This is a genomic window from Shewanella carassii, assembly GCF_002777975.1.
Classification (GTDB): domain Bacteria; phylum Pseudomonadota; class Gammaproteobacteria; order Enterobacterales; family Shewanellaceae; genus Shewanella; species Shewanella carassii.
The window spans coordinates 1-57,671 of record NZ_NGVS01000034.1 but is presented as its reverse complement, the minus strand read 5'-3'; the positions used below and the strand labels follow the sequence as shown (position 1 = coordinate 57,671).

Sequence of the window (57,671 nt, the reverse complement as noted above, 5' to 3'; positions counted from 1 at the left end):
TTGTTGGACCTGGCCAAGAAGATCAAGGCCAATCCGGCAGACTACCGACACGCGCTTGCGGGCAAGAGCGTAGTGATGCTGTTTGAAAAACCTTCCCTGCGTACCAGGGTCAGTTTCGATATCGGTATCCACAAGCTGGGTGGCCACTGTCTTTATCTGGATCAACAAAATGGTGCTTTGGGCAAGCGCGAATCTGTTGCCGATTTCGCCGGTAACCTTTCCTGCTGGGCCGACGCCATAGTGGCACGGACTTTCAGCCACAAGACCATAGAAGGCCTGGCCGAGTTCGGCACTGTGCCTGTGATCAATGCGCTGTCGGACTTGTACCACCCTTGTCAGGCACTGGCGGATTTTCTGACCCTGTCAGAGCAGCTCGGTGACTTGAGCAAGGTGAAATTGGCCTATGTGGGTGATGGCAACAACGTGACCCATTCATTGATGATAGGCGCTGCCATATTGGGTGCCAGCATGACGGTTATCTGCCCCGAAGGGCATTTCCCCGATGGTCTGATTGTCAATGAAGTACAGCAACTGGCGGCCGAGAATGGAGGCAGCCTGATACTGACTTCAGACATCGCCGCCCTGGAAGGTCAGGATGCCGTCTACACTGATACTTGGATTTCCATGGGCGACCAAACAGAACTTTCTGATATTGAAGCAAAATTTAATCCTTATCAGATCAATCAGCCGCTGATGGATCAGTATAAGGTGAAGTATTTTATGCATTGTTTACCCGCTCACAGAGGGGTAGAAGTGACAGATGAGGTGATGGATGGCAAAGGTTCTCTGATCCTGCAACAGGCAGAAAACCGCATGCACGCGCAGAATGCCGTTCTGGTAACACTTTTGAGCTGATGGCCAAGGGCCAGTTGAATCTAGGAAAATTAAGATGTCTATTGCACAGAAAAACACAGATGTAAAAAAAGTTGTCCTGGCTTACTCCGGCGGCCTGGATACCTCGGCCATTATTCCCTGGCTGAAAGAGAACTATAACAACTGTGAGATCGTCGCCTTTTGTGCCGATGTTGGACAAGGGGAAGCCGAACTTGAAGGTTTGACAGAAAAGGCGTTGGCCTCCGGCGCCAGTGAGTGTCATATTGTTGATTTGAAAGAAGAGTTTGTTAAAGACTACATCTATCCCACCATAGCGACCGGTGCCATTTATGAGGGAACCTATCTGCTGGGTACCTCCATGGCCAGACCCATTATCGCCAAGGCTCAGGTGGTAGTGGCTCGCAAGGTCGGCGCCGATGCCCTGTGTCACGGTTGTACCGGCAAGGGTAACGATCAGGTGCGTTTCGAAGGCTGCTTTGCCGCATTGGCGCCGGATCTGAAAGTGATTGCTCCTTGGCGTGAGTGGACCATGGAGAGCCGTGAAGATCTGCTGGCTTACCTAGCTGAGCGCAACATCAAGACCTCGGCTTCGGCCACCAAGATCTATAGCCGCGATGCCAACGCCTGGCATATCTCCCACGAAGGTGGGGAGCTGGAAGATCCCTGGAATGAGCCCAGCAAAGAGGTGTGGACCATGACAGTCGATCCGCTGGATGCGCCAGATGAGCCTGAGTATGTCAGCTTGAAAGTGGAAAACTGCCGGGTGACTGAAGTCAACGGTGATGCCCTGAGCCCCTATGCGGCGCTGATGAAGCTGAACCAGATTGCTGCCGCCCACGGTGTTGGCCGTATCGATATCACTGAAAACCGGCTGGTGGGGATGAAGTCCCGTGGCTGTTATGAGACACCGGGCGGCACTGTCATGTTTGCAGCTCTGAGAGCGGTAGAAGAGTTGGTGCTCGACAAGACCAGCCGTAACTGGCGGGAACAGGTCGCCGCTCAGATGGCACATCTGGTCTATGATGGCCGTTGGTTTACGCCTCTGTGCAACTCGCTGTTAGCGGCATCCGAGGCATTGGCCAAGGACATCAACGGCGAAGTGGTGATCAAGCTCTTCAAGGGCCAGGCGGTAGCCGTGAAGAAACGTTCTCCCAACAGCCTGTATTCCGAGGCGTTTGCCACCTTCGGTGAAGACACGGTTTACGATCAGAAACACGCCGAAGGCTTTATCCGCCTCTACTCTCTGGCGAGCCGTATCCGCGCGCTCAACAGTAAGTAAGCGTCAGTATATCAGGGGCGCATTGGCGCCCCTTAGTTTTTATGCCCGAGAAAGAGGACCTTATCATGGCTTTATGGGGTGGCAGATTCAGCGGCCAAAGCAGCGAACTTTTCAAACTCTTCAACGATTCCCTGCCGGTGGATTTCCGTTTACTGGAGCAGGATATCCAGGGCTCAGTCGCCTGGGCCGAGGCGATAACCCAGGCCGGCGTGTTAACTCAGGAGGAATGCCAGGCCCTGACTCAGGCGCTGGCTGAGTTGCTCGCAGAAGTTAAAGATACGCCGGAGCAGATCATCGCTTCCGGCGCCGAAGATATTCACAGTTTTGTGGAATCACAGCTGATCGCCAAGGTGGGTGACTTGGGTAAGAAGCTGCACACCGGCCGTTCGCGCAATGATCAGGTGGCGACCGATCTCAAGCTGTGGTGCAAACAGGAAGGCGCACACCTGCTGAGTCTGTTGATTGAAGTCAAACAAGGGCTGCTGGCCTTGGCCGAGCGCGAGTTGGATGCGGTGATGCCGGGATATACCCATCTGCAGCGGGCGCAACCTGTGACCTTTGGTCATTGGGCTTTGGCTTATGTGGAAATGTTTGAGCGGGATATCAGCCGCTTGCAGGATGCACTGAATCGCCTCAACACCTGCCCTCTGGGTTGTGGCGCCTTGGCGGGTACAGCTTATGCCATCGACCGTCAGGCGCTGGCGGCCAGCCTGGGCTTTGCCTCTGCTACCCTCAACAGTCTGGACAGCGTGTCTGATCGTGACCATGTGATCGAACTCTGCAGCGATGCCTCTATCAGCATGATGCACTTAAGTCGTATGGCCGAAGATATGATCTTCTTCAATTCCGGCGAAGCTAACTTTATCGAGCTGGCCGACAATGTCACCTCAGGTTCTTCCTTGATGCCGCAGAAGAAGAACCCCGATGCGCTTGAGCTTATCCGCGGTAAAGCGGGCAGGGTATACGGCAGCTTGATGGGGATCCTCACCACCATGAAGGCGCTGCCACTCGCCTACAACAAGGATATGCAGGAAGACAAGGAAGGCTTGTTCGATGTGATGGACAGCTGGAGCCTGTGCTTGAAAATGGCAGCTCTGGTGCTCGAAGGTGTCAAGGTTAACCGTGACAATGCGTTGGCTGCAGCTCAACAGGGATACGCCAATGCCACTGAACTGGCGGACTATCTGGTGGGTAAAGGCATGCCCTTCAGACAGGCGCATCACGTTGTGGGTGAGGTGGTGCTGCAAGCTATTGCCGAGGGTAAGCCACTAGAAGCCTTGCCACTTGAAGTCTTGCAAGGCTATGCCGACATCATAGCGGAGGATGTTTATCCGCATCTGAGTATCGATTCCTGCCTGGCGAAGCGCAATATTCTCGGCGGTACCGCGGTAGAGCAGGTCAAGGCCGCACTGACAGCCAAGCAGGCCAAATAGAAGCTATCCCTCGGATTCTAGCCAAACAAAAACGCGCCAATTGGCGCGTTTTTTAATGTTTAGCAGACGGTGTTAAACAGACAGTTACTGGAACAGCTCTTCCGGCGGTGTTTCGATAAAGATGTCGCTGTCATCTTCGGCGCCGGTGGCGTATTCCTTGGGTTCGGTACCCTGAATAAAGTACTCAAAGTCGCTGGTGTAGTCTGTCTTACGCGACAGCTTGCCGCTGTCTAAATCAATACGCACCGAAACGATTCCAGCCGGTGGAATGCTGGGTTCTTCCGGCGTTCCTTCCAGGGCATCGCGCATAAACTCGTTCCAGCCTGGGCCCGCGGTCTTGGCACCGGATTCGGCCCCTGAAATCTGATCTTTGGCGCCGCTGGCATTCCAGGCGGTCCGTCCCAGCTCACGGCCATGGTCATCGAAGCCGACCCAGACGGTGGTGGCAAGCTTGGGATTGTAGCCACTGAACCAGGTGTCCCGCGATTCGTTGGTTGTTCCCGTTTTACCGGCTATGTCATGGCGTTTGACCACTCTGGCGGCGCGCCAGGCGGTACCGTTCCAGCCAGTGCCCTTGCTCCAGTTACCGCCACCCCAGATAACACTCTTGAGGGCATCGGTTATCAGGAATGCGGTCTGCTCACTGATCACTTGCTTGGCGTGACGGGCACTTGGGCTGTCACAGCTGAAAGGATCTTCCTGAACCTGGGGCTGCAGCGGCTGTTGCTGCTCTTGCATAGTCAAATCGGTTACCGCGTTATCCGCCATATCCTCTTCAGGCTTAAGCGGCGCGTCACAAGCCAGAGCCGGATGAGCTTGTTCAAGGATTTCGCCCTGGGCATTCTGGATCCGTTTAATGAAGTAAGGCTCAACCAGGTAGCCCCCGTTGGCAAAGGCAGAGAAGGCCGTGACCACCTGCAAAGGTGTGGCAGATGGTGATCCCAGCGCCAGAGACTCGTTGCGGTTGAGCTCTTTGGCATCGAAACCAAACTGCACCAGCTTGTCGATGGCGGCATCCAGCCCAACATAACGCAGGGTTCTCACCGACATCACGTTGATAGACTGGGCCAGTCCCAGACGCAGCCTGGTAGGGCCGCCGTATACGTCGGGTGAGTTTTTGGGACGCCATGCCGTACCTTGGCTGAGGTCGGGCTTGTTGATCGGCGCGTTGTTGATCAGTGTCGCCAGGGTATAGCCTTTCTCCAGCGCCGTGGCATATAGGAAAGGTTTTATGTTGGAACCCAGCTGACGTTTGGCCTGAGTTACCCGGTTGTACTGGCTCTGACTGAAGCTGTAACCACCGACCAGAGCCTGAATTGCACCATCTTTGGGATCTATCGAGACTATGGCGCTGGCAACCTGAGGCACCTGAGCCAATTGCCAGATATCGCCGTTGTGACGCACCCAAATCTGCTCGCCCACTTTCAGAAATTGCTCGGCTTTCTTCGGTGGTGCACTCTGGCGTTTGTCATTGATAAACTTGCGGGCCCATTTGAGGCCATCCCAAGGCAGAGTGAGTTTTTCTCCCGAGGCGAGCAGCACCTGTGCCTGCTGTTCCTCTACTTGCAATACGGCGGCTGGCCTGAGCTCCTGAATGGGCATGGTTTTCTTCAGGGTGGCAATCAACTCGCTCTCATCAGGTTGCTTGTCTGTCCAGAGAACCGCTTCCGGGCCTCGATAGCCATGGCGTTCATCATAGGCGTAGACATTGTTGCGCAGTGCCTTTTGGGCTTTTAACTGCAGTGATGAGTCTATGCTGGTGTAAACATCGTAACCACCGGTATAGGCTTCCTCTTCACCATATTTCTGCACCATATAATCTCTGGCCATCTCTGAAATGTAAGGGGCGTAGAGATCGATTTCGGCGCCATGGTATTTGGCGGTAATAGGTTGAGCACTGGCTTCGTTATATTCACTCTGGGTGATATAGCCGACCTCCAGCATACGGTTGAGCACTAGGTTACGACGGGTCAAAGCTCGGCTGGGGGAAGTGATTGGGTTGAGTGTTGAAGGGGCTTTTGGCAAACCTGCGATAACTGCCATTTCAGCAAGCGTCAAGTCTTTGACTTCCTTGCCATAATAAACTTGAGCCGCAGCGCCAACCCCGTAAGCACGCTGTCCAAGATAGATACGGTTGACATAGAGCTCAAGAATTTCATCTTTGGTTAGCAGCTGCTCTATGTGGATAGAGATAAATATCTCTTTGACTTTACGAATAATTGTCTTGTCACGGGTCAGGAAGAAGTTCCTGGCCACCTGCATGGTAATGGTGCTGGCACCCTGCTTTTTCTCGCCGGTGGCCAGCATAACCAGTGCGGCCCGCGCTACCCCTATGGGATCCACGCCCTTGTGTTCATAAAAACGTGAATCTTCGGTTGCTAGAAAGGCTTGCAATAACGGTTTGGGCACTTCGGCCAATTCCAACGGGATCCGGCGCTTTTCACCGAATTGTGAGATCAGCTTGCCGTCACTGGAGTAAACCCTCAGTGGCGTTTGCAGTTGCACTGTCTTGAGTGTAGCGACATCCGGGAGTTCGGGAAGGACATAGAAGTAGGCTCCAACGATAGCTGCAACCCCCAAAAGGGCCAGGCTGAACAGAGCTATGAGTATACGTTTTAACCACTTCACTAGATTATTCCAAAACTTGCTGCGGGCACAATAGTATATAAGGCGTTTGGTACAGGGTGAAGCAAAAAGGCAGCGTCAAAAAATTAGCCGTTGTAAAGTGCTCAAACATTTTATACAAAGGAGCGTAACAATTTAAAAATGTGCTACTCTAAAACCTAACAATAACAAAGTGACAAAGGACTATGCTTTCGAATCTATGGAAGCGTCAGGCTCCGCAAATGGTGGGTATTGACATCGGTTCTCACGAGGTCAAAGCGATCCTGCTGGGCAAGACAGGCGATGGTTACAAAATTCAGGCTTATGCCGCAGCTCCTGTTAAAAAAGGAGCCATCAATGATCATGATATTCGCGATCCTGAAGCTGTTATTGAAGCAATGAGACAGCTGAAGAAGCAATTGCCCAAAGCAACTAAATTTGCTTCTGTTGCTGTGTCTGGATCTGCTGTTATGACTAAAGTTATTTATATGGATGCTTCTTTGAGTGAAGTGGAAATGGAGGCGCAGATCGAGATAGAAGCCGATAACCTCATACCCTATTCACTCGATGAAGTCAGTATTGATTTTGAAACGTTGAGCGTCAACAAGACAGACCCCAGTAAGGTCGATGTCTTGCTCAGTGCTTGCCGTACCGAAAATATTGATGCCAGAATCGATGTGTTGGACAGTGTCGATCTAGAGCCTAAAGTCGTTGATATAGAAGGTTATGCCTTGGGACGCGCCCATGAATTGATCTTAGGGCAGCTTCCGGATGGTGCAGCAGATCAGGTTGTCGCTTTGGTTGATATCGGTGCCAATATGACCACCTTCGCAGTGGTGGAAAAAGGGGAAACCGCTTTTATCCGCGAACAGGCGTTTGGCGGTGAACTCTTCACTCAATCTATATTGTCTTTTTATGGTATGTCCTATGAGCAGGCGGAAAAGGCCAAAATAGAAGGCGATCTACCTCGCAATTATATGTTTGAGGTGTTATCGCCATTTCAAACGCAATTACTGCAACAGGTAAAACGTACGCTGCAAATATATTGCACTTCGAGTGGTAAGGATAAAGTCGACCATTTGGTGCTCTGCGGCGGTACTTCCAAATTGGAAGGTATGGCTAATCTTCTGACTAATGAATTAGGTGTTCATACTATAATTGCCGACCCCTTTCAGGGTGGTTTGCATGCGGACGATTCAGTAAAAAATGCCCTGCAACCCCATATCAGTAAATACATGGTGGCCTGCGGCCTGGCACTGAGGAGTTATGGTCAATGGCGAACATAAACTTATTGCCATGGCGTGAAGAAGCCAGGGAAAAACAGAAGCGAGATTATATTGGGATTCTGGCGGCCGTTTTTATTGGTGCCGCGCTATTGGTTTATTTGGCACTGAACTTTATTGGTTTGATGACAGAAGACCAGCGTCAGCGAAATGCTTATCTTCAATCTGAAATTAGCTTGCTTGATAGGCAGATAGCTGAGATTAACAAGATCAAACAACGCAAAAAGGATATTGAGCGTCGCACCGATATCATTCTTAACCTGCAACAGGCCCGAAATCTGCCCACCCATGTGTTGGATGAGTTGGTTCGAATTATTCCCCCTGGCATTTATCTTTCCAGCATTGAGAAGAAAGGTAGTCTTATCTGGATCGAAGGACGCAGTGAATCCAATAACAATGTCGCCAATATGATGCGAAAAATTGAAGCGTCAGAATGGCTTCAGGAGCCGAGTATGCAGTCGATAGTCTCCCAACAGGAAGAGTTCAGAGAGCTGCAACGTTTCAGTCTCAAGGTCAGTATCAAAGGGGCGAATCGGATTGAAGGGACGGCGCAGATGGCGAAAGGAGCGGGCAAATGAGTTTCGATTTGAGCCAGTTCAATGATCTGGACATGGAGAATATCGGCGGTTGGCCGACTCAGGTCAAAGCTGTATTTGCCGGTTTGCTGGCGATTCTGGTGTTCGTGGGAGGCTATTATCTGTTTGTTTCTGACGCCATAGATATTTACCAGTCTGAGCAGGCGAAAGAGCAACAACTGCGTGATGATTTCCAGCAAAAGCATCTGTTGGCCGCTAACCTGAAATTGTATCGGGAGCAGTTGGTGCAGATGGAAGCGCAATTTGCCGAACTGCTTAAGATGCTGCCATCTGAGAACGAAATGCCGGGCTTACTCGATGACTTGACCTATGTGGCTACGGACGCGGGTCTGAAGATCCTGAGCCTGGATTGGGATGCCGAGATCCAACGGGATTTCTATATCGAGTTCCCGATACGTATGGCCGTGACCGGCGATTATCACCAGTTGGGTCATATGGTGGGCGGGGTGGCCAAGCTGCCACGGATTGTTAGTCTGCATGACTTTGTGATTAAGCGCGATCCATCTGGCATCTTGGCGATGGAAATTCTGGCCAAGACATACAGATTCAAAGAGGGAGCCGAATTGCCGCCCGAGCAGGCTAAGGGGAAAGGCAAATGAAACGACTCATTCCCCTGATGGCGGCATTATTGCTTGGTGGTTGTATCGGTGACAGAACAGATCTTGAGGACTTTGTTACCAGCACTAAGGCTCAGCCGGTTGCGCCTATCCCGCCGCTGAAAGAGCCGCCTCAGTTTGAGCACTTTGATTATCAGGCCGATATGTTGCGCAGTCCCTTTGTACCTCCTTCCCGGGAGTTGACCGAAGAGGTGATAGATACCACCAAGGACTGTTTGCAGCCGGATTTGAAACGGCGTAAGAGCAGGCTTGAAACCTATGCACTAGATAACCTCAAGATGCGTGGCACCCTGAGTGAAGACAACTTAGTTTGGGCCTTGATAGAGACAACCGATGGTAATGTCTACCGCATGGGAGTCGGTGAGTATTTGGGACTCTATCATGGTCGCATCGCTAAAGTAACAGCTCAGAATATTGAGATTATTGAATTAGTACCGGACGGTTCCGGCTGTTGGACAGAGCGCAACAGCAGCCTGGAATTGGCCGGAGAATAACAAGCGAAGGATGAGGGAATAATGGAATCTTCTGCCGCGAATATCACCCCGAAGAATGCAGCCAAATGGATGCAATTTATCCTGGGCAGCCTGCTCGTCCTGGGCCTTAGCCCCTATGCTGATGCAGCCAACAAATTGGTAGATGTAAAGTATCACGCCATTGTGGATCATCAATTGGAATTGGAGTTGGTGTTTGACAAGCCGATATCTGAGCCGGAAATCAATTTGAGCGCTGAACCAGCCAGCATTCAATTGGACTTCAACGACAGTATTTCGGCGCTGGAGAAGGCACAAATCCCTATTAATACTGCCGGAGTCGAGCAGCTGTCCAGCATGCAGAATGGTGACAAACTGCAATTGGTGTTGACGTTGAAAAAAGTCAAACCTTATCAGGGTAAGGCGGTGGGCAACGTCTATCGTTTGACGGTTAATGATGAAGTGATGTCTCCTCAAAGTAAGGCCAGTAACCCCTTCGTTAACGGTATTAAGAATATCGATTTTCGCCGTCTGAGCGACAAGGGTGGCGAATTATTGGTTGAACTGCGTAATTCATCGGTTGCCGCCAATGTGGAGCAAGTGGGTTCCAAGTTGGAATTGAAGTTGTACAACACAGATATTCCATCTGACATGCTTTATGTCATGGATGTGCAGGACTTTGCCACCCCGGTGAAGAGCTTTGAGACCTTTAAAGAGGAACTGACCAGTCGAATCCTGATCGATATCAAGGGTGACTACGAATACAGCTACAGACAAGATGGCAATTTGTTCATCTTGGCGATGAATAAGGTTGAACGTGAAGTTCAGATGGAGGCGGAGAAGAAATACTCGGGCAAGACTCTGTCACTCAACTTCCAGAATATTTCTGTCAGAACCGTGCTGCAGATTATCGCTGATTACAACGACTTCAATCTGGTGACCAGTGACACGGTTGAAGGCAGTATCACCTTGAGACTGGATGACGTACCTTGGGATCAGGCGTTGGATCTTATCTTGCAAACCAAGGGGTTGGATAAACGAATCGAGGGCAACATTCTGATGGTCGCGCCGGCTGAAGAGCTGGCCATTCGTGAGGAAAACCAACTCAAGAACAAGAAAAAAGTGTCTGAAGAGTTGGCACCGCTGTACTCCGAATATCTGCAGGTGAATTATGCCAAGGCGACTGAGATTGCCAACTTATTGCGGGGAGAAGGTTCCAGCCTGTTGTCCAAACGTGGCACTGTTGCCGTAGATGAAAGAACCAATACTCTGTTGGTAAAAGATACAGCCGATATTCTGGAAAACGTGCACAAGCTGATAGAAGTGCTGGACGTGCCTATTCGTCAGGTGTTGATTGAAAGCCGAATGGTTACGGTTAAGGATGATGTTGCTGAGGACTTGGGTATCCGTTGGGGGATCACAGATCAACAGGGCAATAAAGGCACCTCGGGCAGCCTGGAAGGCGCTCAGGACATCACCAACGGCACCATTCCATCCATAGGCGACCGTCTCAATGTGAATCTGCCGGCTGCTCCTAGCAATGCTACCAGCATAGCTTTCCATGTGGCCAAATTGGCCGATGGCACCGTATTGGATCTCGAGTTGAGTGCGCTGGAGCAGGAAAACAAGGGTGAAATCATTGCCAGCCCTAGGATCACCACCTCGAATCAGAAAGCCGCTTATATTGAGCAAGGTGTTGAGATCCCTTATGTGGAGTCGGCTTCCAGTGGTGCGGCAACTGTACAATTTAAGAAAGCTGTACTGTCGTTGCGGGTGACACCTCAAATCACTCCGGATAACCGTGTGATACTGGATCTGGAAATTACTCAGGACTCGCAGGGCAAGGTAGTACAGACTCCGCTGGGAGAAGCTGTTTCCATCGATACCCAACGCATAGGTACTCAAGTGCTGGTGGACAATGGTGAAACCATAGTGCTGGGGGGGATCTATCAACAGAACCTGATCAGCCGGGTCAGCAAGGTGCCTGTTTTGGGCGATATTCCTCTGGTTGGCTTCCTGTTCCGCAATACTTCAGACAAGAATGAGCGCCAGGAGCTGCTGATCTTCGTAACGCCCAAGATAGTGACTGAGGAAATCTAGAGAAGGTAAGAAAAGGTAAGAATAAGTCCTCTTAGTGTGATCTTTTGTAGAACGTGACTTGCACAGCAATTGGCGTTCAAGGCGTCTGATTGAAGCCATGCCGGGGTCAGCCTAAGTTTTTTCCAAACCTGTAGAACCTCAATCAAAGCCAGTGCTAGTCGCTGGCTTTGATGTTTGGGCAGGGGGAAATTTGGCTTTAATAGTCGGCATTACTTGCCTTGAATGTCCTTAAGCTGAGATAATCCCCGGTCAAGTCTCATAAGAGCAAGGTAACAAATCCCGTCGATTTGATAGTAAGTCGACATTCGGCAAACTTTTCATAAGATTCAGACGTACAAGAAATGGCTGAAAAACGTAATATTTTTCTGGTAGGCCCTATGGGCGCAGGCAAGAGCACCATAGGTCGTCATCTGGCACAAATGCTGCACTTGGAATTCCACGATTCAGATCAAGAGATTGAAAATCGCACCGGCGCTGACATTGCCTGGGTATTTGACGTTGAAGGCGAAGAAGGTTTCCGTCGCCGTGAGGCTCAGGTGATTTCTGACCTGACCGAGAAACAAGGCATAGTTCTGGCAACTGGTGGTGGTTCAGTTCAAAGCAAAGATATCCGCAACTTCCTCTCTGCCCGCGGTATCGTGGTGTATTTGGAAACGACTATCGATAAACAAGTGGCTCGCACTCAACGTGACAAGCGTCGTCCCTTGCTGCAGGTCGATAATCCTCGCGAAGTGTTGGAAGCGCTGGCTGACGTGCGTAATCCTCTCTATGAGGAAATCGCCGATGTTATCGTCAAGACCGACGAGCAAAGTGCCAAAGTGGTGGCCAATCAAATCATTGAACAATTAGGTTTCTAGGACGCAAGATGCAACAGATCCGGGTCGATTTAGGTGAACGTAGTTATCCTATCTTCATTGGCCAGGGTCTGTTGGCCCAGAGCGATTGTCTAACGGCGAGTATCTCGGGTAAAAAAGTCCTTATTGTCTCCAATGACACAGTAGCTCCCCTGTATCTGCAGTCTTTGCAGCGCCTTCTGCTGCCTGCGGCTCAGGTTTTTGCTCATATTCTGCCTGATGGTGAGCAGTACAAGACACTGGCACAACTCGAAAGCGTATTTACGGCTCTGCTTGAGCACAATTGCGGTCGTGATGTGGTGCTGGTGGCTCTCGGCGGCGGTGTCATTGGTGACATGGTCGGCTTCGCTGCGGCCTGTTATCAGCGGGGCGTGGACTTTATCCAGATCCCCACTACGCTCTTGTCTCAGGTCGACTCCTCCGTGGGGGGCAAGACGGCGGTTAATCACCCGCTGGGCAAAAACATGATAGGCGCTTTCTATCAACCCAAACTTGTGCTGATAGATACTCTGTGCCTGAAGACTTTGCCGGCGCGTGAATTTGCCGCTGGCATGGCCGAAGTGATCAAATACGGCATCATTTGGGATGCTGACTTTTTCCTGTGGCTCGAAAACAATGTCGAGTCACTCAAATCGCAGCAGCCAGAGGCACTGGCTTATGCCATCCGTCGTTGCTGTGAGATCAAAGCCGAAGTGGTTGCCGAAGATGAGACCGAGCAGGGGGTTCGCGCTCTGTTGAATCTGGGGCATACCTTTGGTCATGCCATCGAAGCTGAAATGGGCTATGGTAATTGGCTTCATGGTGAAGCGGTTGCTGCTGGCACAGTCCTTGCTGCACAAACTGCAAAGGCCATGGAACTGATTGACGAGTCAACTCTCTGTCGCATCGGTGCGTTGTTACAGGCATTCGATTTACCGATAACCGCACCAGATTCCATGGATTTTGAAAGCTTTATCAAACATATGCGGCGTGATAAAAAGGTTTTGGCTGGGCAAATCCGCCTAGTTTTGCCCACTGCTATGGGGCAGGCCGGTATTTTTGCTCAAGTGCCGGAATCCCTACTCGAACAGGTGATCTGCCGCGCTTGAGCCTTAATGGGTGACAATGGTGGCAACTGAAGAACTTCTCCTGCCTTCACAAGAGGCGCTGTTACAAAGACTGCAGCATCTGGCCTGTTATGGTCAGCAGCTGGTTTTGTTGCAGGGGCAGGTTGGAGCCGGTAAGACAAGACTGTTGACCGCCTTGGCTAATGTGCTCGATGAGCATAATCTGGCGTTGGTCACTTGCCCTCAACATGTCGATGCCGCCGAAATACGGCGTAAATTGCTGATCCAACTGCTGCCCGATCCCCTATTTGACGACGAACAACCCCTAGCCGATACTCTGTTGCGCTATCTGAGTGAGATGCGCAAGCCTATCCATATCCTGATCGACGATGCCGACAATATGCCCTTGGCGCTCTGGGCCGAGTGTTTGCTATTGACTCAGTTGCAAGCCAGAGGTGAGCCTATCACGCTGACCTGTTCGGTCTCGCCTGAATTTGCCGAGCAGTTACAGTTGCAACTGCCCAAGGCACAGAAACAGCAGGTGTTGCCGGTTAAACTTGAGCCGCTTTCCCTCGCCGAACGTGAGGGCTTGTATCAAACTTTGTTGACTCGCAGTGCGGTGCGTACTTTTACGCCTCGGGCCATAGTGGTCAAGCAATTGGAGCGGCAACAAGGGACACCTGCCGAGGTTTTGGCATTGCTGGAGTTGGCCTTGAACGGTGAGCCGCCGCAGCCAAGACGCTTGCCTTGGAAGACTATATTGATCTTGGGCAGTGTTGTGTTGTTCGGCCTGGCGTTGTTCTCCTGGTATCTGTTGCGCTCGACTGAGCCTTTGCCCGAGCTCCCCAAATCGACCTTGGTGCTGGAACGGCAAACAACTCCCTTAACTCAATTTGCCGAGCGTTGGCTCGATAATGAACCGGCTTCGAAAGATCTCACCTCGGTTCCTGTATATGTTCGTCTCGAACCGCCGCAAAGCCAGAGCATTGGTGCGTCAGCGAACGCCTCGCGGCAAGACTCGAAATCCGTTCAGGAAATCAAACTGCAAGCGGATAGTCAGCCGAACCCAGAGCCGGAAAATAGTTCTGAACTGCTCAACGATGCCAAGGCGACAGTGGATGTGGAGACGGCTCCTATCACAGTGCTGCCAACTAAATCTGAGTCCAAGGAAATCAAAGCGGCCTCTGTTTTAGATGGCGAACCTCAGCCAACCCAAGAGCGAGTCGAACCCAAAGCCGAGCCGTTGCCTACCAAAGGTTATACCTTGCAGTTGGTGAGCGTTAAACGTTACTCATCTCTGGTGGCTTTTATTGGCAAATTGCAAAATGTAGACAAGCTGAGAATTGCTCGGCATGACGATTGGTGGGTAGTGCTGGTCGGTGAATATGCCAGCAAACAAGAGGCTGTTGAGGCCGGAAAACAGTTACAGCAGTCGCTGGGGCTTCCCCAGCCTTGGGTAAAATCCTGGCAATCTTTGCAACGTTATCGTTTACAGTCGGGTCTAAGTAACAGTGAAATTTCCTCTTAAACCGAGTACAATCCACACTTTCGTTTTTCCGGGCACCAATCAATTTTAATGAAGAAAAAACAAAGAGCCTTTCTCAAGTGGGCTGGTGGTAAATTTAAACTGGTTGATGCCCTGACTCAGCACTTGCCTAAGGGCGAGCGCTTGGTTGAGCCTTTTGTCGGTGCCGGTTCTGTGTTCCTCAACACAGATTACCCCAGTTACCTGCTGTGCGATATCAATCGCGATTTGATTGATCTCTACTCGATCATTCAAACCCGTCCTGAAGCATACATAGGGGCGGCGGCCGAGTTGTTTGTGCCGCAGATGAACGACAAAGAGCAATATTATCTGATCCGAGATAAATTCAATCGTAGCCGCGATCCCTTCGATAGAGCGATCTATTTTCTCTATCTTAATCGTTTTGGTTTTAATGGCTTATGTCGCTATAACCGCAAGGGGGCGTTCAATGTTCCCTTTGGCTCCTACAAGAAGCCTTATTTCCCTGAGAAAGAGATCCGCGGCTTTGCCGCCAAGGCTCAAAGTGCCGAGTTTTGCTGTATTGGCTACGAGCAGGCGTTTGCCTTGGCCAGAAGCGGTGACGTGATTTATTGCGATCCGCCATACGCCCCCCTATCGACCACCGCCAGCTTTACTACTTACGTGGGTGCCGGCTTTTCGTTGGATGATCAGGCGCTGCTGGCCAGGCACTCTCGTCATACTGCTATCGAGCGCGGCATTCCAGTGCTTATCAGCAATCATGATATTCCGCTGACCCGCGAGCTTTATCATGGCTCGAGAATGGAAACGATTCAGGTACAGCGTAACATCAGTCAGAAAGGTAGCACCAGGACCAAGGTGAACGAGTTGATGGCTTTGTACGACGAAACCTATCACAACGAGAACGACTGAAAGTCATCTTTGCCACAGTAATCAGGCGAGTACTCTATTTACCAGCAGCAATAGTCCAAGCACCAGTAGTGCGGCCAGCAACACGCCCGTGATGATATAAGGGAGAGGGGAGGAGTGAGAGCTAAAGTCTTTCAAGCGATTGGATTCGCTCTGCACCCCGAAGAAGGCTGCCAGCGTACTGTAAAGGTAACGCCAGTAGCGGCCAAGCATTTAGAAACCGTTGTTGGTATTGGCCGGAGCCATATCATCAACCGGTTTGCGTTGATGGCCGTGCAGTAACTCCAGTAAGTCGACAAAGTGAAACTGGCCTGAACGACTATTGCCGCTGAGCCAACTCTTCCAGCTCAATTCATCTTCCTGAGTCGCACAGCGATTATTAGGATGGCTCGAAGGTAGGTTGGAGTTATATTCACTTTCTTGGTTACAATTACGGGCCAAATTATTGGCCGAGTTATTGGATTCTTTAAGCCCAACGGCCGCAATTCCCACCACGCCAGCGGCGACAGCGAGCAATGCTGCTGACTTGATGCTGTGTGTGAAAACCGACGGTTTCTGGCTCATCCTGTTCCAATCCCAAGTGTGACATCAATCGATTATAACAAAGTCGTTGATAAATTGAACGACTTTTTACCTGGCAACAACCTTATTCCAACTTATAAATTTTTTCAACGGTAGAAATGGGCGCCTGGCTATAGAGCCCGAGCGCCTTGGCGGGTAAAATAGGCGACTTCTTAAACATCCTGTGAGAATGCTATGCGCCCATTTCTTATTGCTCCTTCCATTCTGTCTGCCGATTTTGCCCGCTTGGGTGATGATGTTAAAGCCGTTTTGGATGCGGGGGCAGATGTGGTTCACTTCGATGTAATGGACAACCATTATGTACCTAACCTGACTATTGGTCCCATGGTCTGCAAGGCGTTACGTGACTATGGTATTACCGCCGATATCGATGTACACCTGATGGTGAAGCCGGTCGACCGCATAGTGCCGGACTTTGCCAAGGCAGGAGCCTCTATCATCACCTTCCATCCGGAAGCCAGTGAGCATGTGGACCGCACTGTGCAACTCATTCGAGATCACGGCTGTAAGGCCGGCTTGGTATTCAACCCGGCCACACCACTGCATTATCTCGACTATGTGATGGATAAGCTGGATGTGATTTTGCTGATGTCGGTCAACCCAGGGTTTGGTGGCCAGTCATTTATCCCATCGACACTGGACAAACTGGCCGAAGTACGTCGTCGCATCGATGAGAGTGGCCGTGATATCCGCTTGGAAGTCGACGGTGGGGTTAAGGTGGACAATATTGCCGAAATCGCCGCCGCCGGTGCCGATATGTTTGTTGCCGGTTCAGCTATCTTTAGCCAGCCTGACTATAAGGCGGTTATCGACCAGATGCGTCGTGAACTGGCAGGAGTGTAAGTTATGATCGCGAGTAGTATCAGAGCGATCGCCTTTGATTTGGATGGCACCCTGGTTGACAGTGTGCCGGACTTGACCGCAGCAACTCAGGCCACGCTGGCCGATATGGGACTGCGTGGTTGCAGCGAAGACCAAGTGCGCAGCTGGGTTGGCAATGGCACAGAGATGTTGATGCGCCGAGCGCTGACCTCGAGCCTGGGCGACGAGCCGGATGCCTCTGTCATGGCCGATGCCATGCCGGTATTTATGAAGCATTATGAAGCCTGCCTCGAGCGTTATAGCAAGTTGTATCCCGGGGTTGAATCTGTGCTCGGCACGTTGCAACAAAGAGGTTTCAGACTGGCGGTAGTTACCAACAAGCCTTATCGCTTTACTATCCCCTTGTTGAAGTCCTTTGGTATCGAGTCATTTTTCAGCGAAATTCTCGGCGGGGATTCTCTCGCCAAGATGAAACCGGATCCCTTACCGCTGACTCATCTGTTGGAGAAATGGCAGTTGTCGCCACAGCAGATGTTGATGGTGGGTGATTCCCGCAATGATATTCTGGCGGCGAAAGCGGCAGGTATTGCCTCAATCGGCTTGACCTATGGCTACAACTACGGTGAAGATATTGGGCTTTGCGGCCCAGATGCCGTATGCGATCATTTTGAGCAAATTTTGGCGCATTTGCCGCCACAGCAATCGGAGTAATGAAATTCATGAGCAGTCCCAAACCCATAGTATTGAGCGGTGCCCAGCCCTCAGGCGAGTTGACCATAGGTAACTACATGGGTGCCCTGCGTCAGTGGGTAGCCATGCAGGACAGCCATGATTGTCTCTATTGCGTGGTGGATCTGCACGCCATCACAGTGCGTCAGGATCCCAATGCCTTGCGTGAAGCCTGCCTGGACACTCTGGCGCTGTACCTTGCCTGTGGTGTCGATCCCAAGAAGAGCACGGTATTTATTCAGTCACAGGTGCCACAGCACACTCAGTTGGGGTGGGTTCTGAACTGTTACACCCAGATGGGCGAACTGAGCCGCATGACTCAGTTCAAGGACAAGTCGCAAAAGCACGCCAACAATATCAACGTCGGGTTGTTTGGTTATCCTGTGCTGATGGCGGCCGATATCCTGCTGTACCAGGCCAATGAGATCCCTGTCGGTCAGGATCAGAAACAGCATCTGGAATTGACCCGGGATATCGCCACCCGCTTCAACAACGCTTATGGTGACACCTTCACTGTGCCTGAGCCTTTTATCCCTGAGCTGGGTGCCAAGGTGATGTCGCTGCAGGATCCCACCAAGAAGATGTCCAAGTCAGATGACAACCGCAACAATGTCATCGGCCTATTGGAAGATCCCAAGGCGGTGATGAAGAAGCTTAAAAAGGCGATGACCGACAGTGACGAGCCACCTGTGGTGCGTTTCGACATAGACAACAAGCCTGGGGTGTCCAACCTGCTGAGCCTGATGTCCGGGGTGACAGGCCAGAGCATAGCCGAACTGGAAGCCGAGTTTGAAGGCAAGATGTATGGCCATCTGAAAGTGGCTGCCGGTGAAGCCGTGGTCGGTATGTTGGAGCCGCTGCAACAACGCTTCCGTGAATTCCGTGAAGACAGAGCCTTCCTGGAGTCTGTGATGAAGCAGGGCGCCGAAAAGGCCCAGGCCCGCGCCGAAGTCACAGTGAAGAAAGTCTATGAAAAGATAGGCTTGTTGGTGTAACTCCGCCTATCTTGAGAGCCGACCTACAAGGTCGGCTTTTTTGTGGCTGCGTTCGAATTACTGAGGTTGCGGCTGGCTTGCCATCAACATTAGCCAATCAGCAAACGCTGCTATCGCCGGTTCTTTGAGGCGCCGCTCCTTACAGCAAAAAGTGAACTCAAATCCTGTGTGCACATCCGGCAGTTCGAGTTCGATCAAACGGCCACTGGCAATATCATCTTCCACCATAAAGTCAGATGCCAGCGCTATACCTTGACCGGCAATAGCTGCTTCTATGGCCATTAACACATGGCTGAAAATATGCTGCCTGTGATTTGGGGTCAGTGTCACGCCGTTGGCCTCGGCCCAGCGGTTCCAGTCCAGTCCCAGCAGCCCTTCATCCACGGTCAACAGCGGATACTGCTGCAAACTCTGAATCGTTATCAGTCCGGCTCTGGGAGGTAACTGCGGGCTACAAACTGGAATAAGCCGTTCCTTGTGCAGCACAGTCTGCCAGTAACCCCGTCGTTTGAGGCCACCGCTGATAAAGAGATCGGCCACGCTGTCGCTGAGCTCGGGATCTTGGGCCACCATCTCCAGTCTTATCTGTACCTCGGGGTGGCGGCGGCGAAAGTCGCTGAGTCGGGGGATCAACCATTTGACCGCAAAAGAGCTGTAAACCGCCAGTTTCAGCTCACGATTGGGCTCGCCGAACAAACGGCCAAGGTCAGCCAGTTCGTTGAATATCCGCTCCAATTCGCCATAGAGGATCTCCCCCTTGGGTGACAGTTTAAGGCTGCGCCCCTGACGCAGAAACAGAGGCTCGTCAAAGTGTTCCTCCAATATCCTGACCTGGTGGGACACGGCGCTCTGAGTGATACACAACTCTTCGGCGGCGCGGGAAAAGTGGCTCTGGCGCGCCGCGGCCTCGAATACCTGTAGCGCTCTCAAGGGGGGAAGTTTTCGCATTGGCGACTCTGTTTAGAACTTTAGTATGAATTTAATTCATTTATTTGCAAAAAACATCATTTCAGTTTGGTTTTTAACCCGGATATGATGCCGCCGATTGAGAGTGATTCAAGGTAACCAAGATGCAGAGAACCGTAGCTATCGGTTTGATTTTATTGACCGTGGGAAATCTCTTCAGCGCTTTTTATGACGTGTCGGTCAAGTGGTTGCCTGAGGATGCCAATGCGGCAACCTTCCTACTGGTGCGCCAGGTGACGGCGGTACTCATGTTGCTGCCCCTGTGGCTCAAGGCCGGTCGTCCGGGCACTTCTCATCTCAAGATCCACCTTTGGCGTGCCAACACAGGAGCTGTTGGCGCGCTCTTTTTGATTATTGGCCTAATGGCACTGCCGTTGGCGACGGTCAGTTCGCTATTCTATTCGGCGCCCCTGATGATCATGGTGCTCGGCGCGGTGTTCCTGAAGGAAAAGATCACGCCGCTGCAATGGGGAATTGCCGCGCTGGGGTTTGTCGGTATCTTGTTGATCCTAAAGCCCAGTGAACTGGAGTTGGCCGGTATCGCCGTGTTGGTTTCGGCCTTTACCTTCTCTTTGAACCAGATGAGCCTGCGAAAGCTGCCCAGTACCGAGCCTGCCAGTCTGACGTTGCTCTGCTACAACTTGCTGAGTCTGCCGCTGACTCTGCTGGTAGCACTGTCGCAACAACTGGCCGGGCTGAGTTGGCAACTGCTCGGGGTTGCGCTGCTTTCCAATGCTTTCTTGCTGGCCTATCACTGGTTCTGTGTTCTGGCCTATCGCAGGGCCAAGGCCAGTGAAATTGCCGTAGCCGAATACAGCGGGCTTATCTTTATCGTCTTCCTGGGGTGGTTACTGTTCGATGAGTGGCTGGATACCCTGAGTTGGATAGGAGCTGCGCTAGTGGTGCTGCCAACCTTGTGCTTGCCGGCTATCGCCAAGCTGATGAAAACCCGTGAACTGAAAGCACAAGAGCCGGTATAACCGGCTCTTGTTCGACTCGATATGAAGGGCGTTAAGGGGTGACGTAGTCAAACACCTTGATCACCTTACGCACTCCAGCTGTGTTGCGGGCGATTTCCACCGCCAGTTCGGCCTGTTCACGCTCGACCAGGCCAAGCAGAAAGACTTCACCGTTCTCAGTGATCACCTTGATCTTGGTGACATCCAGATTCTTGTCGTTGAGCATCCGCCCCTTGACCTTGGTGGTGATCCAGGTGTCGTTGCTGCGGGTAGTGAAGGAAGTCGGGTTGCCGATACGGATCTGATTGTGGATCTTGCCACCCAGTTGCAGCTCTTTGACCAGCCGAATCGCTTTGTCTCTAAGCATAGAGTTGGGCGCTTGGCCTATCATCAGCACATTACCGTTCATACTGACGCCGGTGATGTTGGTCTGATTTTTCAGATCGTCTTCCGCGCCCAACGCGCTGGAGATACTAAAGTCGGCATTGGTATCATTCAACTGGGTCTTGAGCGAGCGCTCATCGTTGACCACCATGGCGCCGCCGACTGCACCCACCATTACGGCTCCGGCACAGCCGGTCAAACTGGTAAGCAGTAGACACAGGGGCAGCAGACGTCTCATTGATGCTCGTCCTGCGGGAACAGGGTACGGTCAATGTTGTCACACAGGCAGTGGATAACCAGCAGGTGCACTTCCTGAATGCGCGCGGTGACATTGGAGGGCACGCGGATCTCCACATCATTGGTGCTCAGCAATCCGGCCATGGCACCACCATCTTTACCCGTGAGCGCCACTATGGTCATATCCCGGCTCAGTGCAGCTTCCATCGCCTTGATAACGTTGCCTGAGTTACCGCTGGTGGAAATGGCCAGCAGTATGTCACCGGGTTGGCCCAGTGCCAGGATCTGCTTGGAAAACACTTCGTCATAGCTATAGTCGTTGGCGATGGCCGTCAGGGTAGAAGTGTCTGTGGTCAGAGCTATGGCCGGCAGCGGTGGGCGTTCCACTTCGTAGCGGTTCAACAGCTCGGCTGAAAAGTGCTGGGCATCACCGGCGCTGCCGCCGTTACCACAGGCAAGGATCTTATTGCCACCCAACAGACATTGCACCATCATTTCTGCGGCCTTGGCGATAGACTCAGGCAGCGCCTCTGCGGCGTCAATCTTGGTCTGAATCGACTCGGTGAAGCTGTCTTTGATACGTTCTAACATGGATAAGTCCTTCACTATCAAGTGTTGCTATCATGCCATAGGCCGGGGGCTTTTTTCAGGCATTAAAGTGTAAATTTGTTTCGGGTTAAGCGCTTACTAAAAAGCGTCCTGTAGCCATTGCACCTTGCCGCCATCAATGGCCAGTAGATCGAAGCGACAGGGGGCATTGATCCTATGTTGCTGCAGATACTGGCTGGCGGCCTTGCGAAGCCGGGTTATCTGGGCCTGGCTCAATGACTGCAAAGCACCGCCGAATCGGCTGGGTGAGCGGTATTTTACCTCAACAAACACCCATTGGCTGCCCTGTTTCATCACCAAGTCCAGTTCGCCGAAACTGTAGCGCACATTCTGTTCGACAAAGGTCAGGCCCTGTTGTTCCAGATACTGGCGAGCCAGACGCTCGCCTTCCTGTCCCAGATCCATATGCCCGCTTACAGTGGCCGCAAAACGCCGCGCTGGTATTTGGCCCAACTGAGCTGACGTTCGATCACCCCATCCGGGCTCACCGTCAGCTGGCCGCTGCGGCCACTGTACTGATATCCGGGGAAGGCATGCATCTGGGCCAGACGGTTGACCAGCTGCAGGGCATCATAGCCCATCACATACAGGCGTTTTTGGGCGTTGCCCCAAGTGGGCCACAACTTGTTGACCGCATCGGTTTCTTCACTGGCCTGCAGCAACCAGGGGATATCACTGATGGTGATATTGTTCAGTTCAATCGCGGTTTGCTTGGCGTTGTCTTCCTGACGGGCGCGGCTGCTGGTATACAGTGGCACCTGCTCGGCAAAGACACTGAAGTTAACATCGATAAAGGGCTTCAGCAGCGGCAAGTCCTGAATCCCCGAGATCATATAGATGGCATCGATATCGGCGCGGGAGCGGAAGTCGGCCTTCACCTTGCTGCCGAGCAGCGCCTTGATGGCCTGGATCCGCGCCTTGCTGTCCGTTACGCCGAGGGCTTCTTCCACGGTTTCGCGCATCTTGTCGCCGTTGTCATAGAAGTGAACTTCGGCTTCGCTGTCGGTCAGTTCCATCCAGGTCTGCTTAAAGCTCTGGGCCATACGTTGCCCCACGGCATCATTGCTGGCCAGCAGCAGCGGCACCTGTATGCCATCTTGATACATGCGTCTGGCGGCATCGCTGGCCTCCTGAGTGGGAGACAGGGCGAAGTAGTACTTATTCTGTTGCGGCGCCAGCTTATCTATTTGGTTGAGGAACAGTTGCGGCGGGGAGCTTGCCCCGGCAGCTTGCTGGGCCGCTATCACTTGTTCCACTTCGTTTTGCAGCAGTGGGCCAATCACAAATTCGGCACCGCTCTGCAGCGCTTGCTGATAGGCCTTATCGGCACCTTGGGCCGTGTCGAAGAAGTTGAGGCTGACATTGCTGTCCGGGTCGTTCAGATAACTGGCCAGTATGCCCTGACGCACTGTGTTGGCGACTCCGGCTCTTGGGCCTGAAAGTGGCAGCAGCACGGCGATATTGCTGGGTCTGTAGGGCTTGGCGCTGAGCGCCAGCTGCAGATCCGAAGGCAACTGCACCGCGGCAGGATGATAAGGATTGCGTTTCTGCCAATCACTCAGCTGCCGAATCAGGCTTGAGGGATCCACCGCGTAGTGCTTGGCCAGATAAGCCAGCTGCAGCCAGCCGTTGAATATGGCATCGCTCTCTTGCGCGGCAAAGCTTAAGAGGGTTTCTTCCTGCAGTGGTTTGAGCAATTGCCAGATTTCGTCGTTAACCTCGCCGGTTGCCTTTACCGGCAGATACTGACTGAGCTGACTCAACTCACGCACCTGCTCCACGGGTTGCTGGTTGGCAGCAAACAGCCGGGCACGGGCCTGGTGATAACTGGCCCATTGCCAATCGGGCAACTGCCAATTACCGGGATAATTCAAGGTGTTCAGCGCTTCGGCGCTCTTGCCGGTCAGCTCCTGCAGGCGAGCACTGAGAAAACGATGCTCGGCCTGAATTTCATCCACTGGACTCAGCCCGGCCTGCATTGAATGCAGAATGTCTGCAGCGGCATCTGTATCCCCTTGCTTGAGGTAAGCATTGGCGGCCAACAACAGATAACGCTCGCGGTTTTCCTTGCTGGGCGCCTTGGCGGCAAATGCCAAATACTCGGCCGGGGCTTGCGGGGCGCTGACCAGGGAAACAACGGCCAGCTGCTCTTTGTCTGCCGGCGGCGTGCTGCTACAGCCCCACAGGCTGGCAAGCAGAATCGCAGCAGAAATGTATTTAACTCTATTCAGGCTTTTTAACACAGGGCTTCACTCTGGTAAGATGCTGGCTCTAGTTTAACCTTCTATTGTGCCTGACGAAAGTCTCGGCACTTTCATCTCCGAGGTAGTTATGGACCTGTCGGTCGCGCTGTATATAGTTTCCACTCCCATAGGCAATCTGGGGGACTTGAGCCCCAGAGCTCTGGAAGTACTGAATCAGGTGGCGTTGATCGCCTGTGAAGACACTCGCCACAGCGGTAAATTGTTGAGCCACTTCGGCATAGATACCCGCACGACAGCGCTGCATGACCACAATGAACGTGCCCGGGCGCAGTGGATTGTTGAACGCCTCGGCGAAGGTGAAGCCATAGCGCTGATCAGCGATGCCGGTACGCCGCTGATTTCCGATCCCGGCTATCATCTGGTATCCCATGTGCGCGCCGCCGGTTATCCGGTGATCCCGCTGCCCGGCCCTTGCGCCGCCATTGCCGCGCTGTCGGCATCTGGCTTGCCCTCGGATCGCTTCTCGTTTGAAGGCTTTTTGCCAGCCAAAGACAAAGGGCGCCAGGATAAACTGCTGGCGCTTAGGGAAGACCCGCGCACCCTGATTTTCTATGAGTCTCCCCACAGAATTCTGCCCAGCCTCAAGTCGCTGGTGGAGGTCCTGGGGCCGGATAGGCAGATGGTGATGGCGCGGGAACTGACCAAGACCTTTGAAACTTTCCTCTGCGGCACCACGGCCGAAGTGTTGGCGCAGGTTGAAGCCGATGCCAACCAGCAGCGCGGTGAAATCGTGCTTATGCTGCACGGTTTTGTCAGTGAAGAAGCCGACGAAACGCCCGCCGCGGCGCTGGATACCCTCAAACTACTCTGTGATGAATTACCGCTGAAGAAGGCGGCCGCCATTGCGGCACAGATCCATGGGTTGAAGAAAAATGCTCTCTATAAAAAAGGGCTGGAGCTGGGCTGGTAAGGAAATGCCTTGGTGTGAAGCCCGCTATGGGCTATAATCCGCGCCGAGTTGGCCGGGCAGTCGCTGCGTTCGCAAGAACGGGGAGGAAAGTCCGGGCTCCATAGAGCAGGGTGCCAGATAACGTCTGGGCGGCGTGAGCCGACGACCAGTGCAACAGAGAGTAGACCGCCTGCCTTCGGGCCGGTAAGGGTGAAAGGGTGCGGTAAGAGCGCACCGCGCGGCTGGTAACAGTTCGCGGCACGGTAAACTCCACCCGGAGCAAGATCAAATAGGGTTCCACTATTCTTCGGAATTAATGCGTGGCTCGCGTTGGAACCGGGTAGATTGCTTGAGCCTGTGAGCGATTGCAGGCCTAGAGGAATGACTGCCGCTCCTTCGGGAGAACAGGACCCGGCTTATAGGCCAACTCACCAAATAAAACTAGGCCGCCCATGTTATCACGGGCGGCCTTTTGCTTTTCTACTCGAGTGGAATGTTCATGGCTTGGGCTTGCTCAGGTTGCCATTGGGCCACAGCTTGAGTTGGCATCCTTCCTCCCAGCGCTGGCAGGCCAGGCGGGTCATCTCTACCATGACGCCCTTGAGTTCTCCTTCTTCCTGAAAGCGGTATGGCGCAAAATCAAAAAAGGCGATTTTCAGCGTGCTTGCCTGTGCCGATATCAGGCTCGACAGGCCGAGCAGCACAGAAGACGGGGGGTTGTTCACGTCAGGTCCAGGTCGCTGTGACCCTTCAAGTTTAGTGCAGAGTTTGCCGCTGAGGTGGCAAAATCAGCCTAGAAACTCTGCTTCACTTGAAAGCGCCATTCCCAGCCGTCCACTTCATCGCCCTGAGTAAAGGGCACGCTGAAATCTATGTGGGCGACATGACCATAACTGGAGCGGGAAGAGTAAATTCTGGCACCTATACCGACAGAGCCTATGGGGCCTGAGACTTCGTTGTCATTGGCCATGGCACCACCGAAAGCCTGACCGACATCGATAAAGGCGGCCCAGCCCAACTCTGCCAGTTGGTAGAGGTTGATATTGGGGTAATAGCGGATTTCGCCGGTCAGCAGCCATTGATTGTCACCGTGCTGGTAGTCGTTGGGATAACCGCGAATGCCGGTTTCATCCCCCAGCGCAAAGGGACGGTCGATATAGTTGTTGTTGGAGTTGGATAGCCGCACCTTGGAATAGGCGGTCCACTTGGGGGTGAACTTATAGAAATACTCGGCGGCAACATTCACTTGATAAAAGTCCCGTTGCCGAGTGGCCAAGGTGGCTTCACCGCCAAATGCCAGCAATAGCAGCTCCTTGCCCTCAAAATAGCCGCGACTGCTGCGCCAGTTGAGGTGATAGCCAAGGTTGTCACTGTCTTTGGTTTCCAGCCCCAATTTAACGCTGTGATGCCAGCCGAGGTTGAAGTCTTCGTTATAGTTGACCAGGTGAATATTGGTCAGCACCCGAAAGTCATCCTGCAGGTACTCCCATTCTACCCAAGGGTAGAGAAAGTCTCTGTCCTGAGGCAAGGGTTGCTGCGGATATTGAGGCAGGGCGTAAAAGCTGTGCTTATCCTGGGTAACTCCAAGGCGTAATCTTTGCCGGCTCTGGTTTTCTTTGGCGTACATGAAGCCCCAGTAGAGGTTGCGATAGCGGAGCTCTTCATTGAATTCGTTGATGTCGAGGCCGTTTTGGCGAATGGTGTCGATTCTGTCTTCATCCAGATACTCGGCGCTGTAGGCACGGGTGTCGTCCAGGGTATAGAAAGGCTTGTCAAAATACAGCTGTTTGGCCTGACCATCGCTGTTGTCATAGAAGTTGGCCGCCACAGTGGCGTTTTTGATGATGTTCAGCGGCATTTCGAACGCGACTTTGTAGCCGGTTCTGTCCTCGTCGGATTGGTACTTCAAACGGGTGCGGATCCCCAGACCCAGAATATTGTCGTCTTTCAGCCCGACGGAGAAGCTGTTGTTGCCGCCGCTGCGTCCCAGGCTGATGGTGGGCAGCAGCGACCATTGATCCCAGGTTTCTACCAACAGGGTTTCACCATCAGGCTGTTGATCGGCACTCGGGTCGGCCTTGACCACAGAGACCTTGGCGTCTCTGAGATAGGGCTCACGCCTGAGAATTCGCTGCGCTTCTTCCAACTGCCTTGGGGTCACTTCCTGCCCCTCCTGAATACTGAGGCGATTGAGGATCACCGACTCCCGGGTATTGATATGCAAGGCGTTGGCCCAATTGTGCAGGAAGATGGCATTCTTGGCAGACTCGTCGAAAATCGGGTTGCTGACCACCACAATTTTGCCAACCTTGAACCGCTCAGATAGTGGATTTTGGCCTTGGGAAGACGAGGTGATGCCATCGCCTGCGGTGCCGGTTTCGGCCAAAACGGAGAGGCTGGCAAACAGGGTTGCCAGAAGCAAGACACTGCGGCTTGTTGCCATAGACTGCCTCCTCTCGGTAGTGAATATCGGGCTGATATTCACACTTCAATAACACAACCGAATGGGCGGTTAGTCAAGGCGACCGTCGAAATAAAGTAATGATTTAGCTTGTAATAAATTACCACCCTCCGGCGCGAATGCCCACGGTAGCTGTGTTTAGAGAGTATTTCTCGGCGGCACCACCACGTTGGAGAAGATAAGCCCGGCGATCAGTGACATAAAGATCAGAAAAATCTGCGACCCCAGATGCGACTGGTTCAACATGGTTTCACCCGAGATCAGCACATTGAGGCCGATATAGGTCTTGGAGCCAGGCACCAGGATGACTATCCCCTGCAGCAGGGCAATGGAGGCCGGTGCCTTCATCCAGCGGGCAAACAGGTTGGCGTAAATACCCACGGCCAGGGCGCCGAAGAAGATCCCCAGAGAATCCCCCAGATAGAGGCCGCCGAACATGGCGGAGAAGAAGGCCACAATACCCGCCAGTACGCCCCAAGGGGCATCTTTGAGCCTGGCCTTGAAGATAAACACCAGCGCCATGGAAAGTATGGGCACCGCCGACCAGATGGCCCAGCGAGGCAACGGCATGGGCTCAATATAGAGGGATTCGCCGAACAGGGCATTGCCTATTGCCACGCCGAGTACGGCGCCGAAGTAGAGTTTGAATAGCAGCATTACCGCATCCATGATCCTCATGGTGCCTGACATAAGATCCCTTGCCGCCAGTTCGGCCAGGCCCAGGGTCAGTGCCAGGCCGGGAATAAAGACGATGATCCCCGACAGTACCACCACAGGGATATTCAGCCCGGCATCCAGTTGCGCCAGGCCACAGGCGGCGAAACCGGCTAGCATGGCGGCCAGAGGCTCCAGCAGTTCGGCCATCCGCCGCGAGCGTTCGGCGCTGAATACCAAGCCATAGACCAGCATGCCTATCAAGGCCGACCAGAATACATCATTCCAACTGCTGCCCATCAGCATGGCAAAGGCGGCGGCCGAGGTGCCAAAGGCGCCCAGGGTTAACATTGGGCCATAGGGATTGGGCTTGTTGGCTATCTCATCCAGCCGTTCCAGCGCTTCACTCAGGCTGCGTTGCCCCAGGCTCAGTTCCTGCACCAGGGCGTCGGTGCGGGCCAGCGAACCCAGATCCAGCTCGCCGGGTTTGACCCTGGCAACATGGTTGTATTCCTGATCTGTGTCGTGCTGCAGCACAAAGGTCATCGAAGTGGGGGAGATCAGAAAATAGCCTTCGATGCCGAGCGTCTTGGCCACTGTCTGCAAGTGGGTTTCGAGCCGATAAGCCGGGGTGCCGAACTTATGCAGAGCCTTACCCAACTTGATGATAAAACGGCGCTTTTCAATGAATTCTTGATTATCCACTCGGTTTCCCACTGTGCCCTTGATTGGATGGACGGCTTTTGGCCCGCGCGGATTCTACAGCAAGGGTAGTGAATCCGGTTAATGACATTTTAAAAATTATTTCCTTTATGTGAGCCTAAGTGCAGGCTTGTTGCGTTAAGGTTGGTGTGCGCACCAGGATTTTGTGGGGCCAATAGGGGCTGAATAGAGAAGGTTAAAAAGGAGAGTTTGAAATTATGTCATTGTTTATATCGGGTTTTTATGCCGCTCTGACGGGGCTTTTGGTCTTGGCTTTGGCCTACCGGGTGGTAGGGCTGCGCCGTGCTTACAAGATAGGCCTAGGCGATGGTGGTAACGATGCACTGTATCTGGCCAACCGGGTGCACGGTAACCTGCTGGAAAATGCCCCGATAGCCTTGCTGCTTTTGGTGCTGGCCGAGGCCAACGGCATGGCCGGCGTTTGGTTACATCTACTGGGGACGATTTGGCTGGTGGCCAGATTGCTGCATGCCATAGGTCTGACCCAAGGCAAGGGCGGTTACCACCCGGGCCGTTTCCTCGGTACCTTGTTCACCTGGATAAGCATACTCGTGCTGGCGCTGTTTAACCTCTGGCAGTATGTGGGGCGCTTATTGCTCTGAGCCCGAAATAAGCCACAATCCTAGCAGGGCCTTGGCTTGCAGGCACAAGCAAGGTGCACAAATAGTCGGCAGTTGGTGAAAAATCAGTCACACTTAACCCGGCTAGCCTGTTATACTCCGCGGCCCTGAGGCAGCGTGGCTGCCGTGTGTCGAATCCTCTGATGGTCATTCTCAAATGCAAGTCGAATCCAGCTTATTTCAGTATCCCAAGTATTGGGCCGAGTGTTACGGCACGGCTCCCTTTCTGCCCATGTCCCGTAAGGAGATGGAACAACTGGGATGGGACAGCTGTGATGTGATCCTGGTGACAGGTGATGCCTATGTGGATCACCCCAGTTTCGGCATGGCGGTGATTGGCCGTTTGCTGGAAGCGCAGGGATTCAGAGTGGGGATCATCTCGCAACCGGATTGGTCCAGCAAAGAGGCCTTTATGAGCCTGGGTAAACCGAATCTGTTTTTCGGGGTCACTGCAGGCAATATGGATTCGATGATCAACCGTTATACGGCCGATCGTAAACTGCGCCACGATGATGCCTATACCCCGGGCAATGAAGGCGGCAAGCGCCCGGATCGCGCCGTGACTGTTTATACCCAACGCTGTAAGGAAGCCTTTAAAGAGGTGCCCGTGGTCATAGGCGGTATCGAGGCCAGCCTGCGGCGGATTGCCCACTATGACTATTGGTCCGATAAAGTGCGCCGCAGTGTGATTTTTGATGCCAAGGCCGACATCCTGATCTACGGCAATGCCGAGCGGCCGCTGGTGGAAGTGGCGCACCGTCTCGCCAAGGGTGAAACCATGGCGCAGATGCAGAATATCCGCGGCACAGCGGTTATCCGAAAAGAGCCACTGCCAGAATGGCGCGGCATGGACTCGCGCAAGATAGATCAGTTGCATAAAATTGACCCCATCCCCAATCCCTATGGCGCCGATGATGTCGGCTGCCAGAACTTGTCCGGGCCATCTGACAAGAAGATCTTCGACAACGACGCTCCCAAGCCCATCAGCGTGCAGCCACCCAAGCCAAGGCCCTGGGAGCAGACCTATGTGTTGTTGCCGGCCTTCGAGCGGGTGAGTGAAGACAGATACCTGTACGCCCATGCATCGAGGATTTTGCATCAGGAGCAAAACCCAGGTTGTGCCAGAGCCCTGTTCCAGCCCCACGGCGACCGTGGTGTTTGGGTCAACCCACCGGCTTGGCCGCTCAACACAGATGAGATGGATGCGGTATTCGACTTGCCTTACGCCAGGGTGCCACACCCGGTTTACGGCAAGGCCAAGATCCCGGCCTACGACATGATCAAGACCTCGATCAATATCATGCGAGGCTGTTTCGGTGGCTGCTCATTTTGTTCGATAACCGAGCATGAAGGGCGGATTATCCAGAGCCGCTCGAAAGAATCTATTATCAAAGAAATTAAAGATATACAGCAGAAAGTGCCCGGCTTTACCGGGGTGATTTCCGATCTCGGTGGCCCAACGGCCAACATGTATCGTCTCGGCTGCAAGAGCGAAAAGGCCGAAAAAACCTGTCGGCGCTTATCCTGTGTCTTTCCCGGCATCTGTGGCCATTTGGACACAGATCATCAGCACACCATAGATCTTTACCGCGCCGCCCGGGATGTTCCCGGGATCAAGAAGGTGCTGATCGCCTCCGGCGTGCGGTATGACCTGGCGATTGAAGATCCGCGTTACGTTAAAGAGCTGGCCAAGCACCATGTGGGCGGCTATCTCAAGATAGCACCGGAACATACCGAAGAGGGGCCTTTATCCAAGATGATGAAGCCAGGTATGGGCACCTACGACAAGTTCAAGGAGCTGTTCGACCAATACTCGGCCGAAGCGGGTAAGCAGCAGTATCTGATCCCTTATTTTATTTCCGCTCACCCGGGCACCACGGACGAGGACATGCTCAACCTGGCGCTGTGGCTCAAAGAGCGTAAGTTCAAGCTGGATCAGGTGCAGAACTTCTACCCATCGCCTATGGCCAATGCCACGACCATCTACCACACAGAGCTGAACTCGTTGAAAAACGTCAAACACAGCAGCGAACAGGTGCCGGTGGCCAAGAAGGGGCGCCAGCGGCGACTGCACAAGGCCTTGCTGCGCTATCACGACAGCGCCGGTTGGCCGCTGATCCGCGAGGCGCTTATCGCCATGGGGAAACAGCATCTTATCGGCACCGGGCCACAGCATCTGGTGCCCCCGGAAGGCCGCGCCGAAGCCTGGGCCGGTAAGCATAACCGCAAGGGGGCCGACAAGGGCCGCCAGGGACTCACCCGTTTCAGCGACAATCAGTTTGCAGAGCGCAGCGGCAAAGCCGCCAAGGGTAAGTCCACTGAAGGGGCCAAAGGCGGTAACAAGGTCGGAAAAGGCAAGGGCGGCGACCAAACAACAACAGGCAAAGCAGCAGCTAAAGGCTCCAAGCCCGGCAGTGGCAAAGCCAGACCCGGAGCCAGGCCTGTCTTTGGCCATGCACAAAGCCATGCTCAGGGTAAAAATCAGGGCAAAAGCCAGGGTAAGAAACCCAAGTAAGAACTCAAGCGCTATCCATTAATCGCTAAAGTGGAAAGCAGGAGCGCTGAGCCAAGGGGCCGCGCTCCCTCCAACCTTCTCTGAGGCTACCTCTAAGTCTCTGCGCCGGATAAGGTTCTTACCTGGCCAAGCTTACTACGAATACGTTCGATACAGGCACTGGGATTCTTCAACCAGAGTCCATAGCTGATGGGCAACATGGGCACCTTGGCCCGCTGCAGTATCTTGTATGTGTCCAGTTCAAAAAAGTCCATCCAGGGGCCGGGAAAGCCGATGAGATCCAGCGCCAGATACTCGCCCTGCCAGCGGCAGAGGATATCCACCTCTGTGCCGGCTATCTCATAGCCCGGCCAGGTTTCGATATTGTGCCCGGCCAAGGCGTCACAAAGCTGGCGCTGAAACGGATCCAGCTGGTCATTTTGCCTGTGCCGAGCATTGAATTGACGGCTGGATTCCAGATAGCGGCGCAGCAGTGAGTTGCTCGGCAGCTCTTGGGCCGCTACCGAAACAAACAGGTGCTGTTGTTCCCTGGCGCGGGTAATGGCGACATTGAACACATCTTCGCGGTTGAGATATACCGCGGCTCTCTTGCTCTGTGGGTCAACGGCGAAGGAGAGATACATAATGTCGCGCTCCTCTCCCTGAAAACCGAAGGGGGTGTCGGCCCGCAGGCGATACTTTTCCAGCTCGGTGGCGGAAAACTGTTTGAACAAAGCATCGGCCAACGCATCGGCCTGAGCCCTAAAAGGCGATAACACTCCCAGCGACTTGGTCATTCCCGCTTGTTCGCAGCTGTCTATCTGCTGCCTTATCAGGTTGCACAGTGCACTGATTTCAGCCTGGTTGACTCCCTGTTCACTGCGCTCGCCCATCACTGAGTGCAGATGCAGATGGCCGCTGCTGGTACAGGGTCTGTGCTGCATTATCCGCAGCCGCTGCTGATAAAACTGCGAGTTGCTGAAGCTGATAAGCTCGGGAGCGCTGCGAAAGTGCTCATCGAGAAAGGCGACCTGCTGCTGGGAGGCTATCTGCTCGGCCACCAGATCCAAAATCGATTTATCGCGATAGCTGCAGATGCCGGATTGCGCTGTGGACACGCCATGCAGTTGTTGCAACGCCAGCTCTTTGCTGCGGGACAGGAAAGAGATATGCCTGAGCTGCTTGCCATCGCCAACGACCAGTGCCCGTTTGGCCCGAAACAGTGCCGGTAAGGCGCTGGTGATATTGCTTTGGCTGGCTTCATCGAAGATAACCAGATCGAATAGCTCCCGCTGCAACGGCAACACCTTGTGAAGGGTGTTGAGGCTCACCAGCCAGATGGGAAACGCCTGCTGCAACACCTGGTAATCCAAGGTATCGAACAGTGCAAACTGCCGCTGTGAGGTGCGGGAACGAATCGCTTGATTGAAAGTTTGCAGCTGTTGCCTGTGGTTGTTCAGCAAGCCGGCGACCCGGCTGGCTTTGACATTTTGCAGCAACTTGGCTGCCAGCGCCTCTTTGGTTGTCAGGCTATCGTTCAACTCATCCAGAGTGTCCCAATGTTGGCTCAGGTTTTCCATGCTGTGGCCAAACAGAGCAAGATAGAGCTGCAACAACCAGCGCCGCTGTGAGCGCTCCAGTTTGTGCAGCCTTTGACCGCGGCGGATGGCGCGGCGTAAAAATCGCAGCAGCCGGCGTTCTGAGTTGTCCAGTTGCCGGTTCAATAAATTGAGCTGGCTTTCCAACTGCTGCGGGGGTGTGTGCTCAAGTGAATGATAGCCGTCCAGCAGATTGCTGAGATAATCCTTCAGCTGTTTCAGGAAGGCCTTTTGTCCCGCCCGCAGGCTGATGTCCTTGAGCCCGAACTGACTCTCAAGCTTGTCGTTAATGACATCGAGCGCATGTTCGTTGTTGGCAACGATCAGCACAGACTCGCCCCGGGCCATATGTTCGGTCGCGACGGCGGCTATGGTATAACTCTTGCCGGTTCCCGGCGGCCCGACAACGCAGCCAAGACTGTGGCCGGCGCCAATCTCCAGCACTTGCTGCTGTGCCCGGGACAAGAGGCAGGGCAGGTACTGGCTTTTGAGGCGGCGCTTGGCTTCGGCCTTGGGTGGCAGTTGTGTTCCCATCAGATTCTGCAGCGGCGCCGAGAGTTCGGCCGCATTCATCATGGCAGAGATCTCATGCAGAATGCCGCGACTGGCGCTGGGGCGTTTCAGAAACACCAGTGCCGATGCCGGTACCAGAGTTAACTTACGCTTGCGGGTCAGGCGGGCGAGGCTGTCATAGCCTGTCAGTTTGGGGAATCCCAGCAGCCCCAGGGCATCTATTTTCTGGTGGCTCTGGCTCAACAGCGAGGTCCAGCTGTCGGGGCGCTCGGGAGCGAAGATGGCATCAAAGCCGGCTTCCATACTGTCTTCCGGCAGCAACAGCCGCAGCAAGGGTTCGTTAATCTGCAGTGCCCCCTCTTTGAGGGAAGCATAGAAGCTGCCGTCATCCTCTTCCAACTGGGCTTCTTTAAAAACCAGAGGGCTGAGTATAGTGCGGGTCTGCCCCTCTTCCTTTAACTGGCCGACCACAAAATGGGAAACGTAAAGCAGTTGGCGCTCGCGCTGGTACATGGCGATTCTGGGCAGGAGTTGCGCCCCGGCTTCTTGGGCGATTGGCTGTCTTGGCAGGAAACCTGAAAGCAGCGAATCCTCGCCCTCAATAAACAGCCTGTCTTCCTGGTTTAGTTTGCCAAGGTGCCACAGATTAAGGTCGACACAATCTTCCTTATAGCAATCCTGGTAGTAAGCGAATAATGGTTTGGCGGGCATGACCTTGGCTACTTTTTTGCGTTGGCGCGGCTGCGTCCACTGAAGCCGCGGGATGGCAAGTATCCTAACGGTTTAGGCTTAAGCTTTCCAGAAATGCGCCATGATGCCGGTCGTTTTGAGTGGAGCCTGGGGGGCATATCTCCCGCCAATCTTTTCGGTTTCAAGTAAAAAAAACCACCCTGGAAGGAAGTGGGGTCAGGGTGGCCGAGCGTGCCTGGCAAAAAGGGTACTGCCAGCAATGGAGCGGGAGTGTGCCGCTATAGAAGTTCAGTTAAAAGAAGTAGTTGATCCCCACGGCGAAGTTATTGTCCTGGGCGGCATCTTCGGCCGGGTCATCCATGTCGCTGAAGTCCAGCTTGGCCTCAAAGAACATCACAGTGTCTCTGCTGTATCTATAGTGCAGACCCAGCATGGCAAACTGGCGACGCCAGTTCCCTTGAATGGCGCTGTGCTGATCTGTATCCAGATCCAGGTAGCTCAACATGGCAATGGGCACAAAGCCGTTGTCGTATTGGTAGGCCACCATCAGCTCGGCGCCGGTGGCGTCGTACAGTTCACCGCCAACCAGTTCGTTGTTGTCACTCTTGTGGGCGTTGAAACCCACATACAAACCGCTGGCTTCACGGTTGGGTGCATAGTGATAATAGTCGCCATACATGGCACCTATGCCTACTATCTGGTTGGTCACCTTGAGTTCGGTACCTTCCAGGTGGCCATCGATATCACCACGGTTGAAGCCAGCCAGCAGTTTGAACTTGTCAGTGACGCTGTAGGTCAGGCTGGCACCGTAGCTGGAATCAAAGTCCAGTTCAGAGTTGGCCAGTGGTTCGCCGTTGCTGTCCTGTACCGAGACCTCACCATCTTGCTTGGCGGCGTATTGCAGTGCCAGATGCAGCGGGCCAAAGTCATTGCGGTACTGGAATGCGGCATCGGCGCGCCCGGTACCCGTCAGACCACCATCACCGAAGGTGTAAGCACCGACGGCATAACCGGCCACGACATTGGGTAAGTCTGTGGTACCGGCCACGTCATAATAGGCGCCCCACTGCTTCCCGAAGGTCAGGCTACCCCAGGTATCGTGGGACAGGCCGACATAACCCAGGCGGTTGTTGAGGAAGTCATCGGTTTTCTCTGCGGCGAGTCTGCCGCCCTGTAGCACCAGATTGTCATCACTAGTGACCATGTTGATGCCCCATTCGGTGACGGCATAGGCGGTCCAGCCGTTGCGCTCTTTACGCTCGAAGCTCAAACGTATCCTTGATGTGTCGTCAATCACTGAGGTCTCGTGGCCATCATTGTAGGCGGCGAAACCCAGCCAGCCGCTGATGCCAAAGCTATTGCTGTCATCCTTGTACAGCTCGATTGCCCGGGCTGAGCCGCAGAGCAGCAGCGCAGGGATTGCCAGCGCCAGTATTGTCTTGTTCATAGTCCACCTCATCCAATGTTGTTATTGATTTAATTTGGGGTGGGCGCGCACGCCGGGGAGTGCGCGCCCGTAAGCCTTTAAGCGTGTTTCAATTGCTGTTTGGCATTTTTGTTGGAGATGACGCCGAACAGGGTCCAACCGAAGAAGGTGGCAATAGACCCCAGCATCACGGCGGTTTCCCCTGAGCTATAGAGGGCATAGAAGCTATACAGGGCACCAATTACGGCCATAAAGTTGGCAATTCGGGCTTGTTTTACAGGGATATTCAATTGTTTTTGCATCACACCCAGAGCAGCCATGGAAAGGATATAAGGGATGATGTTGGTGACCACGGCCAGGTTAACCAGCGCCTCAAACTGTTTGCTCAGTGAGGGGCTGATGGTCATCAGTGACAGTACGGTTTGTACCGAAACGATGATCAGCATGCCGACGACCGGGGCGTCTTTCTTGGTTACCTTGGAGAAGGCTTTAGGGAAGAAACCTTCATCGGCAGATGACTTGAACACCTGGGCGATGGTGAACTGCCAACCCAGCAGGGAACCGGTACAAGAGATGATGGCGCAGGCCATGACGATGGAACCGATGGTGGGGTTGAACATTTGCGCAAAGGCCAGACCGAAAGGTGCATTGGACAGCGCCAGCTCTCCGTTGGGTACAATACCGGCGATCACATTGGTAGAGATGATGTAGATAACCGCTGCACCTATGGTGCCGCCCATTACCGCGATAGGCACGTTTTTCTCTGGGTTCTCTACTGCTTCAGAGTTGGCACAGGCAGATTCCAATCCCAGGAAAGCCCACAGTGTCATGGCGATTGAACCACCCAGAGCCTTGAAGAATGGCATGTCGTGGGGGTTCCAGGCCGCCTTGTACAGGTCAAAGTCGAACCAGTACCAACCTATGATAGATACCCCGATAACCGGAATGATAATCCCCCACACTGTGATACTGGATACCTGACCTGTGATGCGGGCGCCACCGAAGTTAGCCACTGTGGCCAACCAGAGCACACCTATGGTGGACAGACAGATAGCGATGGGGCTGAGTTCGACACCGAACAGCACGGCACCATAACCCACAGCGGAAATCGCGATGGCCACGTTGGCGATCAACAGAGATACCGCATAGGTATAGTTGGCCATAAAGTTGCCACTGCGACCGAAGGCGTACTCGGCATAACCGCCCATACCACCGGATTTTTTGCTGAACATACCGCACTTGGCAAAGGCGTAGGCCAATGCCGTTGAACCCGCCGCTGTCACCAACCAGGACAGCACTGAAATCGTTCCCACCTGAGCCAGCTGGGTTGGCAGCATAATGATACCCGAGCCCATCATGTTCACTATGGTGAGTATGGTTAACTGAACCACGCCAATTTTATTATTTGCTTTGCTCATAATTATTTACCTAAGTCATGTTGCCAGGTGGCGGGGCGCCATGCCCCGCCGCTTATGGTTAAGCTTTCAGGACATAGCCCATGGCTTGTTGTCGGCCTTCAGGGGTTTGTTCCAGATACACGCCCTGCAGCTCAGGTGAGAACCCCGGCAGCAGATTGATCCCTTCTTCCAGGGCGAGGAAGTAACGTTGAACCGCGCCACCCCAGATCTCGCCGGGAACTACACAGAGCACTCCCGGTGGGTAAGGCAGGGCGCCTTCGGCCGCGATGCGACCCTCTATCTGTGACAGGGGCACCAGCTCCACATTACCGCGGATAAACTCTATGTTGGCTTCCTGTGGGTTCATCACGGCTTTGGGGAAGTGGGCCTGACGGAACATCTCTTTTTGCAGCTGTTTTACATCATGGCTGACATAGAGATCATGCATCTCCTGACACAGCTGGCGTATGGTGTAACCCTGATAGCGTTCCTTGTTGGCGTTGTAGACATTGGGCAGCACTTCAGACAGCGGCGCATCTTCATCGACCAGCTTCTCGAAGCGGGCAATCTGAGATACCAGATGCTGCATCTTGGCCATGTTTTCGGCCGGGGTGATCAGGAACAGAATCGAGTTGAGGTCGCACTTCTCCGGAATGATGTTATTTTCACGCAGGAAGTTGGCCAGAATCGTCGCCGGAATACCGAAGTTGGTGTACTTGCCGGTTTCGGCATCGATACCCGGAGTCGTCAGCAGGAACTTACAAGGGTCGACGAAGTATTGGCCTTTCTCATATCCCTCGAAGGCATGCCATTTCTGACCGGGTTCGAATTCGAAGAAGCGCAGGTCATCGGCCATCTGTTCGGTTTCATGATCCTGCCATGGGGTACCTTCTATCATTGGCGGAATGAACGGCTTGATATATTTGCACTTTTTCAGCAGCAGTTTACGGGCTTCGATACCGGCTTTCACCGCCTCACGCCATAGGAAGCGGCCACTGGCGCCTTCGTGCATCTTGGCGTTGACATCCAGTGCGGCAAACAGCGGGTAGAAGGGGCTGGTGGAGGCGTGCAACATAAAGGCGTTGTTGAAACGTTTATGGTTGCAGTATCTGTCCTGGCCCTTGATATGGCTGTCTTTCTTGTGGATTTGCGAGGTTTGTGAGAAACCGGCCTGTTGTTTGTGTACCGACTGGGTCACCAGGATCCCCGGATCTTCTGCGCTCAGCTCCAGCAACAGCGGTGAACAGTCGTTCATCATGGGGATAAACTGCTCATAGCCCACCCAGGCGGAGTCAAACAGTATGTAGTCACACAGGTGACCTATCTTGTCCACGACCTGACGGGCGTTATATATGGTGCCGTCGTAGGTACCCAGCTGGATCACCGCCAGGCGGAAGGGGCGTTTGGCATCGGCGCGGCTGGGGTCAACCTTGCGGACTTCTTCGCGCAGATAGTTTTCGCTGAAACAATGGGCATCGATACCGCCGATAAAGCCGAAGGGGTTACGGGCCGTTTCCAGATAAACCGGGGTAGCTCCGGCCTGGATCAGCGCGCCGTGGTGGTTTGACTTATGGTTGTTGCGGTCAAACAGTACCAGATCGCCCTTGGTCAGCAGTGCATTACACACCACCTTGTTGGAGGCTGAAGTGCCGTTGAGGACAAAGTAAGTCTTGTCGGCATTGAATACCTTGGCGGCATGCTTCTGGGCATCACAGGGGGCGCCTTCGTGGATCAGCAGGTCGCCCAGTCTGACGTCGGCGTTACACATGTCAGCGCGGAATACTGTTTCGCCAAAGAAATCAAAAAACTGGCGACCAACCGGGTGCTTACGGAAGAACTGGCCGCCTTGGTGTCCTGGGCAGGCAAAGGTAGAGTTACCCATATCGACATACTTTTTCAGCGTGCCGAAGAAAGGTGGCAGCAGCGCCTGCTCATATTTATTGAGCGCGGTTTCTACCTGTTTGCCGTAAAATGCGGTACTGCTGCTGGCGCAAAGCTCAAATACGCCGGTAATGGAAGAGCAGATATCATCGGGAAAGGCTTCTTCACAACATACGGCAACGAAGATCGGCAGTTTCAGGCCTGTGTTATTGATTTTGTCGACTATGCCGTTATTCACATCTGTGACTGAAACAACCACGGCACCAATATCGCAAAAGTCGGTAGTTAATACGTTGACAACTTCTCTTTCAGTATCAAAACAAGAGCGAACAGATAAACTTGCTGCAATTTTTAATGATTTCATAAAATAACCTTATTTAAAAAATTCAGCAGGGCTCGTATCGGAAAAATAAATTCCAACATTAAAATTTAGATAAAGTCAGCCCTGGGCTGATATATTCAAGCAGCGATATTTATGTAAGGCGTAGAGATACCATGACGAATGCTTCGCCAGAGAAAAGGTATAAGAAAGCCTTACCGTTACGCGTGCAGGATATTACCGGCCGAGTAAAAGCAACTAATTGTATGTATTGGGGATACTAAGGAGATGGATGCGCGGAGCAGCCTATCCCCATTAGTTGGAGAGGGCGGTGGCAGGGAAAAAGAAAGAGTGGTCAAAATAATCACGATGGGTAGGCATCATGATATGTCGGGTACGCCTTATATGCGCCATGATTTTGGACTTTCTCTTCATATACAACTCCGTTACGTTTAGAGAAAAGCACTTTTGATAACTTATTGGCGAGTTTATATCTGGGCAAAAAATAAAAATATGAGCTGAGTCATAGTTCTAATTAGTTGTAAAAAACTGTATCAGCGATATTTAAAATTTAATTGTTTTAATAGCTTATGGCTGTTTCTCTATCGGCATTGAGGTTCTGGTTTATTTCAAAAAGATTGAATTTAAATGTTGATTGAGTAATTATGCGCACCGTGAGCGCTAATTTGAATAAATATTTCATTTTTTCGTATTTTTAAAAAACCCTTTAATTTTGCTGCGCAAACGGCAAAAGTGGTTGGTGATTATTGCATTATTCACCCTTGTCCTAAGGCGGCGAACGACTTTCAGTCCAAGCTGAGAGACATTCGCATATTTGAGTCATCAACATTGACGAGAGCTAGTCAGGCAAGGAACATTGAGGGAACCATTAAAACACATCGAGTGGAGATGAGATGGAACAAGAGCAATACAGTGATAGCGGTTTTTGGGCCAAGCTCAAAGATTACGCCAAGCAGGCGGGGCGGGAGGTCGTCCAGAAGGCGCTCTGGCTATATTACGCCGCCCAGAGGCCAGATACCCCCAAATGGGCCAAGGCCGCGATCTTTGGTGCCTTAGCTTATTTTATTACTCCTTTGGATGCGATTCCGGATCTGACCCCGTTAGTGGGTTTCAGTGATGATCTCGGTGCTTTGGCGGCGGCACTCGCCATGGTGAGTCTTTATGTGAACGCCGAGGTGAAACAGGAAGCCGATCAGACGCTGAAGCGTTGGTTTGACTAAGCGAGTACAACCGAACCGGTTTTACACTAAACCTTGTTTAAGGCTTTGTTTCAGTCACCGTTGGGAAAGGGGGCTTCGGGTGAAAGCCCCCGTGTTCTACTGATTTAACTGAGTTTAAATTGCCCCACAATCTGTTCCAGCTGTTGGTTGGCGGTGGCCAGGTTGGCGGTTTCGTTACGGCTGGATTCTCCGCTGCGAGCCAGCTCGTTGGCCATTTCGCAGATAGCGCTCATGTTACGAGTGATCTCCGCCGAGACCGAGCTTTGTTCTTCGGCGGCAGTGGCTATCTGGGTATTGAGGTCGTTAATCTGATTGACAGACCCGCCTATGGTATCGAGATCTGTGGCGACTCTCTCTGTGGTTTTGGCCGTTTCCAAGCAGGTCTGTTTGGTTCTCTCCATCGAGTGGATCGCACTATTGGATGCCTCTCTGAGATTGTTCAGCGTCACCTCAATTTCTGCGGTACTGTCTTGGGTCCGCGCCGCCAGAGCCCTCACTTCATCGGCTACCACGGCGAATCCTCGTCCCTGCTCGCCGGCCCGCGCCGCCTCAATGGCTGCATTGAGCGCCAGTAGGTTGGTTTGATCCGCGATATCACCGATGACCTTCAACACCTGAGTGATATTGGTGGTGTCCCGGTCTATTTGACCTATCTGCTCTGCAGTATCCTCGACTTCCCTGACCAGACGATTGACCGTTTCGGTCGCCTCGGCAACCACTTGTTTAGATGCCAGAGCCTGTTCGTTGGTCAACTGAGTAAAGGAAGCGGTTGTACTGCCATTTTGGGCGACATCGTTGGCTGTGGCGCTCATCTCTTCTACCGCCGCGACAATCTGTTCCGTTTCTCTGGTGTGCGCCGACAATATCTGGCGATTGGTCTCGGTTTCCGTCTCAAGCCGTTCGACACCGCCTGAGATGTGTGTCGAGGCCTGCATGACTTCCTGCATCATGGCTTGCAGGTTAGCGATAAACTGATTGATCCCCTGGGAAATTTGTCCCAGATCATCTTGGCTGTGTATCTCGAGCCGTTTGGTGAGATCGCCATTGCCTTTCGATAACTCGGTGACCATCTCCTTGAGAGACAAGATAGGACGGTAGATCAAAGAAAGTACCCCGAGCAGGATAGTGATGGCACACAGCAACATAATGGCGGAGGAGATGACGGCGTTTCTCAGTGCCTGATCCACCACGGCATAGGCGCTCGACTTATCCACGCTGATGAATAGATACCAGCGTTTGCCACTGACCAAGGGAATTGCTTTCGAGAAGGCGAGCTTATCAATGCCATCGATATTATATTCCTGCATCATCTCATCATTGCTAAGCAGCTTCTGTTCCACTTGGGGGAGGCCAAAATCGGTAAAGTGGCTACCGGTAACCAATTTGGGAGACTCTGAAGCCAGCACTTTACCTGTCTGATCCATGATCAGGGCCACCGCCCCCGGGTAATCTATCGCGCTAACCACCTCATGAAGGTAGGTGAGCTCAATGTCGCCCAGGACCACGCCATCGCCCAAGTTTCGTAAGATAGAGATTACTTCGTTGCCGGTGCCATCATCGGTATAGATATCGGTGACATCGAGCTGGTTGGTGGCCTTCCCTTGTTGGTACCAAGGGCGCGTCCTGGGGTCGTATTTCCCTGGAATCGCCTTGCCGTTAAACCACTTATCACTGGTTTCTGTGGAATAGGCGCTGCCGTCATCGAAGCCGAAGTAGATGCGGGCGACTCCGGTGAGATCTGTGGTGAGACGTGCGATGTTGGCATAGTTGTCCAGATAGCTCCCCAGGTGATAGTGCTGAGCCAGTTGCTCCATTGCCTGGGCTTTGGCGTCAAACCAGGTAATGACTCTGGTCGCCTCATTGCGGGTAACGTTGATGAGTTTGTCGTTGACCCCTGTGATGGTGGCCTCTTTGATTTGGATATAGGAGAGCCAGTTTGAGATCAACAGGCTGAGGACGACCAAAGTGACCATAGAGGCCACGAGTGATTTCTTAAATCCCATTTATTGCTAACTCCATGAAGTGCGCGGAATAGAAGAGGCCGGAGCCGGCCTCTTCTGGAGGGAGTCTGGTTAGCGGGTTAGCCTTTCCAGTTCAGATCGAAGTCGTAGCGAATGCCGAAGGCAATGCTCTTGTCAGTAGCACGTTGTTCGTTGTCTTGCTGCAGATATTCAAGGTGCAGGCGTACATTGCTGGCAGGGTTCCACTCCAGTGTGGTGTTGAAGCCCTGATAATCCAAGCTGATATCGGACTCCAGTCCATCATCGAAGCGGAAGTAACCCAGCTTGAGTTTGTAATCCTGCCACAGCGGGATCGCCAGTGCCGCATCCAGGGTGCTGCCATCCCGGTCTTCGCTGCCTGTCAATTGATAGTCTTTATACTGGTAGGCGAGCGCCAGATAGATACCGTTGTCGAAGCTGTAGGCCACAGCGGCGGCGCTGGTCTTATCTTTGCCGGTCTTTAGCTCACCTTCGTAGTTGTCTTGCTCCAGATAGCTGACCCCCAGGTGTAAGCCCTGCCAGTCGAATCCCAGACCGGCGTTGATAGCATCGGCGCCGCTGTTGTTGGCTTCTCCATCGAAGCGTGCCGAGGCCATCAGGGTGAAGTGCTGCAGTTTGAATTGATATAGCGCCAGGTTATCGGCGAAGAAGGGGCTTTCCTGATTGTAGGCAAACGGGCTGTTGGCGTTGTTGAATATGTCTGTGTATTCGGCCACCAGGGTATACTGCACCGGCCGTTGGCGGCCAAAACTGAGTTGACCATAGGGGGAATCCACCCCGGCAAATGCCAGCCGGGCATCGCCGAAGCTGCCATCACCATTGAGGTTGATTTTCCATTCCCCCTGAGCCAGCAAGGCCCAGCCGGGGGCGAATTCGGTGCGGCCTTTGACGCCAATACGTGACAGGGCATCGCCCACATCCCACTCATCTGTGAGGTCGCTGTCGCTGTAAACTAGGGTAGGACGCAGTGAACCATAAAGGCTGACGCTGGTGTTTTGGGCACTTGGAGTGGCTTGTTGCTGTTCTAGGCGCTTTAGCCGTTGGTCGAGTTCTTGCCAATTGTTATCGCTATTATTGTCTGTTGCCATTGCTGTCAGCGGCAAGGCACAACCGAGTAAACACAGGGTAGATGCTCTCATCTGTTTGTCCCTCATTTGGGTATAGTGATCCCCGACCCGTCAGGGCCGTAGTGTTCATCATTTAACTTGGAAAACCCTCCTCCGGGAGCAGGAGGAGGGTGTGGGAGTTATTTGCCTTTGGAGAGGCTTTTGTACCAGAGATTGTGGTGCTGTTTCGCCCAGTTTTCGTCACACTTGCCGCTGAGCATACATTCCATACCGCCTTCAGAGATCACTGTGGCCATATAGATATGCACTACGGTAAAGGCGCCGAGCACAAAAGCACTGACAAGGTGGAGGATCAATGCCAGATTTGCACCGTCTTTGGTGGCCACTAGGCTTGGGAACATGAGCACCAGACCCGAGCCGACCATCAGGGCACCGAACAAGGCGAAACACCAGAACCAGAGTTTTTCACCTGCGTTGGCGAAACCTGCATCCGGATGCTTGCCCTTGAAGGGACCGAAGTTCAGGTAGCCACCAACGACTTTGAGCCAGCCGATATCACAGGCTTCAGGCAGCTGTTTTCCGGCCCATTTGACCACCATGACCACCCATCCCAAGATGAAGGGGAAGGCCATCAGGTCGTGCAGGGCTACTGAAGTACCGACAAAGCCGGTCCAGTGGGAGGCGCCCATGTTGGGTTCCAGCCAGAAGCGACCAGCAACCATGACAAGGCCTGTGATGATCAGCAGCAGACAGGCGATGGCGCCCACCCAGTGCACCAGCACATCCATGCCACTCCAACGGTCGATCTTTTTGCCGGAAAAGCCCTGACTCAGCTTGGCTTTACCATTGATGGCCACGAACAGTGCCAGCAGCACTATCATGCCAAAGAAGCTGTAGCTCAGGAGGTCGGCCCACCAGGAGGCTGGCGCCAGAGTATCGAGATACCCTTGATTGACTGGCGGCAGTGCATCCGGGAACTGGGCGTGCTCTGGCATGCCTCTGAGTTCGGGAATATCGCCCTGAATGGCCACTTCCTGTATCGGTTGCCACTGTTGTGGCTCGGGTGTCAGAGTGTCGGCGGCCAGCAGCGGTAAGCTGAATACTAAGGCCACAGCACCTGAGATAAAGGCATTCAAACTTTTCATGTCAAATCCTTAAACATCTTAATGATGCTTTGCAGTCGGAGTGTCGACCCCGGAATTCTTCAGTCTGGAAGTGAGGAAGTCTTCCAGTACCTGGGCATAGCAGCGCCAGAAATCCAGCTGCGCATGTTGGCAGATCCCTTCAGTAAACGTCTGATACCAGGTGCCAAGATGTTGCTCGAGGAAGACTTGCGCCAACTGTTCCAACTCATCGGCCGCGGCCGGATCTTCGTTTTGCTGCTGATGGCGCAGGGCCTCAGCACAAAACAGAAATTCCAGCTCATTGCCTATGTAGTCCGCCGGTTCGTTGAACCTGGTATCTATCACCAGTCCCAGCTGTTGATAGAAATCGGCGACTTTCATGGTACGGTCCGTATTCAACTGTCGACCGACATCGCGGTAGACAGATTCATAGGGTGGCACCAGCAATTTGGTGGGGCCGATACACATACGGTTGAAGTCACACTCAAGTTCCAGAGGCTCTGATTGCCACTGTTTGGCTTCCTGAAGCAGCTCTGGGTAGCGCTGCTCCTGCTCCAGCCAGTCGATAAGCCGCTTGAGCGACTCAGGGCTCGAAGGGGTAAACAACATCCCCTTCAAGGCCTGATAGCCGTTGGCGACCGGACCGAGGTCGAGGTGTGTCATGGTCGCTCCTTGATGATGACCATATTGGGCTTGGTGATGCAGTCGCCGTAACCTACGCCTTGCTTGCTGGCAGAAGGTTTCTGGGCCAATACCTGCTGTATTCTGTCGGTATCCAGACACTTGACCGGACAACCGTCGACACAGGCGGGCTTGAGTCCCTGATCGATAAGCTCAATACACATGTTGCACTTGGCAGCCTTACCATCGGTTTTCAGCATGACTACCGCATCATAAGGACAGGCGCTGACACACAGGCCGCAACCGGTACACTTCTCGCGATCCAGTACTACCAGGCCATCGTCACGCACTGTATAGGCTTGAGACGGACACACCATGAGACAAGCCGGGTTACCGCAATGCATGCAGGAGTGACTGAGCCACACGTCTACCATGCCGTCGTTGCGTTTGACTTCGTAACGGTCTACCTTGCGAAAGCGCACGTCTTCCGGCAGTTCATTGTGGATCTGGCAGGCTATGGTGCAGGCCTGGCAGCCGACACAGTTTTCCTGTCTGAAGACGAATCCGAGTTGATGTTTATTTTCCATGAGGATCTCCTTCAAACTTTGGCCAGTGCCACACGGGTTGAGTGGTAGGCCGAGCAACCGCCCATATCGGTCAATTTATCTGTGGTCAACGAGTTGGTGCAGCCATCGGTGCCGTTGGGGTTGAGTCTGAGCCAGTTACACTTAGGGGTCATCAGTGAGCCCTCTGGCACACCTGTGGTGACCATGGCAACAAATTTAGCTTCGCCTCTGTGGTTGCTGAGTTTGACTGTGTCGTTGTTGACAATGCCGTATTGCTGGGCATCTTTGGGGTTGATTTTGACGTAGTAGGCTGGGATGGCGCGGATATATTTCACGTTGTAGAAGGAGCTGTTAACCCGCTGTGGTACCCCGGAAGAGAGTAAGCGGAATGGCAACTCGCGCTCTTTGGGTTCCATCTCATCCTCTGGCAGGCCCCAATCCAGTACTGGGTGGAAACCGGCATCGGCCATCAATTGTGAACTGAACTCAATTTTGCCGCTTGGAGTTTCATATTTACCGTCGGCCAATACAGGTTGAGGAATGTCCAGCTTGATGTACTTCTCTTTCATCAAGCGGTCGTAAGTCACCCCTTTATAGTAAGGTGAATCTGTATCCAGCAGCTCGTGAATGATGTCATCGTTGCTGGCCTGGAAGGCAGGATCTTCAAAGCCCATTGCCTGACCCAATTCGCGGAAGAAGGTCCAGTTACACTTACACTCACCCAGAGGCTCGATCACCTTCTGGCATACCTGCACATAGTAGCCATGGTAGTCGCCGACAATATCATCGGTTTCAAACTGGCTGGCGGCTGGGACTATGATGTCGCAATACTGCAGTGAGTCAGTCATCACCATGTCGTGACCGACAACAAACAGATCTTCGCGCTTCATTCCCTCGATGACCGCATTGGTATCTGGCGCGACAACCACAGGGTTACCGTTATAGATGATCATCCCGTGGATAGGCTTACTGGGCTTATCGTGGCTGGTTGGGTTAGTTGGGTGCAACGCCTTGGCCAGCTCAGTCATATTGATGCGCTGGGCATCCGGATTCGGACGCATATATTTGCCGCTGGCTTGATATTGGTTCAAACCACCGCCCGCATGAACGTTGTCATAGATAAGACCGTTACCGCGTTTACCGAAGTTGCCTGTGACCGCGAGCAGCATGGCAACCGCGCGGGCCATACGGCCGCCGTTGAAGTTACGTTGGAAACCGTAACCCATACGCAGCATGGTCTTTTCGTTTTCACCCAGCACCTGGGCGAACTCGAACATCTTGGCTCTGGGCACTCCGGTAATCGCTTCGACTTCATCGTAGCTGATTTCATCGAGGCGCTTGAGCAACTCATCGTAGCCTATGGTCTGCTCGGCAATAAACTTATGATTAACGAGATCTTTTTCTACCAGATACTTCATGATACCGGCACACAGTTGTACGTCTGTGCTGGGGCGAGGCTGCAGGTAGATATCGGCCTGGGAACATAGCGGTGTGCGCTGTGGGTTGACCGCCAGTATTTTGGTACCGCGATCCCTGGCTTCGTTGATAAGTTTGATGGCTATGGTGTTGGAGACCACTTCGTCGTGTCCCCAGTTCAAATAGACGTCACTGAGTACTACATCTTCAGGATCCGGGCCAAGGAAAGTGCCGTAGAGCGACTTGAGACCGTCGTAGGCGGCGTAGGTACATACCTTACGTTCCAAAATGGAGGAGCCGATACGGTTCCAGAAACGTTCGCCGGAGGCCGACATGCCGATGGCACCATAGTTGCCTGAGTAGCTATAGGGCAGAATCGCTTCAGAACCATGTTCATCGATGATCTGCTTAAAGCGGCTGGCAATTTTGCTGTAGGCTTCGTCCCAGGTGATCCGGCGCCATTTGCCTTCACCCTTCTTACCGACCCGCTCCATGGGGTGCAGGATACGGTCGGGGGCATAGGTGTATTGCACGTAGCTTTGCCCTTTAAGGCAGGGAGCCTTGCCGGTCTTGGCCTGTTCCTCGGCGCCGGTGACGTAAGTCATTCGGCCATCCTGAACTCGGAACTTGAGCAAACAGCGGGCAGCACAGTTACGCAGACAGCTATGGTACACGACTTTACCATTGCGCTTGGCTAATAATCCTGAATTGGCTCCCGCCTCTTTGGCGTTGGCTACGCCGGGAGTCAACCCTGACAGGGACGAAAGCACGGCTGTGGCTCCGGCTCCCTGTAGAAATGTGCGTCTATTGATTTTCATAGTCATCACTCACCATAATTTGGACCTTGAGTCCGTTATGATTGTTGGCCCAAGGGCCTTTATTGTGCCGGTTTCCCGGCGTTACCCCGGGGGAAAACTCCCCCGGAGCTAAGGTGCGTTACATTACAAAGGTTTGCAGTTGGTTACGGCCGTTGATTTGGCTAACAGTCAGCAGTTGACCGTCGCGAACCAGTAAGCCTTGTGGGTTGTCAGTACCAGGTAGTTTCACGCCTGAGTAGACTTCGCCTGTGAGCAGGTTAAGTTGCAGCACTTCACTGGCATCCGTGTTGAGCAGCCAGGCTTGCTCATCATCGACGCTGATACCTGTCAGTTGTGGCAGAGCCTTGCCTTCCAGTCCTTTGAAATTGGCTTCGGCAGACAGTGTCATGTCACCCTTGTCGAAACGGGATACCACCAGGTTTTCATTCAGTTCATCGCGAGTAGTAACAGTCACATACTGATCCAGCGCCTTGCTGTAACCCAGCGCCAGGCTATAGCTGGTCTTGGCTCTGACAGTGCTGAACTGACCACGGGCAGTTTCACCAATGCCGTCGTTGCTCTGGTTGAAGCGGCGATAGTTCATTTCCCAGTTTTGTGCAGGATCCAGAACCAGCTCGGCCCAAGCCTTGTTGAAACCCATTACCAGCAGGCTGTTGGCTGAGGTAAAGCTAACGCCGCTTAAGGTTTCAATGTGCAGCATATACATGCCGTCGATTTGTGCCTGAGTGAGCAGTTTGAATTGCTTGTCGAGAATGTAGACCCAGTTGTCTGAAGTGGTCAGTGCATAGATCTGGCTTTCAGGTTGGTAGTCGATGGCAGTCACTCGACCGGAAATCGCTTCAGGCAGTGGTGTCTGACTCAGCAGTCTGGCTTCGGGAGCCGAGGCAAATAATGCTGGCGTCTTGTTCCAGGTATCCATGTCCGGGTTGCTGATGGCGTAAGCACCACGGGCATTAGGAGCATAGGTTGGCCAGTGATCCAGTTCCCAGCTCATGAACTTGGGATTGAAGGATACGCGGCCTGGACTGTCCTGACCGACGAAGGGGATAGGACCGGTTTGGGTAAAGGCTTGCACTATGTTGCCGGCAATCACTACCAGGAATACGCCGCAGGCGAATTTAGGCAGAGAGTCCAGAGGCTTGGTTCCATAGGCATTGTTGGGAAATTTATTACCCAGGGTCAGCATCAGCAGAGCTACCACAACCAGCACCACGATAAAGACCAGCAGTGCCCAAGTGTAAGTGTGGGCGCCCATGATCTTCAGCGAGAAGCCTTGGCCGATATCGCTGGCCAGGTTGAAAGAGGTATGCACTGATGACATAAAGGCACCGTAGATACCCAGCCAAACCAGCGCGGCAATATATTTAGGCTTGAGACCAAAGCGCACAATATACAGAGCGGTCAGTGCCACCAGAATCATTGCCGTACGTTCTTGCCAGCAAAATGCGCAGGGATTATCCAGCAGAATAAATCCGAAAAAGAAACAGGCAATACCTACAGGTAAGGCCATGATGACAATAGCGGCGAAGGATGCCAACTTGTTGAAAATATGCTCTTTCATAATGACTCTTTAGTAGTTACCGACTGGAAGTAAAACGCCCCAGGACATCATGATCCAAATAAAGAAACTCATCCCTATGCAACCGAAAAGCAGTTTGTCTGCTAGTTTCTCTTTTTCTGGTTTTTTATAAACCAGATACGCGGCATAGGCCGCTATACAAAATAATGTGAACTCCATTGGATACCTCTTGTTTCACTTGTGATTTATATCTTATGTGGCCGCAGCCAAACGCCATTCTCGTTCTAGTCCATAAACGAGTTTTGATTTCACCCAGTTGAAAGCCGGGGAATTATTTATATTTCCATAAAGGATATAATTACCTACCGTACGATGTTCGCTACGAATTTCTTTTATATTTTCAATCATGTTGTCAGTTAATCTTCGATAACTCACTGCGGGGATCATATCGACGAACTTGCGAGTAAATTGATTGCAGCTGAGTGTGATACTGTCCGACTCGGCAAGGATCTGCATCGCGGTGGCGACACTGTCGGTATAGCCGGCGACATCCATCTGCAGGCCGTTGTCTCGGCAAAGATTCACCAGCAAAGGGCAGGTGAGGTCGTTGTAATTGTCGATTTCCAGTAGCGGGTAGTGTGACAGGTGTTCCAGCGACATAGATTCGGCCAGCACCGGATGGTCCTTTCTGGCCAGAATGTAGATGTCACCTGTCTCAGAGAAGATTTCATAGTTGAGTCTGGCATCGTCGAAGCCTTCATAAACCACGACGAAATCGACGCCGCCGCCAATGAGCTCATTACTGCAGTCATGGCTTAGAGTCCGAACATCAAAACGTAAGTTTGGCGCTTCGGGAAGAATATAGTTATCTATGACTTTATGGACGGCATAGACAAATTCATCATAGGCTCTGATAACAAAATGACCGCCTGATTGGCTTGGTGAAAACACGGAATGTTGTCTTTCAAGTAACTGATATTGTTCCACCAATAATTTTGCATGTGGAATTAATTCTTCCGTTTTTTGAGTTGGGATTAGCCCATTTGATTTACGGACAAATAAAGAGTCCATAAAAACATCACGTAGCGCATTTAGTGTACGGGTGACGGCGCAACTTGATATGCCTAGTTCGGCTGCTGCCAAGCTTCCTTGGCCATGTTTATATACCGAGAGTAAAACTTTTAATTGGTTGTAATTAAGGCTGTCAATTTTCATCTAGCTGTCCCCACACTGCTGAGACATTACTATGAATTCATTGTGGGGATATTGCCAAGATTAAGATCACATTGAGAAATAGTTAATTATTTTAAACATGAATTGCTTCCTAAATTTAGTCAGGTGAAAAATCCATATTTCTTTAAATGAAATTAATGAAGGGCTATTTTTATACTCAGGGTGTGAATTTACTCAAGTAATATAGTGAAAGAATTTCGGAAGTGAGCCGTTGTGACTTTGTTACTTGCTTACTGTGAGTATTTGTTGTAGGGATTCAGTTTGGTTTCAAACTACATCGTTATAGTCGTTCATTTAATCAGGAAGGAACAAGAATAATGAAACGATGGGGATTGATGGCGGCCTTATTACTGACAACGTCGGTACAGGGGCAGGAGTTGACCGCTGCCGAGCAGTTTTTTAACCGATTATCCGGTTTGTGCGGTAAGGCCTACAGTGGTGAGTTGATCAAGGGAGGCAGTATCGGCGATGGTTTCACGGGCCAGCCGTTGGTGATGCATGTGCGCCAATGTTCAAAAACTGAGATCCGTATTCCACTACATGTGGGAGAGGACAGATCCCGCACCTGGGTGATCAGCAAGACCGCCGATGGTCTTAGGCTCAAGCATGATCATCGTCATCAGGATGGCAGCGAAGATGCTGTGACTCAGTATGGTGGCGACAGTCGCAGTCCGGGAAGCGAGTCCTGGCAGTCTTTTCCGGTCGATGAATTTTCCATTGCCAACTTCAAACAGCATGGTCTGGCGCAGTCGGTCACCAATGTTTGGCATCTGGGGTTGGATCAGCAGAACTTCAGTTATCGCCTGACCCGGGAAAACCGAGACTTTCTGTTGCAATTCAATTTGAGCAACGAGGTGACGCCGCCACCGGCACCATGGGGACATGAATAAAACGGGTTAATGGCTGAGGCGGCCTGAGCCGCCTCGCCAATCAGCCTATTGCGCCTCGAAGGTAAATGACTGTCCGGCCAGCGCGGCTTCGACCATGAGGCCACCCTTGGCGGCGGTAAATACCGCCATGCCGTTGATATAGGCAGCTTTGGCAGCCTGACTGCCGCCGGATTGGCCCGCTCCGGCCGAGTTACCTGTGGTACCGGCCTGAGCGTTGGCACCGGCATTGATGGCTACGGCAGAAGCCTGGGCGCCGAACTCAAAGCTGCCGCTGGTAAAGTCGCGGTAGGCCTGTGCATCCTTGAAGAAAATAATCTCGCTGTAGGCCTGACCACCGATTTGAAAACCGATGGAGACCTGAGTCATGCTCGAGTCACCGGTATAGACGCCGCCGCGATAGACACGCCCCTTACCATAGGCCGCCCCTATGCCCAGGCCTCCCTTGCCGACAGTGGGAAATATGGCGTAACCATAGGCGGAGTCGAAGAATTTATGGGTTTCACTGGCTTGTTTAAAGGTGGCTATGGCATTGCTGTAGTTGTCATTGGCACTGGCAGTCGGGATCAGCAGCAGACTGCTCAGCAAGGCGAAGAGGGCAAACAAGGTATTTGAAAGGGCTTTCATGATGAACCTCCAAATTGAGAGTCTTAAGCTCTCCTTCAATGAGAGACTAGATACCTACGGGTACTCTTGAGCTTACTTGTCCGGCGCTAAAAATACAGGGTTGAAGGCTAAAAAAGCGCCTATGATGGCGCTTTTTAGAGTAAATGTCAGCCAAAGTTCAGTTAACTAAAGCTCAGTTAACTAGAGCTCAGTTAACCCGGTTTCTATGACTGCGCCGCTAGGCTATGGCAAGGGTTTGCCGAGAACATAATGTTCAAACCAGGCCTGATCCCAGTCCATCTTGGCTTGCCTGTGCTTGTAGCTGTTCAAACCATGGCCTTCACCCGGGTAAGTAATCAGTTCCACCGGCACATTCAGGTAATGCCTGAGGGCGCGATATAGCCCCTGGGCGTGGCCCAAAGGCACCCTGGCGTCTTTCTCTCCGATATGGATAAGTGTCGGGGTCTTTATCTTGTCAGCCTGTGTCAGCGATGAGCCATGGTTATAGGCCTCGGGTTTTTCCCATGGCAAGCCCTGCATAAAGTTGACCACATGTCCGGGCGTATCTTCCAGCATCCATTGCAGGCGCTGATCGAACACCCCGGCCCCAGAACTGGCAGCCTTGAATCTGTCGCTACTGGCAATAAGTGCATTGGTCAGATAGCCGCCGTTGCTCCAGCCCATGACCGCTAACTTGTCGGCATCGACCAGGCCCTCGGCAATCAGCTTGTCTACCCCGGCCATGATGTCGTTTACCTCAATTTCGTGTTCATGGCCCACTAGGTCAGTGAGGAACTTGTCGCCATAGCCAGTAGAGCCACGGTAGTTGGGTGACAACAAGGCCCAGCCGTTGGCGGCAAAAGTCGCACGGCCATAGGATCTGTGTTGCAGTGCAAATGGGGTGGCGGCAGTGGGGCCGCCGTGAATTTGCACGACAAGCGGCAGCGGGCCATCGGCTTTGCGGTAGCCGGGTGGTAATTCCAGTATGCCTTCAACTTGTGTGCCATCGGCGGCTTGCCACTTGACTATGCTCAGTTGTGGCAGCAGCCAGGAATCGGTTTGCGGATTGATATGGGTTAGGCGTTTGGTCGGTGCTTTGCGCTTCTCGGCGTTGGCGATAAACAGATCGTAGAAGTGATCTAGGCCGTTATGGCTGAACGCCAGTTGCTTGCCGTTGTGACTGAAACTGTAGCTGCCGATGACGGTATCATCCTGCAGCAGAGTTCGGGTATCGCCCTGTTCCAAGTCATTGATTTCGGTGCAGTAGAGGCGTACCAGCGCATGATCGGCGCCGCGATAGCAGATCTCTTCACTGCCCGGTCGCCAACGGATATCGCCGCCGCTGAGAGTCATATCACCCTGGCGTTTAACACTCAAAGGTGCCTGCTTGGGTTGACTGGTATCACTGATAAACAGGTTGCCGGGATGCCCATCGAAGTCGATTCTGAAGGCGAGGCGGCGGTTGTCCTCGGCCCAACTCAGCCCCAGTAACCAACCGTAAGGAGAGGGCGCCTGTTCACGCCAACGCTTGTCTGCCAGAACATGATTGGTGGCGTTTTTGATATCGAAGACTTCTACTTGGGACCCGCCTTCCAGATTGACCAGTTCATTGTCTTCTGTGGTGATCCGCGCCAGTTTGTTGCCATCATGGCTGACGCTGAACTCCCAAACGACCTTGTCATCATCCAATAACAACTGTTTGCGGAAATGGTTCAGATCGAGGCGGTAAAGGGGGTTGGTTTCGCGACTGCCGTGGCCATACTCTGGACCTTGGTGGGTGGCGCGCATACCGGCCCAGGGATCTTTATCTGTCAGGGTCTTATGGCTCAGGAAATAGAGTTGGCTGCCGTCATTACTCAACTGGTAACTCTTGACGCCATCGGCCTCCTGAGTGATGGGGACGGCTTCACCGCCCTGAATTGAGAGCCGGTAAATTTGCGCTTTGGCGTTGAAGGGCGCCGGTTGCTCGGCATCGCCGCGGCTGCTGAGGAAGTAGATATATTGGCCATCGGGACTCCAACTGATGGCGCTTTCACTCTCGTTACTGAAGGTCAGACGTTTGCTTTGGCGGCTCTTGCTGTCGACCAGCCAGATGTCTTTCTGAGCCTTATCCAGATTTTTGTCCCAGCGGGACTCCAACCAGGCGGCCATTTTTGCGTCTGGGCTGAGCGCTACCTGGCCCATGTTGGCTATCTCGAAAAAGTCCTGGTTGGTTATTTTATGCTGCCGCTCTGCGGCCAAGGCCTGGGTTCCCATACCGACAAGGCACAGGGCCAGCAGGCTGTAACTGCTACGCAATCCCATCTCTGTTCCTTTGTTTTTGTTATTAAAAGCCGCTTTAGATTAACGTAAAGGTCACAGTCTGGGCGATGTTACTTCTCTTTTTTTTCGTGCAGTATCTCATTGAGAAAATCCAGCTCCTCTTTATCGAGAGGCTGTTTGGGCATTGATGCGTTACGGGGGCTGTGTTCGCGCAGATAGGCGGCGCGGGTGAGCTGATTGAGGCCGTAGATGGCCAGCAGATAGAGGGTCAGCAGTAGTGCCAGTCTCGGAACAGCCTGAGCCACAACCGAAAATTGATCGCCGAAAAACAGGGTCAAGAGCACGGCAATATTGCGTACCAACCAAGTGAGGATCAGTGTCAGGGTCAAGATCAGTAGCCAGTGGTTGCCCAGCTGTTGTAAACGGCTGTCTAATTCATTCGGAGCTTGATAGTGACGTTTCATCAACTGCAGTACCAACACCAGATACAGGGCCGTTTGCATTAGTAGCAATAAAGGTAACACTAGTGAACCCCAGTTCAGGCTGGGCTGATAACCGAGCAAGGCCAAGCCTGTGATCAGGCTGGGATTGAACAGCCACAACAACACGACCAGAAGCATGGCGAACATGGATGGCAACAGATGTTTAAGAGGTAACTTCGGGCTCGCAGCTGGCCTGAGTTGCAGTTTCAGATATTGATACAAGGCCGGCATTAACAGGAAGTACAGTGGCAGCAGTAGCAAAAATAACAGGTGGATAGGCGCCGGGGTATTGTCGCGATTGAATAGGCCGGTAAAGAAATAGAGCGCCATTATGGCAAAAAGTGCGGTTAATAGCCGCTGTTGATTAGCGTTGCCCTGAGGGGCAAAGTGGGCGTAGAGGGATAGCGCCAGGCAATGCAGGCCGCCAAGTAGCGATAGCCACCAGTAAGCTTGGGTAAAAATGTCGCTGAATTCAGTCATCCGTCCCCCTTAACGACATACATATCTCAGCCGCTTTTGGGGTGCAACAAAAAATAATTAGTTTTTGGCGTCTTGCATGCGCTTATGGCGGTTGGAGGCGTCCTTCGGCGGCTTTGCGGGCGCGGCTTTGCGTTCGCACCAGAGGTGACGCAGTGCCAGGATAGGGTGACTCAACAGCATTCTGGGGCCGGCGTAACGCATGACCTGACGCATCTGCTCTTTGGGTTCCGGCTTATAGCAGTGTACTGGGCATTTGTTGCAGGTGGGCTTGCTTTCACCGTAGGGGCAGCGGTCGAGGCGAGTGTGAGCGTACTCCATCAAGGCCTGACAGTCGGGGCAGAGGCTGCCATCGTCGGCTCTGGGATGATGGTCACGGCAGTAGATCCACACCATGGCAGAAACAGTGCGGAATTCGGTCAGCAGTTTTCCTTGCAGCAGTTCCATAGCCTTACCTTAGTAAATAACTCAACTATGGTCATCTTAGTCCTGAGGCTAGGGGGGATTCAAAGACAGTGGCAGGAATTATGAAGGTGCGCACAAAATGAAGCTTTATGCACACCCAAGGTCAAATCTCAACTTAACCCTAGATATGGATAACCTTGTCGGCTTCCAGGGTCCAGCGGCTCAGGTCTCCGAGTGTGCCAATGGCAGCACCATCGAGTAGCATTTCGGCCACTACGCCGCGAGCTTCAACACAGGTCTTGCACAACAATAGGGGCACACCCTGGGCGGTGAGGATTTCAAACATCTGCTGCAGGTTGTAGCTGAGATCCGGGGTATTTTGGCCTTTGACTGCCCCAAAGACAGCATCCGACATCAGGAAGATTTTGAGTTCTACTTCGGTCTGCTCCTGGTCTTTCAGCGCCAGGGCGATACGCAGAGTGTTGAATAACTTTTCTGTGCCATAAGGGCTGGCATGCGCCACTATCAGTAACTTTTGCATCTGAATCCTTGTTTGCCATTCTTGGGATCAAAACTCATAGAGTGTACCAGTTTTGGCGTTGTTAATGGCAGATTGAGCTTCACAGACCGAGTTTCACTCGCAAAATGCGTCTCAAACCGGGAGGAAAAAGCATAAATACTTGATTTATACTAAGACGATACTCTATTAATATCGGTTAAACTCTGTGCAGAGAGGGGTGGTTTTGGCGGAGTGCCAAAATCATGAAATAGGGCTGCCAGTTGGCCCGGCACTCAATAAATGGTGGACGAAGATGTTTAAAATCCTGGTCATAATCCTGTTGGTTGCAGCGGGTATTTTCCTCTATAACCGGGCGCAGCGGCTGGCAAAAGAGGAACGTGATGAGGCGCTCAAGCTTAAAGAAAAAGCTTCGACCATGCCTCAGGCGTCACAGGCCGAGACAACAAACGAGACTCAGGAGGAACACCAGAGTGTCGATCTGGACTTTGCCGAATCGAAAGAGCCTGTTCCGCCTCAGCCATCGGCTGAGCAAGTGACCAGCGAGTCGACCGAGCTTGAGTCTCAAACCGAAAATAGCGCGTCAGAGGTGGAAGTTGGCCGCGCCGAGGTCGAGACTGTCCTGCCAGAGCCAGAGCCAGAGCCAGAGCCAGAGCCAGAGCCAGAGCCAGAGCCAGAGCCAGAGCCAG

The 57,671-nt window shown here is 52.8% G+C and carries 50 protein-coding genes, 1 other RNA gene and 1 pseudogene (1 of these 52 running past the window's edge); 23 read left to right on the top strand and 29 right to left on the bottom strand.

The window, feature by feature from the left end; all coding sequences use genetic code 11:
- The 3 genes from CBE72_RS19295 to argH all read left to right on the top strand — a co-directional run.
- Positions 1-855, top strand: partial view of an ornithine carbamoyltransferase gene (locus tag CBE72_RS19295; RefSeq protein WP_025889295.1) — the 3' portion only. It extends 51 nt beyond the left edge of the window; the window shows 855 of its 906 coding nt (coding positions 52-906); its start codon lies off the left edge, out of view; its stop codon occupies positions 853-855.
- A gap of 34 nt (positions 856-889) precedes the next feature.
- A complete protein-coding gene (locus tag CBE72_RS19290; RefSeq protein WP_100145908.1) occupies positions 890-2,113 on the top strand; it encodes an argininosuccinate synthase in 1,224 nt (407 codons plus the stop codon).
- A 65-nt stretch (positions 2,114-2,178) separates the two neighbouring features.
- Entirely contained in the window at positions 2,179-3,546 is a 1,368-nt protein-coding gene (gene argH / locus CBE72_RS19285; RefSeq protein WP_100145906.1) for an argininosuccinate lyase, read from the top strand.
- A gap of 84 nt (positions 3,547-3,630) precedes the next feature.
- On the opposite strand, the gene CBE72_RS19280 is transcribed toward argH, so the two are convergent.
- A complete protein-coding gene (locus CBE72_RS19280; protein WP_100145904.1) occupies positions 3,631-6,174 on the bottom strand; it encodes a penicillin-binding protein 1A in 2,544 nt (847 codons plus the stop codon).
- Positions 6,175-6,356: 182 nt separating this feature from the next.
- Between CBE72_RS19280 and CBE72_RS19275 the strand changes: the two genes are divergently transcribed.
- From CBE72_RS19275 to CBE72_RS19235, 9 genes are all read left to right on the top strand, one after another.
- Positions 6,357-7,436: a pilus assembly protein PilM gene (locus CBE72_RS19275; protein WP_100145902.1), complete on the top strand. Its 1,080-nt coding sequence runs from the start codon at positions 6,357-6,359 to the stop codon at positions 7,434-7,436.
- Positions 7,424-8,011: a PilN domain-containing protein gene (locus CBE72_RS19270; RefSeq protein WP_100145900.1), complete on the top strand. Its 588-nt coding sequence runs from the start codon at positions 7,424-7,426 to the stop codon at positions 8,009-8,011. The genes CBE72_RS19275 and CBE72_RS19270 overlap by 13 nt, the downstream gene beginning before the upstream one ends.
- Positions 8,008-8,628: a type IV pilus inner membrane component PilO gene (locus CBE72_RS19265; RefSeq protein WP_100145898.1), complete on the top strand. Its 621-nt coding sequence runs from the start codon at positions 8,008-8,010 to the stop codon at positions 8,626-8,628. The genes CBE72_RS19270 and CBE72_RS19265 overlap by 4 nt, the downstream gene beginning before the upstream one ends.
- Positions 8,625-9,140 carry a pilus assembly protein PilP gene (locus CBE72_RS19260; protein ID WP_100145896.1) on the top strand — a complete coding sequence of 172 codons (516 nt, stop codon included), beginning with the start codon at positions 8,625-8,627 and terminating at the stop codon, positions 9,138-9,140. The genes CBE72_RS19265 and CBE72_RS19260 overlap by 4 nt, the downstream gene beginning before the upstream one ends.
- A gap of 21 nt (positions 9,141-9,161) precedes the next feature.
- On the top strand, positions 9,162-11,216 hold the full coding sequence (locus tag CBE72_RS19255) for a type IV pilus secretin PilQ (RefSeq protein WP_100145894.1): 2,055 nt from the start codon (positions 9,162-9,164) through the stop codon (positions 11,214-11,216).
- Between the two features lie 341 nt (positions 11,217-11,557).
- The gene (aroK, locus tag CBE72_RS19250; RefSeq protein WP_025011596.1) at positions 11,558-12,073 is read left to right on the top strand and encodes a shikimate kinase AroK; all 516 of its coding nucleotides are present in this window, start codon (positions 11,558-11,560) and stop codon (positions 12,071-12,073) included.
- A gap of 8 nt (positions 12,074-12,081) precedes the next feature.
- On the top strand, positions 12,082-13,158 hold the full coding sequence (gene aroB / locus CBE72_RS19245) for a 3-dehydroquinate synthase (protein ID WP_100145892.1): 1,077 nt from the start codon (positions 12,082-12,084) through the stop codon (positions 13,156-13,158).
- A 16-nt stretch (positions 13,159-13,174) separates the two neighbouring features.
- Positions 13,175-14,644 carry an AAA family ATPase gene (locus CBE72_RS19240; protein ID WP_100145890.1) on the top strand — a complete coding sequence of 490 codons (1,470 nt, stop codon included), beginning with the start codon at positions 13,175-13,177 and terminating at the stop codon, positions 14,642-14,644.
- Positions 14,645-14,692: 48 nt separating this feature from the next.
- Positions 14,693-15,532 (top strand): Dam family site-specific DNA-(adenine-N6)-methyltransferase, encoded by an 840-nt coding sequence (locus CBE72_RS19235; protein WP_100145888.1) that lies wholly within the window; start codon positions 14,693-14,695, stop codon positions 15,530-15,532.
- 21 nt (positions 15,533-15,553) lie between these two features.
- Here CBE72_RS19235 and CBE72_RS19230 read toward each other — a convergent pair whose 3' ends face one another.
- Together CBE72_RS19230 and CBE72_RS20600 are read right to left on the bottom strand one after the other, a co-directional pair.
- Positions 15,554-15,742 carry a DUF2970 domain-containing protein gene (locus CBE72_RS19230; protein ID WP_100145886.1) on the bottom strand — a complete coding sequence of 63 codons (189 nt, stop codon included), beginning with the start codon at positions 15,740-15,742 and terminating at the stop codon, positions 15,554-15,556.
- Positions 15,743-15,880 carry a hypothetical protein gene (locus tag CBE72_RS20600; RefSeq protein WP_338092055.1) on the bottom strand — a complete coding sequence of 46 codons (138 nt, stop codon included), beginning with the start codon at positions 15,878-15,880 and terminating at the stop codon, positions 15,743-15,745.
- A gap of 405 nt (positions 15,881-16,285) precedes the next feature.
- Here CBE72_RS20600 and rpe point away from each other — a divergent pair, with 405 nt between their 5' ends.
- Genes rpe through trpS form a run of 3 tightly spaced genes read left to right on the top strand, consistent with a single transcriptional unit; the run spans position 16,286 to position 18,657 of the window.
- Complete coding sequence (gene rpe / locus CBE72_RS19220; protein WP_100145882.1) at positions 16,286-16,954, top strand: ribulose-phosphate 3-epimerase; 669 nt, start codon at positions 16,286-16,288, stop codon at positions 16,952-16,954.
- A 3-nt stretch (positions 16,955-16,957) separates the two neighbouring features.
- Positions 16,958-17,644 (top strand): phosphoglycolate phosphatase, encoded by a 687-nt coding sequence (locus CBE72_RS19215; RefSeq protein ID WP_373289286.1) that lies wholly within the window; start codon positions 16,958-16,960, stop codon positions 17,642-17,644.
- An 8-nt stretch (positions 17,645-17,652) separates the two neighbouring features.
- Positions 17,653-18,657 (top strand): tryptophan--tRNA ligase, encoded by a 1,005-nt coding sequence (trpS, locus tag CBE72_RS19210; RefSeq protein ID WP_025011602.1) that lies wholly within the window; start codon positions 17,653-17,655, stop codon positions 18,655-18,657.
- A gap of 57 nt (positions 18,658-18,714) precedes the next feature.
- Here the strand turns inward: trpS and CBE72_RS19205 are convergent, their stop codons facing one another.
- Positions 18,715-19,605, bottom strand: a complete 891-nt coding sequence (locus tag CBE72_RS19205) for a LysR substrate-binding domain-containing protein (RefSeq protein WP_100145880.1) — start codon at positions 19,603-19,605, stop codon at positions 18,715-18,717.
- Positions 19,606-19,727: 122 nt separating this feature from the next.
- On the opposite strand from CBE72_RS19205, the gene CBE72_RS19200 reads away from it, so the two are divergent.
- Entirely contained in the window at positions 19,728-20,603 is an 876-nt protein-coding gene (locus CBE72_RS19200) for a DMT family transporter (protein WP_100145878.1), read from the top strand.
- Positions 20,604-20,634: 31 nt separating this feature from the next.
- Here the strand turns inward: CBE72_RS19200 and CBE72_RS19195 are convergent, their stop codons facing one another.
- The 4 genes from CBE72_RS19195 to CBE72_RS19180 all read right to left on the bottom strand — a co-directional run bounded on the left by CBE72_RS19195 (position 20,635) and on the right by CBE72_RS19180 (position 24,055).
- Positions 20,635-21,204: a BON domain-containing protein gene (locus tag CBE72_RS19195; protein ID WP_100145876.1), complete on the bottom strand. Its 570-nt coding sequence runs from the start codon at positions 21,202-21,204 to the stop codon at positions 20,635-20,637.
- Entirely contained in the window at positions 21,201-21,794 is a 594-nt protein-coding gene (locus CBE72_RS19190) for a phosphoheptose isomerase (protein ID WP_028780981.1), read from the bottom strand. The genes CBE72_RS19195 and CBE72_RS19190 overlap by 4 nt, the downstream gene beginning before the upstream one ends.
- Before the next feature lie 96 nt (positions 21,795-21,890).
- Entirely contained in the window at positions 21,891-22,217 is a 327-nt protein-coding gene (locus CBE72_RS19185; RefSeq protein WP_100145874.1) for a YraN family protein, read from the bottom strand.
- Between the two features lie 8 nt (positions 22,218-22,225).
- Positions 22,226-24,055 carry a penicillin-binding protein activator gene (locus CBE72_RS19180; RefSeq protein ID WP_100145872.1) on the bottom strand — a complete coding sequence of 610 codons (1,830 nt, stop codon included), beginning with the start codon at positions 24,053-24,055 and terminating at the stop codon, positions 22,226-22,228.
- Positions 24,056-24,143: 88 nt separating this feature from the next.
- Here CBE72_RS19180 and rsmI point away from each other — a divergent pair, with 88 nt between their 5' ends.
- Together rsmI and rnpB are read left to right on the top strand one after the other, a co-directional pair.
- On the top strand, positions 24,144-24,986 hold the full coding sequence (gene rsmI / locus CBE72_RS19175; protein WP_100145920.1) for a 16S rRNA (cytidine(1402)-2'-O)-methyltransferase: 843 nt from the start codon (positions 24,144-24,146) through the stop codon (positions 24,984-24,986).
- A 44-nt stretch (positions 24,987-25,030) separates the two neighbouring features.
- An RNA gene (gene rnpB, locus CBE72_RS19170) (RNase P RNA component class A) lies at positions 25,031-25,400 on the top strand.
- A gap of 62 nt (positions 25,401-25,462) precedes the next feature.
- Here the strand turns inward: rnpB and CBE72_RS19165 are convergent.
- The 3 genes from CBE72_RS19165 to CBE72_RS19155 form a co-directional block, all read right to left on the bottom strand.
- Positions 25,463-25,690, bottom strand: coding sequence for a hypothetical protein (locus CBE72_RS19165; protein WP_157929117.1), 228 nt, complete (start codon positions 25,688-25,690; stop codon positions 25,463-25,465).
- A gap of 68 nt (positions 25,691-25,758) precedes the next feature.
- Positions 25,759-27,408 (bottom strand): BamA/TamA family outer membrane protein, encoded by a 1,650-nt coding sequence (locus CBE72_RS19160; protein ID WP_229672028.1) that lies wholly within the window; start codon positions 27,406-27,408, stop codon positions 25,759-25,761.
- Positions 27,409-27,564: 156 nt separating this feature from the next.
- Positions 27,565-28,785 carry a threonine/serine exporter family protein gene (locus CBE72_RS19155; RefSeq protein ID WP_025889321.1) on the bottom strand — a complete coding sequence of 407 codons (1,221 nt, stop codon included), beginning with the start codon at positions 28,783-28,785 and terminating at the stop codon, positions 27,565-27,567.
- Positions 28,786-29,000: 215 nt separating this feature from the next.
- On the opposite strand from CBE72_RS19155, the gene CBE72_RS19150 reads away from it, so the two are divergent.
- Both CBE72_RS19150 and CBE72_RS19145 read left to right on the top strand, forming a co-directional pair.
- Positions 29,001-29,405, top strand: a complete 405-nt coding sequence (locus CBE72_RS19150) for an MAPEG family protein (RefSeq protein WP_100145868.1) — start codon at positions 29,001-29,003, stop codon at positions 29,403-29,405.
- Positions 29,406-29,580: 175 nt separating this feature from the next.
- Positions 29,581-31,938, top strand: coding sequence for a YgiQ family radical SAM protein (locus CBE72_RS19145; protein WP_100145866.1), 2,358 nt, complete (start codon positions 29,581-29,583; stop codon positions 31,936-31,938).
- Between the two features lie 92 nt (positions 31,939-32,030).
- Here CBE72_RS19145 and CBE72_RS19140 read toward each other — a convergent pair whose 3' ends face one another.
- From CBE72_RS19140 to speFL, 5 genes are all read right to left on the bottom strand, one after another.
- Positions 32,031-34,739, bottom strand: coding sequence for a DEAD/DEAH box helicase (locus CBE72_RS19140; RefSeq protein ID WP_100145864.1), 2,709 nt, complete (start codon positions 34,737-34,739; stop codon positions 32,031-32,033).
- Between the two features lie 271 nt (positions 34,740-35,010).
- Positions 35,011-36,165: a porin gene (locus CBE72_RS19135; RefSeq protein ID WP_100145862.1), complete on the bottom strand. Its 1,155-nt coding sequence runs from the start codon at positions 36,163-36,165 to the stop codon at positions 35,011-35,013.
- A 77-nt stretch (positions 36,166-36,242) separates the two neighbouring features.
- Positions 36,243-37,562, bottom strand: a complete 1,320-nt coding sequence (gene potE / locus CBE72_RS19130) for a putrescine-ornithine antiporter (RefSeq protein WP_100145860.1) — start codon at positions 37,560-37,562, stop codon at positions 36,243-36,245.
- Positions 37,563-37,620: 58 nt separating this feature from the next.
- A complete protein-coding gene (speF, locus tag CBE72_RS19125) occupies positions 37,621-39,786 on the bottom strand; it encodes an ornithine decarboxylase SpeF (protein ID WP_100145859.1) in 2,166 nt (721 codons plus the stop codon).
- A gap of 270 nt (positions 39,787-40,056) precedes the next feature.
- Entirely contained in the window at positions 40,057-40,155 is a 99-nt protein-coding gene (gene speFL / locus CBE72_RS20640) for a leader peptide SpeFL (protein WP_420876324.1), read from the bottom strand.
- Positions 40,156-40,655: 500 nt separating this feature from the next.
- On the opposite strand from speFL, the gene CBE72_RS19115 reads away from it, so the two are divergent.
- Positions 40,656-40,982, top strand: coding sequence for a YkvA family protein (locus tag CBE72_RS19115; RefSeq protein ID WP_039035843.1), 327 nt, complete (start codon positions 40,656-40,658; stop codon positions 40,980-40,982).
- A 104-nt stretch (positions 40,983-41,086) separates the two neighbouring features.
- On the opposite strand, the gene CBE72_RS19110 is transcribed toward CBE72_RS19115, so the two are convergent.
- The 8 genes from CBE72_RS19110 to CBE72_RS19075 all read right to left on the bottom strand — a co-directional run bounded on the left by CBE72_RS19110 (position 41,087) and on the right by CBE72_RS19075 (position 51,328).
- Positions 41,087-42,985, bottom strand: a complete 1,899-nt coding sequence (locus CBE72_RS19110; RefSeq protein WP_100145855.1) for a methyl-accepting chemotaxis protein — start codon at positions 42,983-42,985, stop codon at positions 41,087-41,089.
- 77 nt (positions 42,986-43,062) lie between these two features.
- Positions 43,063-44,121 (bottom strand): porin, encoded by a 1,059-nt coding sequence (locus tag CBE72_RS19105; RefSeq protein WP_100145853.1) that lies wholly within the window; start codon positions 44,119-44,121, stop codon positions 43,063-43,065.
- 107 nt (positions 44,122-44,228) lie between these two features.
- A complete protein-coding gene (locus tag CBE72_RS19100; protein ID WP_100145851.1) occupies positions 44,229-45,194 on the bottom strand; it encodes a formate dehydrogenase subunit gamma in 966 nt (321 codons plus the stop codon).
- 18 nt (positions 45,195-45,212) lie between these two features.
- Positions 45,213-45,836: a TorD/DmsD family molecular chaperone gene (locus tag CBE72_RS19095; protein ID WP_100145849.1), complete on the bottom strand. Its 624-nt coding sequence runs from the start codon at positions 45,834-45,836 to the stop codon at positions 45,213-45,215.
- Positions 45,833-46,381, bottom strand: a complete 549-nt coding sequence (locus CBE72_RS19090; protein ID WP_039035838.1) for a 4Fe-4S dicluster domain-containing protein — start codon at positions 46,379-46,381, stop codon at positions 45,833-45,835. The genes CBE72_RS19095 and CBE72_RS19090 overlap by 4 nt, the downstream gene beginning before the upstream one ends.
- A gap of 11 nt (positions 46,382-46,392) precedes the next feature.
- On the bottom strand, positions 46,393-48,594 hold the full coding sequence (locus tag CBE72_RS19085) for a molybdopterin-dependent oxidoreductase (RefSeq protein ID WP_100145847.1): 2,202 nt from the start codon (positions 48,592-48,594) through the stop codon (positions 46,393-46,395).
- A gap of 118 nt (positions 48,595-48,712) precedes the next feature.
- Positions 48,713-50,155 (bottom strand): disulfide bond formation protein B, encoded by a 1,443-nt coding sequence (locus CBE72_RS19080; RefSeq protein WP_100145845.1) that lies wholly within the window; start codon positions 50,153-50,155, stop codon positions 48,713-48,715.
- Positions 50,156-50,365: 210 nt separating this feature from the next.
- A complete protein-coding gene (locus tag CBE72_RS19075) occupies positions 50,366-51,328 on the bottom strand; it encodes a LysR family transcriptional regulator (RefSeq protein WP_100145843.1) in 963 nt (320 codons plus the stop codon).
- Between the two features lie 335 nt (positions 51,329-51,663).
- Between CBE72_RS19075 and CBE72_RS19070 the strand changes: the two genes are divergently transcribed.
- On the top strand, positions 51,664-52,236 hold the full coding sequence (locus CBE72_RS19070; RefSeq protein WP_157929116.1) for a hypothetical protein: 573 nt from the start codon (positions 51,664-51,666) through the stop codon (positions 52,234-52,236).
- A gap of 45 nt (positions 52,237-52,281) precedes the next feature.
- Here the strand turns inward: CBE72_RS19070 and CBE72_RS19065 are convergent, their stop codons facing one another.
- The 5 genes from CBE72_RS19065 to CBE72_RS19045 all read right to left on the bottom strand — a co-directional run bounded on the left by CBE72_RS19065 (position 52,282) and on the right by CBE72_RS19045 (position 57,006).
- Complete coding sequence (locus CBE72_RS19065; RefSeq protein ID WP_100145839.1) at positions 52,282-52,860, bottom strand: lipid-binding SYLF domain-containing protein; 579 nt, start codon at positions 52,858-52,860, stop codon at positions 52,282-52,284.
- Between the two features lie 222 nt (positions 52,861-53,082).
- Entirely contained in the window at positions 53,083-55,143 is a 2,061-nt protein-coding gene (locus tag CBE72_RS19060; RefSeq protein WP_100145838.1) for a S9 family peptidase, read from the bottom strand.
- A gap of 68 nt (positions 55,144-55,211) precedes the next feature.
- Positions 55,212-56,063, bottom strand: a complete 852-nt coding sequence (locus tag CBE72_RS19055; RefSeq protein ID WP_100145836.1) for a hypothetical protein — start codon at positions 56,061-56,063, stop codon at positions 55,212-55,214.
- Positions 56,064-56,120: 57 nt separating this feature from the next.
- A complete protein-coding gene (locus CBE72_RS19050; RefSeq protein ID WP_100145834.1) occupies positions 56,121-56,507 on the bottom strand; it encodes a nitrous oxide-stimulated promoter family protein in 387 nt (128 codons plus the stop codon).
- A 139-nt stretch (positions 56,508-56,646) separates the two neighbouring features.
- Positions 56,647-57,006: a DsrE/DsrF/TusD sulfur relay family protein gene (locus CBE72_RS19045; protein WP_100145832.1), complete on the bottom strand. Its 360-nt coding sequence runs from the start codon at positions 57,004-57,006 to the stop codon at positions 56,647-56,649.
- 271 nt (positions 57,007-57,277) lie between these two features.
- On the opposite strand from CBE72_RS19045, the pseudogene CBE72_RS20290 reads away from it, so the two are divergent.
- A pseudogene (locus tag CBE72_RS20290) lies at positions 57,278-57,671 on the top strand (hypothetical protein); the annotation flags it as partial.

Excerpts from the sequence above, each read along its gene's own strand:
- CBE72_RS19290 (WP_100145908.1), top strand. The coding sequence starts at position 890 with ATGTCTATTGCACAGAAAAACACAGATGTAAAAAAAGTTGTCCTGGCT.
- argH (WP_100145906.1), top strand. The coding sequence starts at position 2,179 with ATGGCTTTATGGGGTGGCAGATTCAGCGGCCAAAGCAGCGAACTTTTC.
- CBE72_RS19275 (WP_100145902.1), top strand. The coding sequence starts at position 6,357 with ATGCTTTCGAATCTATGGAAGCGTCAGGCTCCGCAAATGGTGGGTATT.
- CBE72_RS19270 (WP_100145900.1), top strand. The coding sequence starts at position 7,424 with ATGGCGAACATAAACTTATTGCCATGGCGTGAAGAAGCCAGGGAAAAA.
- CBE72_RS19265 (WP_100145898.1), top strand. The coding sequence starts at position 8,008 with ATGAGTTTCGATTTGAGCCAGTTCAATGATCTGGACATGGAGAATATC.
- CBE72_RS19260 (WP_100145896.1), top strand. The coding sequence starts at position 8,625 with ATGAAACGACTCATTCCCCTGATGGCGGCATTATTGCTTGGTGGTTGT.
- CBE72_RS19255 (WP_100145894.1), top strand. The coding sequence starts at position 9,162 with ATGGAATCTTCTGCCGCGAATATCACCCCGAAGAATGCAGCCAAATGG.
- aroK (WP_025011596.1), top strand. The coding sequence starts at position 11,558 with ATGGCTGAAAAACGTAATATTTTTCTGGTAGGCCCTATGGGCGCAGGC.
- aroB (WP_100145892.1), top strand. The coding sequence starts at position 12,082 with ATGCAACAGATCCGGGTCGATTTAGGTGAACGTAGTTATCCTATCTTC.
- CBE72_RS19240 (WP_100145890.1), top strand. The coding sequence starts at position 13,175 with ATGGTGGCAACTGAAGAACTTCTCCTGCCTTCACAAGAGGCGCTGTTA.
- CBE72_RS19235 (WP_100145888.1), top strand. The coding sequence starts at position 14,693 with ATGAAGAAAAAACAAAGAGCCTTTCTCAAGTGGGCTGGTGGTAAATTT.
- CBE72_RS19230 (WP_100145886.1), bottom strand. The coding sequence starts at position 15,742 with ATGCTTGGCCGCTACTGGCGTTACCTTTACAGTACGCTGGCAGCCTTC.
- rpe (WP_100145882.1), top strand. The coding sequence starts at position 16,286 with ATGCGCCCATTTCTTATTGCTCCTTCCATTCTGTCTGCCGATTTTGCC.
- CBE72_RS19215 (WP_373289286.1), top strand. The coding sequence starts at position 16,958 with ATGATCGCGAGTAGTATCAGAGCGATCGCCTTTGATTTGGATGGCACC.
- trpS (WP_025011602.1), top strand. The coding sequence starts at position 17,653 with ATGAGCAGTCCCAAACCCATAGTATTGAGCGGTGCCCAGCCCTCAGGC.
- CBE72_RS19205 (WP_100145880.1), bottom strand. The coding sequence starts at position 19,605 with ATGCGAAAACTTCCCCCCTTGAGAGCGCTACAGGTATTCGAGGCCGCG.
- CBE72_RS19200 (WP_100145878.1), top strand. The coding sequence starts at position 19,728 with ATGCAGAGAACCGTAGCTATCGGTTTGATTTTATTGACCGTGGGAAAT.
- CBE72_RS19195 (WP_100145876.1), bottom strand. The coding sequence starts at position 21,204 with ATGAGACGTCTGCTGCCCCTGTGTCTACTGCTTACCAGTTTGACCGGC.
- CBE72_RS19190 (WP_028780981.1), bottom strand. The coding sequence starts at position 21,794 with ATGTTAGAACGTATCAAAGACAGCTTCACCGAGTCGATTCAGACCAAG.
- CBE72_RS19185 (WP_100145874.1), bottom strand. The coding sequence starts at position 22,217 with ATGGATCTGGGACAGGAAGGCGAGCGTCTGGCTCGCCAGTATCTGGAA.
- rsmI (WP_100145920.1), top strand. The coding sequence starts at position 24,144 with ATGGACCTGTCGGTCGCGCTGTATATAGTTTCCACTCCCATAGGCAAT.
- CBE72_RS19160 (WP_229672028.1), bottom strand. The coding sequence starts at position 27,408 with ATGGCAACAAGCCGCAGTGTCTTGCTTCTGGCAACCCTGTTTGCCAGC.
- CBE72_RS19150 (WP_100145868.1), top strand. The coding sequence starts at position 29,001 with ATGTCATTGTTTATATCGGGTTTTTATGCCGCTCTGACGGGGCTTTTG.
- CBE72_RS19145 (WP_100145866.1), top strand. The coding sequence starts at position 29,581 with ATGCAAGTCGAATCCAGCTTATTTCAGTATCCCAAGTATTGGGCCGAG.
- CBE72_RS19140 (WP_100145864.1), bottom strand. The coding sequence starts at position 34,739 with ATGCCCGCCAAACCATTATTCGCTTACTACCAGGATTGCTATAAGGAA.
- CBE72_RS19135 (WP_100145862.1), bottom strand. The coding sequence starts at position 36,165 with ATGAACAAGACAATACTGGCGCTGGCAATCCCTGCGCTGCTGCTCTGC.
- potE (WP_100145860.1), bottom strand. The coding sequence starts at position 37,562 with ATGAGCAAAGCAAATAATAAAATTGGCGTGGTTCAGTTAACCATACTC.
- speF (WP_100145859.1), bottom strand. The coding sequence starts at position 39,786 with ATGAAATCATTAAAAATTGCAGCAAGTTTATCTGTTCGCTCTTGTTTT.
- speFL (WP_420876324.1), bottom strand. The coding sequence starts at position 40,155 with ATGGCGCATATAAGGCGTACCCGACATATCATGATGCCTACCCATCGT.
- CBE72_RS19115 (WP_039035843.1), top strand. The coding sequence starts at position 40,656 with ATGGAACAAGAGCAATACAGTGATAGCGGTTTTTGGGCCAAGCTCAAA.
- CBE72_RS19110 (WP_100145855.1), bottom strand. The coding sequence starts at position 42,985 with ATGGGATTTAAGAAATCACTCGTGGCCTCTATGGTCACTTTGGTCGTC.
- CBE72_RS19105 (WP_100145853.1), bottom strand. The coding sequence starts at position 44,121 with ATGAGAGCATCTACCCTGTGTTTACTCGGTTGTGCCTTGCCGCTGACA.
- CBE72_RS19100 (WP_100145851.1), bottom strand. The coding sequence starts at position 45,194 with ATGAAAAGTTTGAATGCCTTTATCTCAGGTGCTGTGGCCTTAGTATTC.
- CBE72_RS19095 (WP_100145849.1), bottom strand. The coding sequence starts at position 45,836 with ATGACACACCTCGACCTCGGTCCGGTCGCCAACGGCTATCAGGCCTTG.
- CBE72_RS19090 (WP_039035838.1), bottom strand. The coding sequence starts at position 46,381 with ATGGAAAATAAACATCAACTCGGATTCGTCTTCAGACAGGAAAACTGT.
- CBE72_RS19085 (WP_100145847.1), bottom strand. The coding sequence starts at position 48,594 with ATGAAAATCAATAGACGCACATTTCTACAGGGAGCCGGAGCCACAGCC.
- CBE72_RS19080 (WP_100145845.1), bottom strand. The coding sequence starts at position 50,155 with ATGAAAGAGCATATTTTCAACAAGTTGGCATCCTTCGCCGCTATTGTC.
- CBE72_RS19075 (WP_100145843.1), bottom strand. The coding sequence starts at position 51,328 with ATGAAAATTGACAGCCTTAATTACAACCAATTAAAAGTTTTACTCTCG.
- CBE72_RS19070 (WP_157929116.1), top strand. The coding sequence starts at position 51,664 with ATGAAACGATGGGGATTGATGGCGGCCTTATTACTGACAACGTCGGTA.
- CBE72_RS19065 (WP_100145839.1), bottom strand. The coding sequence starts at position 52,860 with ATGAAAGCCCTTTCAAATACCTTGTTTGCCCTCTTCGCCTTGCTGAGC.
- CBE72_RS19060 (WP_100145838.1), bottom strand. The coding sequence starts at position 55,143 with ATGGGATTGCGTAGCAGTTACAGCCTGCTGGCCCTGTGCCTTGTCGGT.
- CBE72_RS19055 (WP_100145836.1), bottom strand. The coding sequence starts at position 56,063 with ATGACTGAATTCAGCGACATTTTTACCCAAGCTTACTGGTGGCTATCG.
- CBE72_RS19050 (WP_100145834.1), bottom strand. The coding sequence starts at position 56,507 with ATGGAACTGCTGCAAGGAAAACTGCTGACCGAATTCCGCACTGTTTCT.
- CBE72_RS19045 (WP_100145832.1), bottom strand. The coding sequence starts at position 57,006 with ATGCAAAAGTTACTGATAGTGGCGCATGCCAGCCCTTATGGCACAGAA.